General features: G+C 65.5%; 49 protein-coding genes (1 of these 49 cut by a window edge). 27 read left to right on the top strand and 22 right to left on the bottom strand.

Going from position 1 to position 57,671, the window contains the following annotated elements; all coding sequences use genetic code 11:
• Both ACFU5V_RS22885 and ACFU5V_RS22880 read right to left on the bottom strand, forming a co-directional pair.
• Nucleotides 1–230: the beginning of a CaiB/BaiF CoA transferase family protein gene (locus ACFU5V_RS22885; RefSeq protein ID WP_378702118.1), read on the bottom strand. The gene continues 946 nt to the left of window position 1, outside the view; 230 of the gene's 1,176 nt are visible here — the first part of the coding sequence; the start codon lies at nucleotides 228–230; the stop codon falls past the left edge of the window.
• A 29-nt stretch (nucleotides 231–259) separates the two neighbouring features.
• A complete protein-coding gene (locus ACFU5V_RS22880; protein WP_378702117.1) occupies nucleotides 260–1,579 on the bottom strand; it encodes a 2-hydroxycarboxylate transporter family protein in 1,320 nt (439 codons plus the stop codon).
• A 705-nt stretch (nucleotides 1,580–2,284) separates the two neighbouring features.
• On the opposite strand from ACFU5V_RS22880, the gene ald (ACFU5V_RS22875) reads away from it, so the two are divergent.
• Entirely contained in the window at nucleotides 2,285–3,385 is a 1,101-nt protein-coding gene (gene ald, locus ACFU5V_RS22875) for an alanine dehydrogenase (RefSeq protein ID WP_378702115.1), read from the top strand.
• 340 nt (nucleotides 3,386–3,725) lie between these two features.
• On the opposite strand, the gene ACFU5V_RS22870 is transcribed toward ald (ACFU5V_RS22875), so the two are convergent.
• A complete protein-coding gene (locus tag ACFU5V_RS22870; protein WP_378702113.1) occupies nucleotides 3,726–4,739 on the bottom strand; it encodes an Lrp/AsnC family transcriptional regulator in 1,014 nt (337 codons plus the stop codon).
• A gap of 194 nt (nucleotides 4,740–4,933) precedes the next feature.
• Here ACFU5V_RS22870 and ACFU5V_RS22865 point away from each other — a divergent pair, with 194 nt between their 5' ends.
• The 3 genes from ACFU5V_RS22865 to ACFU5V_RS22855 are packed head-to-tail and all read left to right on the top strand — an operon-like array spanning nucleotide 4,934 to nucleotide 7,775.
• On the top strand, nucleotides 4,934–5,347 hold the full coding sequence (locus ACFU5V_RS22865; RefSeq protein ID WP_378702111.1) for a YybH family protein: 414 nt from the start codon (nucleotides 4,934–4,936) through the stop codon (nucleotides 5,345–5,347).
• Nucleotides 5,344–6,918 carry a purine-cytosine permease family protein gene (locus ACFU5V_RS22860; RefSeq protein ID WP_378702109.1) on the top strand — a complete coding sequence of 525 codons (1,575 nt, stop codon included), beginning with the start codon at nucleotides 5,344–5,346 and terminating at the stop codon, nucleotides 6,916–6,918. Before ACFU5V_RS22865 ends, ACFU5V_RS22860 begins: the two co-directional genes overlap by 4 nt.
• 56 nt (nucleotides 6,919–6,974) lie before the next feature.
• The gene (locus ACFU5V_RS22855) at nucleotides 6,975–7,775 is read left to right on the top strand and encodes a maleylpyruvate isomerase N-terminal domain-containing protein (RefSeq protein ID WP_378702107.1); all 801 of its coding nucleotides are present in this window, start codon (nucleotides 6,975–6,977) and stop codon (nucleotides 7,773–7,775) included.
• A 118-nt stretch (nucleotides 7,776–7,893) separates the two neighbouring features.
• Here the strand turns inward: ACFU5V_RS22855 and ACFU5V_RS22850 are convergent, their stop codons facing one another.
• Nucleotides 7,894–8,823 (bottom strand): Lrp/AsnC family transcriptional regulator, encoded by a 930-nt coding sequence (locus tag ACFU5V_RS22850; RefSeq protein WP_378702105.1) that lies wholly within the window; start codon nucleotides 8,821–8,823, stop codon nucleotides 7,894–7,896.
• 509 nt (nucleotides 8,824–9,332) lie between these two features.
• On the opposite strand from ACFU5V_RS22850, the gene ACFU5V_RS22845 reads away from it, so the two are divergent.
• From ACFU5V_RS22845 to ACFU5V_RS22775, 15 genes are all read left to right on the top strand, one after another.
• On the top strand, nucleotides 9,333–10,787 hold the full coding sequence (locus ACFU5V_RS22845; protein WP_378702103.1) for an APC family permease: 1,455 nt from the start codon (nucleotides 9,333–9,335) through the stop codon (nucleotides 10,785–10,787).
• A 49-nt stretch (nucleotides 10,788–10,836) separates the two neighbouring features.
• Complete coding sequence (locus ACFU5V_RS22840) at nucleotides 10,837–11,634, top strand: SDR family oxidoreductase (protein WP_378702101.1); 798 nt, start codon at nucleotides 10,837–10,839, stop codon at nucleotides 11,632–11,634.
• 298 nt (nucleotides 11,635–11,932) lie between these two features.
• Nucleotides 11,933–12,898, top strand: a complete 966-nt coding sequence (locus ACFU5V_RS22835) for a PDR/VanB family oxidoreductase (protein WP_378702099.1) — start codon at nucleotides 11,933–11,935, stop codon at nucleotides 12,896–12,898.
• 49 nt (nucleotides 12,899–12,947) lie between these two features.
• Nucleotides 12,948–14,171, top strand: coding sequence for a cytochrome P450 (locus tag ACFU5V_RS22830; protein WP_378702097.1), 1,224 nt, complete (start codon nucleotides 12,948–12,950; stop codon nucleotides 14,169–14,171).
• Nucleotides 14,168–15,019 carry an HpcH/HpaI aldolase/citrate lyase family protein gene (locus ACFU5V_RS22825; RefSeq protein WP_378702095.1) on the top strand — a complete coding sequence of 284 codons (852 nt, stop codon included), beginning with the start codon at nucleotides 14,168–14,170 and terminating at the stop codon, nucleotides 15,017–15,019. Before ACFU5V_RS22830 ends, ACFU5V_RS22825 begins: the two co-directional genes overlap by 4 nt.
• Nucleotides 15,020–15,021: 2 nt before the next feature.
• Nucleotides 15,022–16,038 carry an acyl dehydratase gene (locus ACFU5V_RS22820; protein WP_378702093.1) on the top strand — a complete coding sequence of 339 codons (1,017 nt, stop codon included), beginning with the start codon at nucleotides 15,022–15,024 and terminating at the stop codon, nucleotides 16,036–16,038.
• A complete protein-coding gene (locus tag ACFU5V_RS22815; protein ID WP_378702091.1) occupies nucleotides 16,031–17,224 on the top strand; it encodes a CaiB/BaiF CoA transferase family protein in 1,194 nt (397 codons plus the stop codon). The genes ACFU5V_RS22820 and ACFU5V_RS22815 overlap by 8 nt, the downstream gene beginning before the upstream one ends.
• The gene (locus ACFU5V_RS22810; protein WP_378702089.1) at nucleotides 17,221–18,660 is read left to right on the top strand and encodes an NAD-dependent succinate-semialdehyde dehydrogenase; all 1,440 of its coding nucleotides are present in this window, start codon (nucleotides 17,221–17,223) and stop codon (nucleotides 18,658–18,660) included. The genes ACFU5V_RS22815 and ACFU5V_RS22810 overlap by 4 nt, the downstream gene beginning before the upstream one ends.
• Nucleotides 18,661–18,709: 49 nt before the next feature.
• Nucleotides 18,710–20,218 carry an aldehyde dehydrogenase family protein gene (locus tag ACFU5V_RS22805; protein ID WP_378702087.1) on the top strand — a complete coding sequence of 503 codons (1,509 nt, stop codon included), beginning with the start codon at nucleotides 18,710–18,712 and terminating at the stop codon, nucleotides 20,216–20,218.
• Nucleotides 20,219–20,258: 40 nt separating this feature from the next.
• Nucleotides 20,259–21,536, top strand: coding sequence for an aspartate aminotransferase family protein (locus tag ACFU5V_RS22800; protein ID WP_378702085.1), 1,278 nt, complete (start codon nucleotides 20,259–20,261; stop codon nucleotides 21,534–21,536).
• A gap of 37 nt (nucleotides 21,537–21,573) precedes the next feature.
• The gene (gene speB / locus ACFU5V_RS22795) at nucleotides 21,574–22,578 is read left to right on the top strand and encodes an agmatinase (RefSeq protein ID WP_378702083.1); all 1,005 of its coding nucleotides are present in this window, start codon (nucleotides 21,574–21,576) and stop codon (nucleotides 22,576–22,578) included.
• Between the two features lie 319 nt (nucleotides 22,579–22,897).
• A complete protein-coding gene (locus ACFU5V_RS22790; RefSeq protein ID WP_378702081.1) occupies nucleotides 22,898–23,419 on the top strand; it encodes a winged-helix domain-containing protein in 522 nt (173 codons plus the stop codon).
• Nucleotides 23,420–23,507: 88 nt separating this feature from the next.
• Nucleotides 23,508–23,816, top strand: coding sequence for a WhiB family transcriptional regulator (locus tag ACFU5V_RS22785; RefSeq protein ID WP_378702079.1), 309 nt, complete (start codon nucleotides 23,508–23,510; stop codon nucleotides 23,814–23,816).
• A complete protein-coding gene (locus ACFU5V_RS22780) occupies nucleotides 23,816–23,959 on the top strand; it encodes a hypothetical protein (protein ID WP_378702077.1) in 144 nt (47 codons plus the stop codon). The genes ACFU5V_RS22785 and ACFU5V_RS22780 overlap by 1 nt, the downstream gene beginning before the upstream one ends.
• 181 nt (nucleotides 23,960–24,140) lie before the next feature.
• On the top strand, nucleotides 24,141–24,782 hold the full coding sequence (locus ACFU5V_RS22775; RefSeq protein WP_378702075.1) for a TetR/AcrR family transcriptional regulator: 642 nt from the start codon (nucleotides 24,141–24,143) through the stop codon (nucleotides 24,780–24,782).
• 67 nt (nucleotides 24,783–24,849) lie between these two features.
• Here the strand turns inward: ACFU5V_RS22775 and ACFU5V_RS22770 are convergent, their stop codons facing one another.
• Entirely contained in the window at nucleotides 24,850–26,559 is a 1,710-nt protein-coding gene (locus ACFU5V_RS22770) for a sigma-54-dependent Fis family transcriptional regulator (protein ID WP_378702073.1), read from the bottom strand.
• Between the two features lie 266 nt (nucleotides 26,560–26,825).
• Between ACFU5V_RS22770 and ACFU5V_RS22765 the strand changes: the two genes are divergently transcribed.
• Nucleotides 26,826–28,283, top strand: a complete 1,458-nt coding sequence (locus ACFU5V_RS22765; protein WP_378702071.1) for an aldehyde dehydrogenase family protein — start codon at nucleotides 26,826–26,828, stop codon at nucleotides 28,281–28,283.
• A 252-nt stretch (nucleotides 28,284–28,535) separates the two neighbouring features.
• Nucleotides 28,536–30,260, top strand: coding sequence for an APC family permease (locus ACFU5V_RS22760; protein ID WP_378702069.1), 1,725 nt, complete (start codon nucleotides 28,536–28,538; stop codon nucleotides 30,258–30,260).
• A 167-nt stretch (nucleotides 30,261–30,427) separates the two neighbouring features.
• Here ACFU5V_RS22760 and ACFU5V_RS22755 read toward each other — a convergent pair whose 3' ends face one another.
• Genes ACFU5V_RS22755 through ACFU5V_RS22735 form a run of 5 tightly spaced genes read right to left on the bottom strand, consistent with a single transcriptional unit; the run spans nucleotide 30,428 to nucleotide 35,460 of the window.
• The gene (locus ACFU5V_RS22755; RefSeq protein ID WP_378702067.1) at nucleotides 30,428–31,084 is read right to left on the bottom strand and encodes an ABC transporter ATP-binding protein; all 657 of its coding nucleotides are present in this window, start codon (nucleotides 31,082–31,084) and stop codon (nucleotides 30,428–30,430) included.
• Nucleotides 31,085–31,087: 3 nt separating this feature from the next.
• Nucleotides 31,088–32,014 (bottom strand): ABC transporter ATP-binding protein, encoded by a 927-nt coding sequence (locus tag ACFU5V_RS22750; protein WP_378702065.1) that lies wholly within the window; start codon nucleotides 32,012–32,014, stop codon nucleotides 31,088–31,090.
• Complete coding sequence (locus tag ACFU5V_RS22745) at nucleotides 32,011–32,829, bottom strand: ABC transporter permease (protein WP_378702063.1); 819 nt, start codon at nucleotides 32,827–32,829, stop codon at nucleotides 32,011–32,013. The genes ACFU5V_RS22750 and ACFU5V_RS22745 overlap by 4 nt, the downstream gene beginning before the upstream one ends.
• Nucleotides 32,822–33,859: an ABC transporter permease gene (locus tag ACFU5V_RS22740; RefSeq protein WP_378702319.1), complete on the bottom strand. Its 1,038-nt coding sequence runs from the start codon at nucleotides 33,857–33,859 to the stop codon at nucleotides 32,822–32,824. The genes ACFU5V_RS22745 and ACFU5V_RS22740 overlap by 8 nt, the downstream gene beginning before the upstream one ends.
• Nucleotides 33,856–35,460 carry an ABC transporter substrate-binding protein gene (locus ACFU5V_RS22735; RefSeq protein WP_378702061.1) on the bottom strand — a complete coding sequence of 535 codons (1,605 nt, stop codon included), beginning with the start codon at nucleotides 35,458–35,460 and terminating at the stop codon, nucleotides 33,856–33,858. Before ACFU5V_RS22735 ends, ACFU5V_RS22740 begins: the two co-directional genes overlap by 4 nt.
• A 513-nt stretch (nucleotides 35,461–35,973) precedes the next feature.
• On the opposite strand from ACFU5V_RS22735, the gene speB (ACFU5V_RS22730) reads away from it, so the two are divergent.
• The 4 genes from speB (ACFU5V_RS22730) to ACFU5V_RS22715 all read left to right on the top strand — a co-directional run bounded on the left by speB (ACFU5V_RS22730) (nucleotide 35,974) and on the right by ACFU5V_RS22715 (nucleotide 40,021).
• The gene (gene speB, locus ACFU5V_RS22730; RefSeq protein ID WP_378702059.1) at nucleotides 35,974–37,071 is read left to right on the top strand and encodes an agmatinase; all 1,098 of its coding nucleotides are present in this window, start codon (nucleotides 35,974–35,976) and stop codon (nucleotides 37,069–37,071) included.
• A gap of 191 nt (nucleotides 37,072–37,262) precedes the next feature.
• Entirely contained in the window at nucleotides 37,263–38,630 is a 1,368-nt protein-coding gene (locus ACFU5V_RS22725; protein ID WP_378702057.1) for an aspartate aminotransferase family protein, read from the top strand.
• Nucleotides 38,627–39,628, top strand: coding sequence for a phosphotransferase enzyme family protein (locus ACFU5V_RS22720; RefSeq protein ID WP_378702055.1), 1,002 nt, complete (start codon nucleotides 38,627–38,629; stop codon nucleotides 39,626–39,628). The genes ACFU5V_RS22725 and ACFU5V_RS22720 overlap by 4 nt, the downstream gene beginning before the upstream one ends.
• 123 nt (nucleotides 39,629–39,751) lie before the next feature.
• Entirely contained in the window at nucleotides 39,752–40,021 is a 270-nt protein-coding gene (locus ACFU5V_RS22715) for a hypothetical protein (protein ID WP_378702053.1), read from the top strand.
• 219 nt (nucleotides 40,022–40,240) lie between these two features.
• Here ACFU5V_RS22715 and ACFU5V_RS22710 read toward each other — a convergent pair whose 3' ends face one another.
• Nucleotides 40,241–41,878: an AMP-binding protein gene (locus tag ACFU5V_RS22710; RefSeq protein ID WP_378702051.1), complete on the bottom strand. Its 1,638-nt coding sequence runs from the start codon at nucleotides 41,876–41,878 to the stop codon at nucleotides 40,241–40,243.
• The gene (locus ACFU5V_RS22705; protein WP_378702049.1) at nucleotides 41,875–42,342 is read right to left on the bottom strand and encodes a MaoC family dehydratase; all 468 of its coding nucleotides are present in this window, start codon (nucleotides 42,340–42,342) and stop codon (nucleotides 41,875–41,877) included. The genes ACFU5V_RS22710 and ACFU5V_RS22705 overlap by 4 nt, the downstream gene beginning before the upstream one ends.
• Nucleotides 42,343–43,249: 907 nt before the next feature.
• On the opposite strand from ACFU5V_RS22705, the gene ACFU5V_RS22700 reads away from it, so the two are divergent.
• Nucleotides 43,250–44,122, top strand: coding sequence for an alpha/beta fold hydrolase (locus tag ACFU5V_RS22700; RefSeq protein WP_378702047.1), 873 nt, complete (start codon nucleotides 43,250–43,252; stop codon nucleotides 44,120–44,122).
• Nucleotides 44,123–44,231: 109 nt separating this feature from the next.
• Here the strand turns inward: ACFU5V_RS22700 and ACFU5V_RS22695 are convergent, their stop codons facing one another.
• The 10 genes from ACFU5V_RS22695 to ald (ACFU5V_RS22650) all read right to left on the bottom strand — a co-directional run bounded on the left by ACFU5V_RS22695 (nucleotide 44,232) and on the right by ald (ACFU5V_RS22650) (nucleotide 55,948).
• Nucleotides 44,232–45,260: a hypothetical protein gene (locus tag ACFU5V_RS22695; RefSeq protein ID WP_378702045.1), complete on the bottom strand. Its 1,029-nt coding sequence runs from the start codon at nucleotides 45,258–45,260 to the stop codon at nucleotides 44,232–44,234.
• Between the two features lie 2 nt (nucleotides 45,261–45,262).
• A complete protein-coding gene (locus ACFU5V_RS22690) occupies nucleotides 45,263–46,393 on the bottom strand; it encodes a site-specific integrase (protein ID WP_378702317.1) in 1,131 nt (376 codons plus the stop codon).
• A 419-nt stretch (nucleotides 46,394–46,812) separates the two neighbouring features.
• Complete coding sequence (locus tag ACFU5V_RS22685; protein WP_378702044.1) at nucleotides 46,813–47,085, bottom strand: hypothetical protein; 273 nt, start codon at nucleotides 47,083–47,085, stop codon at nucleotides 46,813–46,815.
• Between the two features lie 355 nt (nucleotides 47,086–47,440).
• Nucleotides 47,441–48,346: a TniQ family protein gene (locus tag ACFU5V_RS22680; RefSeq protein ID WP_378702042.1), complete on the bottom strand. Its 906-nt coding sequence runs from the start codon at nucleotides 48,344–48,346 to the stop codon at nucleotides 47,441–47,443.
• Complete coding sequence (locus tag ACFU5V_RS22675; protein WP_378702040.1) at nucleotides 48,343–49,398, bottom strand: TniB family NTP-binding protein; 1,056 nt, start codon at nucleotides 49,396–49,398, stop codon at nucleotides 48,343–48,345. Before ACFU5V_RS22675 ends, ACFU5V_RS22680 begins: the two co-directional genes overlap by 4 nt.
• On the bottom strand, nucleotides 49,389–51,452 hold the full coding sequence (locus tag ACFU5V_RS22670) for a Mu transposase C-terminal domain-containing protein (RefSeq protein ID WP_378702038.1): 2,064 nt from the start codon (nucleotides 51,450–51,452) through the stop codon (nucleotides 49,389–49,391). Before ACFU5V_RS22670 ends, ACFU5V_RS22675 begins: the two co-directional genes overlap by 10 nt.
• Nucleotides 51,449–52,213 carry a TnsA-like heteromeric transposase endonuclease subunit gene (locus ACFU5V_RS22665; RefSeq protein ID WP_378702036.1) on the bottom strand — a complete coding sequence of 255 codons (765 nt, stop codon included), beginning with the start codon at nucleotides 52,211–52,213 and terminating at the stop codon, nucleotides 51,449–51,451. The genes ACFU5V_RS22670 and ACFU5V_RS22665 overlap by 4 nt, the downstream gene beginning before the upstream one ends.
• Before the next feature lie 244 nt (nucleotides 52,214–52,457).
• The gene (locus tag ACFU5V_RS22660) at nucleotides 52,458–53,039 is read right to left on the bottom strand and encodes a dihydrofolate reductase family protein (RefSeq protein WP_378702034.1); all 582 of its coding nucleotides are present in this window, start codon (nucleotides 53,037–53,039) and stop codon (nucleotides 52,458–52,460) included.
• 214 nt (nucleotides 53,040–53,253) lie between these two features.
• On the bottom strand, nucleotides 53,254–54,723 hold the full coding sequence (locus ACFU5V_RS22655; RefSeq protein WP_378441344.1) for a PLP-dependent aminotransferase family protein: 1,470 nt from the start codon (nucleotides 54,721–54,723) through the stop codon (nucleotides 53,254–53,256).
• Nucleotides 54,724–54,826: 103 nt separating this feature from the next.
• Nucleotides 54,827–55,948 (bottom strand): alanine dehydrogenase, encoded by a 1,122-nt coding sequence (gene ald / locus ACFU5V_RS22650; protein ID WP_378441342.1) that lies wholly within the window; start codon nucleotides 55,946–55,948, stop codon nucleotides 54,827–54,829.
• Nucleotides 55,949–56,167: 219 nt separating this feature from the next.
• Between ald (ACFU5V_RS22650) and ACFU5V_RS22645 the strand changes: the two genes are divergently transcribed.
• A complete protein-coding gene (locus ACFU5V_RS22645) occupies nucleotides 56,168–57,538 on the top strand; it encodes an aspartate aminotransferase family protein (protein WP_179377872.1) in 1,371 nt (456 codons plus the stop codon).
• The last annotated feature ends 133 nt before the right edge of the window (nucleotides 57,539–57,671 follow it).

Raw genomic sequence — 57,671 nt, 5'->3', positions numbered from 1 at the left:
GCTCGGGAATCTTTGAGGTCGAGTGTCAGAGATTCCTTGTTGCGGTTGACCCACACGAAGTGGGAACTCATTCCCGCTGCTCGCGAGTCGTAGTGCCGTGCGAAGTCACCCGTCTCGGGCCGCTCGATCTTGATCACGCGGGCGCCCAGATCGGCGAGCTGCCGACTGGCGTAGGGGGCTGCGATCGCTTGTTCGAGGGAGACGACGGTGATTCCGTCAAGTGGTTGCATCAGTGAATTCCTTGCTGACACGGAGGTCGTCAGTAGAGGTGCGTGTACGAGATGAGGGCCAAGGTCACGGTGATGGCTCCACCGATCCGAGTCGCGATCTGCGCGAACGGCATAAGTTCCATCCGCCGTGCCGCGCTGAGGATCGCAACATCGCCTGTCCCGCCCATTCCTGTGTGCGTTCCGACGACGATCGCGGTGTCGACGGGGTACATCCCGGTCCTCGACGCGACCAGATAGGCTGTGGCCATCATGGTGATTACGGTGGCCAGAATGGTCAGGACCGTGTCGAGGGTGAAGGCATCGAGCAGCGCATCCCACGGGGTGGACGAAACCCCGATCGCGAACAGGAGCGGGTATGTAACGGCCACCGACATGAATTCGTACACCAGGCCGGAGTGATGCTCGAGGCTGCTCGGCAGCCACCGCGACAGCTTGAGTCCGATTGCGGCAACGAGCATGACGATCGGTGCAGGCCAACCGAACACGGCGTGTGCGGCCTCCCCGAGCAGATACAGCGAGATCGCCATGAAACCAGCGGCGGCGAGCTGACGAATCTGCGTGCCACCAGGCGGAATGGACGCCGCGGACCCGAGGTCCTCACCATCGCTGTTGTTGCCAGGCTGAATCTTGCCGAACCCGGTTTTCGAGGGGAATCGTCGGCCGATAAGGGAGAGGATGCTGGCGAAAACGATCGCGCACACGTTGGCGAACAGCACCACAGGAAGTATCTGCGCCAGCAACGCCTCTGCAGCTCCCGCGCCGGCCTGAGAGTAGCCGAGGGTCAGCGGGATCGCGCCCTCACCGAGCCCGCCTCCCATGACAGGAACCACGACATGGAAGACCGTCCGGCGTAGGTCGCCGGTCAACGCCCAGCCAACCAGCGAGCCCACCACCAAGGACGCTGCGGATCCGGCGATCAGGGGCACGAAGATCTTGAGGAACCCTCGGACCAGGACGGTCCGGTTCATGCTGAGAATCGAGCCCACAATGATGCCGGCGATAAAAAGGTACAGGAAGTTGGTGGACTTATAGAAGCCCTCGACCTGTGTGGCCAGGCTTTCGGGAATCCACTGTTTCGCGACGAGAAACGCAGGTAGGAAAGTGACCAAGATGACCGGCCCACCGAAGGACCGGAACAGGGGGATCCGGCGGCCGACCTCGTAACACGTATAGCCACAGACACCGAGGAGCGCTGCCATCGTCAGAATATTCGGCTTGATGTCGTCGTACCAGAACAAGACCGCGAGAATCGCGACGAGCAGGAGGTAGAACGGGAGCGGAATGACGCCGATCTGTATCGACCAGACTGACTTGCGCTCTACCTGGTCAGCCGATCCTTCTGGGTCCATCCCTTGATCGTCTCGTGGACGAACAGGTGCTCGTGATGTCATGTTGGGCCTTTCAGTCATTCCGATATGTGACATGGAACACCGATATCGGGTCGTTCAGTAGACCTCGAATCGCGATAGGCCCATAAGGGAGGCTTATGCCTACTCCAAATGCTTCTACCAGCACAAACGCTGATCCCCCGGGGTTTGAACACGTCCCTGTTGACAAGCACACACGGATCCTCCGGACGTCAGACAGGCCGGTTGCGTCCAGCAGAGTGATGCCACTCTGCCTCAAGTCGCCGGAGATCATGGCTGCAGACGCCGTGAGTCTCCTGCGGGAGATTCAACAAGATGATGTCCGGACGGGATTCAGATCTGACCGGCGTGTCGTACCCGATGAAGGCGGGCCAAAGCAGGTGGACGGTGCCGATACCGGCTAGTGCTGCGAGTGCGTTGTTGGGTGTACGGGGCATCGCGGGATAGCTGATCGAGTGGCGGTCGATGTCGTCGACCCGCGCCACAGGCCGAACATCCTTCGATCTCGCTGCCGAGGCGATGGGCGTGGCTGAACTTTGAGACGACATGCCCCCATTAGAGAGAATATTCTTCAAAAATCTTGGCGTATTCATGAGAAATTTTCATACTTGATGATGTAAGAGCGCGTAAGTTTCACAGTTTCGCCCCTGCTGCCGCGGCGGGCATCCTCACATCACGGAGCCACTCATGAAGATCGGAATCCCCCGCGAGATCAAGAACCACGAATACCGGGTGGCGATCACGCCCGCCGGTGTCCACGAACTGGCCGGGCGTGGACATGAAGTGATCATCGAGTCGGGCGCGGGTGTCGGCTCGTCGTTCACGGATGACGACTTCAAGGCTGCAGGGGCGCAGATCCTCTCCTCCGCCGTTGCGGTGTGGGGGTCGGCCGATCTGCTCCTGAAGGTGAAGGAACCCATCGCCGAGGAGTATTCACGCCTGCGCAAGGACCAGGTGCTGTTCACCTACCTGCACCTGGCGGCGTCGAAGGAGTGCACCGACGCCCTGCTGGCGTCGAAGACCACCTCCATCGCCTACGAAACCGTCGTCGGCGCCGATGGATCGCTGCCGCTGCTGGCCCCGATGAGCGAGGTTGCCGGGCGTCTCGCCCCGCAGGCCGGCGCCTACCACCTGATGCGCCAGGGCGGCGGACGCGGCGTCCTGATGGGCGGCGTCCCCGGCGTCCGCCCCGCGAAGGTCGTCGTCATCGGCGCCGGCGTGTCCGGCAAGAACGCCATCGCCGTCGCCTACGGCATGCAGGCCGACGTCACCGTCCTCGACCTGTCCATCGCCCGCCTCCGCGAGATCGACGCCCAGTACCAGGGCCAGGTCAAGACCATCACCTCCAACAGCCTCGAACTCGAGCAGGCCGTCCTCGACGCAGACCTGGTCATCGGCGCGGTCCTCGTGCCGGGTGCAAAGGCTCCGAAGTTGGTGTCCAACAGCCTGGTGTCGCGGATGAAGCCCGGCTCCGTGCTCGTCGACATCGCCATCGATCAGGGCGGCTGCTTCGAGGACTCGCGGCCCACCACCCATGCCGAGCCCACCTACCAGGTGCATGACTCGGTGTTCTACTGCGTCGCCAACATGCCCGGTGCCGTTCCCCGCACCTCCACCTACGCGCTGACCAACGCGACGCTGCCCTATGTCGTCGCGCTCGCGGACAGGGGCTGGCAGGAAGCGACCGCGACCGTTCCCGGCCTCGCTGAGGGCCTGTCCACGCACGATGGACAGCTGCTGTCCACCGAGGTCGCTGAGGCACACGGATACGCCGCCGCAACCCTCTGATCCACGGGTCTCCGGATGTCCTGAACCGACATTCATTCCATCCGGTGATTCGTTCTCGAGGCGTGTCGTTCCACCATTGGCCGCCGATGGTGGAACGACACGCCTCTCAGCAGTTTGTCTCCATCGGTCTGCAAGTTGCGTGCGCTATGGCACGGCGCTGCGCCAGTGCACCTGAGCCCGGGTGCGGTATCCATATCGGCTTCGGGAGCGGATGCGGTCTCCGAACCCGACGGTCCGGCCACCGCATCGTGCTGCTTTCTCATTGGCTTACTTGCCGATCCGTGCTCGCGGTGCGGTGCACAGAGATGATCTATCCGACTGAAATCGAACTGGCCGCGGACTACCCAACCTCGGTGTGGCCGCCGATCGCCTCACCCAGCAGGACGGCGCTGTCCCCGTTGCCACCCGCCCAGCCGCCCCATGCGAAGGGCAACTTGTAGATCGTCAGGTAGTTGTACGTTTCGGTTCTCGACAGGCCCGGAATGGCTCGCAGCCGCCGACCAATGAGGTCGGCGAGGTCAGACTTGCTCGCACAGGTGACTTCGATGATGAGATCGTGCGGACCGGTCGTCGAGAGCACCATCCCGACCTCCTCGAATCCCTCCAGATCCGACACCACGGAGTCGGTGGGACCGTGGATCCGTAGCCCGATGCCGGCGCGGATCTTGTCTTCGACATGAGGATCGACGAACGTGTTGATTCGAACAACGCCGCTGTCGAGCAGCCGAAGCGCTCTCCGTCGCGCGCTGGTGTAGGAGATACCCGACGCAGCCGCCAGATCGGCAAAGCTCGCGCGTCCGTCCTGGCAGAGGAGGGCGATCATGGCTTTGTCGGCGTCGTCGAGTTGATAGGCGGCAGCATCCTGCTGGTGGTGATTTCCGCCGAGACCCGGTGCGGTCGTTTCACCGTATGCGTACATCTTCACGTCCAAGTACATGAAGGTTTGGCAGCCAGAGACCCCCGTTACCTCGCGGAGTGTGTCGAGAGCGCAGGCGAAGGCGTCGTCGTCACGGCAAATGACTTCGACGAGGAGATCGAACCCTCCTGCCGTGGTGACGACGAAGTCGGTGAAGTCCAAGTCAGCGATTTCGCGGGCGGCCCGTGCCGCGGAGCCGGACACGGTGACCGCGATCAACCCAGAACTGCGGTAACCGAGGAGCCCCGGGGCCACGCTGCCAACAACCTTGACGGCACCAGTGGTGTCGAGCCTGTTCAGCCGCTGCTGAATCGCCTCGCCGGTGAGGCCCACAGCTGCCCCGAGGTTCGCATAGCTGGCACGCCCGTCCTGGTGGAGCATGGCTATCAGCTTGCGGTCGACCTCATCGGTGATCCCTGCGTCCATGTCGACAATCATTCACCACTCCCTCCCGCTCGACTCCCGTGGCCGCCGCATGGAGCGCGGACCAGCCTATTGGCTGAAATTCGGAGTCAGTACGAGCACTTTGGTTTAAATCTGATTCTGTTGATTGCCTATTGATTAAATCCTAAGTGATGCCTACGCTCTGTGCACACGCGTGACATACCCCACACGAGCATGAAAGGTCCGACATGGCTGCGAGCACAGAACTTTCCGAGCAGGATGTACTCGACGCGGTGGAGACGATGGTGAATGCCTTCGGCGCGAGCGACACCGAGGCCTACTTCGATTGCTTCGACGAATCGGCGACGTTCATCTTCTATTACGAGCCGCAGCGCCTGAACTCGCGCAAGGAGTATCAGACGGTCTGGCAGTCCTGGTTGGATCAGGGCATCACGGTAACCTCCTGCCAGAGCACCAATCAACGGGTACAGCTCGCCGGCACCTCGGCTCTGTTCTTGCACGACGTGGAGACGACCGTCGACGAAGACGGCACGGTCGAGACGCGGTGGGAGCGGGAGACGATCACCTTCGCCCGGTTCGACGACGGATCGGTCCGGGCGATTCACGAGCACCTGTCGGCCCGGCCGGAGCGTGTCGAATGAGTACGTCCGCCGTCCCTGCGGTACTTCGAGTCGAGCAGCACGGCATCGACACGATTCCGACCGAGGACCGCAACGCCAGAATCTCGGACCTGTTCCGGATGGTCTTCGGCGGCGCGAACACCTTCACCACGGTCGTGCTCGGGTCTTTTCCGATCCTGTTCGGGCTCCCGTTCCTCGATGCCCTGGCCGTGACGGTCGCCGGAATCGTCGTCGGCGCCGTGATCCTGTGCCCAATGGCGCTTTTCGGGCCGCTGACGGGCACCAACAACGCGGTGTCCTCATCCGCGCATCTCGGTGTTCATGGTCGGATCGTCGGGTCGTACCTGTCACTGCTCGTTGCGTTTTCCTTCTTCGCCATCAGCGTGTGGAGTTCCGGGGACGCACTCGTGGGCGGTGCCCATCGCTTCGTCGGGTTGCCCGAGACGCCATGGACCCACGCGGTTGCATACGGACTGTTCGCGGCCCTCGTCCTCACCATCGCCGTGTACGGCTTTCGGTTTCTTCTGTGGGTCAACAAGGTGGCGGTCGTCGTAGCATCTGTCCTCCTGTTGCTGGGGGCGTTCGCGTTCCACGACTCGTTCAACCTCTGGTATGCGGGCAGTTTCGGGCCATCGGCAACGGCGGAGACGATGGCCGCCTACTGGCCCGCCATGATCGCGGCAGGCTTGATCGTGATGGCGAACCCGATCTCCTTCGGCGCCTTCCTCGGTGACTGGTCGCGTTATCTGCCGACCGCCGCATCGAAACGACGCGTCATGGCAGCCGTGATCCTCGGGCAGCTGGCGACCCTACTGCCGTTCACCTTCGGCCTCGTCACGGCGTCGATCATCGCCGAGATCGCACCGGACTATCTGAACAGCGGCAACTACGTCGGCGGCCTGCTGGCCATCGCACCCGGCTGGTACTTCGTCCCGGTGTGCCTGCTTGCGCTCGTCGGCGGCCTCTCCACCGGAACCGGTCTGTTGTATGGGACCGGTCTCGACTTCTCGAGCGTGTTCCCTCGATTCACGCGGGTGCAGGCCACCATGCTGATCGGAAGCACCGCGATCGTCCTCATCTTCATCGGCCGGTTCGTCTTCGACGTCGTCCAGAGCATCTCGACCTTCGCGCTGGTGATCGTCACCTGCACCGTCCCCTGGATGGTGATCATGACGATAGGGTTCTTCACTCGGCGAGGTTGGTACGACCCGGAAGCCCTCCAGGTCTTCAACCGTCGCCAACGCGGTGGCCGATACTGGTACAACCACGGTTGGAACTGGCGGGCAATGTCGGTCTGGATCGTCGCCGCCGTGGCCGGCCTGCTGTTCGTCAACCTTCCCGGACAGTTTGTGGGACCGTTGGGCGAACTCGGCGGTGGTGCCGACCTGAGCATCCCCGTCTCGTTGGGGATCACCGCCGCGCTCTACCCCATCGTCCTGTGGATATTTCCCGAACCCGAGGACGTCTTCGGCCCGGAGGGTCCCCGATGGGCGCCCGCAGCTCCGGCACGGAACGTCCCGATCATCCCCCGCGACAACAACGTCGCGGTCGACTCCGCGGCTGTCCCTGACGTCATCCATTCACGTGTGTGACGTTCCGTGATTAGAGATGTTGTCGCACAACATTTTATCGAAGATTGGAAGAAACCATGACAACCGAGGGCATCAAGGCGCTCGAAAGCCTCTCGAACGAAGTAACGCGACTGGCCGAGGTGGTGACCGAACAGGACTGGACGCTCCCGAGTGCATGTCCGGGATGGAACAACCATGACGTGTTGATCCATTTCGCCTGCACACTGCGCGAAGTCGTAGAGCCCGACTCCCTCCCGGAGCCGGTCCCCGGCAGTATCGAGCGGACGAACGACGTGGCGGTGGCGCAGTTCCGCGGTGAGTCGATCTCGCAGACCCTCGATACCTATCAGCGGTTGATCGGCCCGGCGCTCGAGGCGTTGACTGCCCTGCAGAACGAGCCGGACGGGTCCGAGGTCGTCGATTTCGACGACGCCGGAAGTTACCCGGCGCACCTGATCGTCGACTCACTGGTCTTCGACCACTACTGCCACCTCCGGCACGATCTGGCGTCCCCGCGGGGCCGGCTCACCGCTCTCGACATCGAGGTCACCGATCTGGTGATGAGGTCGAGCCTGACGTGGCTGATCGCCGGTCTCCCCCAGATGTCACCGCGGCGGCTCTCGGCGACACTGACCGCACCGGTCGCACTGAAGCTCACCGGTCCGGGCGGGGGGATCTGGACCCTCGCATCAGGACGCGACGCCGGTGGGGTCACGATTGCAGAGGGGTCCGTCGATCCGGCGGCGACGATCACCAGTACGGCCGATTCCTTCCACCTGTGGGGCACCCACCGGGGCTCTCGCCACGATCTCGATGTCTCACTCGGCGGGAACGCTGCCCTCGCCAGCGCGGTTCTCGACGCCATCCACGTCTTCTGACCCGACGTCGTCGCGGGGTGCCTTCTCGAGGCTCCCCGCGACGGCGCCGAATCGTCTCGGGCGTGCGCAGGCCTCGGAGCGGATCGCGAGGGTGACAGACCGTCCTCTCGCCGACCCGTCAGAAACTGGACCAGGTGTAGGGCAGCTTGTGAATGCTGACGAATCCGTGCGTTTCGAAGGAATGGACCCCGACGACCGCATGCAATGTGTCTCCGATGAACTTCGCAAGTTCCTGCCGGCTACCGCAACTGACTTCGAGGAGAAGATCGTACGGCCCTGTCGTCGACACGATCATCTCGACTTGGGGCAGCGCGGCGATCTCTTCGATCACCGGAGCAGCCGGACCAGTGATGCTCAGGCCGATCCCGGACATGGCCCGCTGCCCGTACACCAGTTGATTGACAATGGTGACGATGTGAATTGCCCTCTGGTCCAGCAACTTCATGACGCGACGACGAGTGCTGGCGTAGGTCAATCCAGTCTCCTCCGCGAGCTGCTGGTAGGTGGCTCGCCCGTCTTGCTTCAGGAGTCCGATCAGCGCTCGATCGGAGGCGTCGAGGTCTTCGAGGCGTGCTGCGGTGCCCGGCATCGGTTCGGCGATGAGGGCATGCCGGGGGCCTCCCGGGGTGTATTTCTCGACCGAGAGGTACATCATGACCTGGCACCGGGTCACGCTCGGAATCGAGCGAATGCTCTCGTCGACGAGGGAGAGCAGGTGGTTGTCGTCGGTGCAGACGAGTTCGACGATCAGGTCGAACACACCCGAGGTTCGAACTACGAGATCGGCATGTTCGAGCTCGGACAGCGCCTGCGCCACCGGATACGCCGGTCCGTCTACCGTAATGCCTACCAGGGCAAAGCTTTCCAAGCCGAGTAGCGAAGCGGGAACGCTTCCCACCACCTCGAGGATGTCGTCGTCCATCAGCCGGCGGACCCGATTTCGAACCGCATCTCCGGACAGACCTACATGCGAGCCGAGGTCGGCATAGGTCATACGCCCATCGGCAATGAGGAGTTCGATCAACCGCTCGTCGACCGGTTCGAGCACAATCCGCTCCCCACCGCGCGAGGGTTGATTCCACGGTTGACCACCCTGTTGTCCGGGGTCCTGATCGATCTCAGGAGCAGCCGTCGAGGACATTCCCGGCGCATTCATGGCGTTGTGCCCGTCCAATCGAGTGAGAAGTCGTCGTCGAGGTAAATGTAACAACCGCCTTCACCGGTACCGACCACGCGCGGCGTGGCCTTCCCGGCACCGAGGTGGACTCCCACCAGGAGGCAGAGCGGCCAAGCGCAACGTCCCGCGACACCTCTCATGACACCACCTTCCAGTGCGACAAATGCATGACTCGAACCAAGTCTATGTAACTTTTCCTCGCATGTGCCTATTTCTGTGAAACTTACGCTTGCTGATGCGGTGTGTCGTGTGTCATAGTCGACGAGTACTGGATCTACCGCCCGCACCCTGCGGGTTCGCTCCCGGACTAGTCAACGTGGACCGGAAATGGTGGTCGGTCCGTCCCTCAATAGTTGGAGAGTTTCATGACGGGTACCTCCGTGCCTGAACCAACAGGTCAGACCGAAGAGCTGCGCAAAGCCTTCACCTTGCGCAGCGCCGCGAGCCTCGCCTTCGTCTTCGTCTCACCTATCGTCGGGCTGTATGGCGTGTTCGCGCTGGCCATCGGTGCCGCCGGTCCTGCGGCATTCTGGGCGTTCGTGGTTGTCCTGGTCGGGCAACTGTTCGTCGCCGGCGTATTCGGCGAGATGGCGTCGCGATGGCCGTTCGAAGGGAGCGTCTACCAGTGGGCGCGCCGCCTGGGCGGGGAGTCGTACGGCTGGTTTACCGGCTGGACCTACATGTGGTCGCTCATCATCGCCGTCGCCGGTGGCTCCTATGCGGTCGCCAGTTTCCTTCCGATCGTCCTCGGGATCGAGGACTACTCCAAAACGACCCGACTCGCCGTCGCCATGGGCTTCATGTGCCTGACCACGTTGATCAATATCGGCGGACCGAAGGTGGTCAAAGTTCTGGTCGGCCTCAGTCTGATCGCGGAGGTCGTCGGCAGCATCGGGTTGGGCGCATCGCTGCTGCTCTTCCACCGCGAGCAGTCGCTGAGCGTGCTCTTCGAAACCTTCGGCGCCGGACAGGGCCCCGGCGGCTATCTCTGGGCCGGCTTCTTCGCCGCCACCGCTTTCGTCGGCTGGGGCTTCGTCGGATTCGAGAGCGCCGCCGCCATCTCGGAGGAAGTTGAGGACCCGCGGCGAAACGTGCCCAAGGCAATCCTGATCGCCCTGGTCGGAGTGGGTGCAGTCGTGCTGTTCTCCGCCCTTGCCCTGATCCTGGCGACACCCGACATGGGTGCGGTGGTCTCCGGCGTCCTGCTCGACCCGACGGCCTCGACCATCTCCGCAGCCTACGGTGACGGCATTACCCGGCCGCTGTTCGTCCTGATCATCATCGGTTTCATCGCTTCCGGCGTCGCCGCGCAGACGAGCGCCTCCCGGCTGATCTGGTCGTTCGCCCGCGACGAGGTACTCCCCGGATCGACAGCACTTCGCACGCTGTCGGGCAACGACCGCGTACCCCGCATCGCGATCGCCGTCTCCGGCGGCGTCGGCGTCGTCGCGCTGCTGTTGGCCAGCTCCGATCGAATCTTCGAAACCCTGGTCTCGTTCTCCACCGCAGGCTTCTTCGTCGCGTTCGCCCTGCCTGTCGTGGCCTTCGTGTGGATGCGCACCCGCACCACGTACACGCCCGGACCGTTCAGCCTCGGCCGCTTCAGCTGGCCGGTCACTACCGTTGCGGTGGTGTGGCTGGTCTTCGAGGTGGTCAACATCGCCTGGCCTCGCCACTCCGGTCTGCCCTGGTACGAGACCTACGCCGTGCTCGTCGGCGGGCTGCTGATCGGGGTCCTCGGCATCGTGATCTGGTTCAGCAAGCGCGACCGCATCCGAGCCGCCGGCGAGGACCTCGACACCCACGCCGAGCCACGCGAGCCCATCACGCGCTGAACGAGCCGCGCCACTGTCGTCCTGCACATACCTTGTCAAGGAGTTCTGAATGAGTAAGGCCCGCACCGTCGCTGTGACCGGAGGCGCTTCGGGAATCGGAGCCGCCACGGTGCAACGGTTCCTCGATTCCGGCGACGAGGTCATCGTCCTCGATCTCCAGCCCAATCCCCGGGCACACCGCAACATCGAGGTCGACCTTTCGAAGCCCTCCTCCATCGAGGCCGCCGCCGCACAGATCGGGCCCATCGACGTCTTGTGCAACGTCGCCGGAGTCTCCGGAAGCGCCCCGGTGCCGGTCGTGATGTCCGTGAACTTTCTCGGTTTGCGCCTCCTGACCGATCTCGTGGCCGACAACATCACCGCGGGCGGTGCCGTGGTCTCCGTGGCCTCGACCGCGGGGTGGTACTGGCGCGACCACCTCGACGACGTCAACCGCCTGATCGACACCCCGGACTACTCCAACGCCCTGTCCCTGACCAGCGACCTCGTGGCCGACGGCTATCACGCCTACGTGCGCAGCAAGGAGGCCGTGATCGTGTGGACCTCGCACGCCGCACAGCGCTACCTCGGACGATTCCGAGTCAATTCCATCAGCCCGGGACCAGTGGAGACCCCTCTGCTGCCGTCGTTCTACGAGTCGATGGGGCACGAGGAACTCGATCCGCTCACCAAGCTCGCCGGCGGACGAAACGGCCGACCCGAGGAGATCGCCGCGGCCATCCACTTCCTCGCCGGCGCCGAGGCCAGCTGGATCAACGGCACCGACCTCGTCGTCGATGGCGGGGCCGAGATGGCCTTCTCGTTGCAGCAGCCGGAATCCGTGACCTCCCCGGCAACCACCGCCTGAACCGCAACCCAGCAGAGCTCGAATAGACCACTCACACAAGCGAAACCGGCGCCTTCCCGAGATACACCCGGGAAGGCGCCGGTGTCGCGTGTGCGCGTTTCCTGATCGCCGTCCGACCCTCGCCCCGCCGGGATTCGCGCGCCCTGACCAACCATGACCGGACACCACCAGACCACCTCAGCCAACCCGTGACATCCAAACCGGCAATAGCATGAGAATTTATCACTGAACGTCATCTTGACATGAGTTTTCTTCACCCCTACAGTCAGGTGAAAGAGAAACTTGAGATGAGGGTCACATGGTGTCGTCAGCATCGGATTCACACACAGTCGAGGTCGCCGACCGTCGCACGGTCGCCTCGGACATCGTCGAGCTCACGCTCCGCAGCACCGACGGTGCGGCGTTGCCGTCCTGGGCGCCGGGCGCACACATCGACCTCCTGCTGCCCTCGGGCACGGTGCGCCAGTACTCGCTGTGCGGGCACACCGACCGCCCCGACGAGTTCGTGGTCGCCGTGCTCAAGGAAACCGGCGGCCGCGGCGGGTCCGTCGAGGTGCACGCTGCCCTCGACAAGGGAGTGGCCGTGTCGATTCGCGGACCGCGCAACCACTTCGAGCTGCATCCGGCGACTCACTACCTGTTCCTGGCGGGCGGAATCGGCGTCACCCCGATCCTCGCGATGGCGCGGCAGGCGGCCCGGGCCGGTATCCCCTGGACGCTGCTGTACGGCGGCCGCTCCCGCTCGACGATGGCGTACACCGAGGAATTCGCCGCCCTCCCCTGCGGCACCGTGCGCCTGGTTCCGCAGGACGAGGCCGGCCACCCCGACTTCGCGGCCGCGATGAAGGAGTTGCCCGAGGGCGGCGCCGTCTACGCCTGCGGTCCCGAACCCATGCTCGCGGCCGCCGAAACGGTCAGCGCCGACCTGCTGCCGCCGGGAACCCTGCACCTGGAGCGGTTCGGCGCCAAGGACGGTGCCGACATCACAACGACCGGCGAGGAATTCGAGGTCGAGCTCGCCCAGTCCGGGTGCACCCTCACCGTCGGCGCCGACGACCGGCTGATCGACGTCGTCCGCAAGGTCGCCCCCCAGGTGCCGTTCTCCTGCGAAGAGGGGTACTGCGGATCCTGCGAGACCCGGGTCGTCGCCGGCATCCCCGATCACCGCGACCAGGTCCTCAGCGACGAGGAACGCGAGGCCAACGACACGATGATGATCTGCGTCGGCCGCAGCCTGTCGAAGAAGCTCGTGCTCGACCTCTGATCTGCACCCCGGTCGACGAAACCCTCAGTAACGAAAAGGCATTCACCTCATGACGAACACGACGGACACGATCAGTCCCGCCGACCCCCGCTTCTGGTCCGACGACCGGGACCGGTACGCACAATTCGCCGCGCTGCGGGCGCAGGGACCCGTCCTCTGGCACGACGAACCCAGCACCGAATGGTTCCCGGACGGCGGGCGGGGGTTCTGGTCAGTGACCCGCTACGACGACGTCGTCACCGTCAGCCGCGACCAGGACACCTTCACCTCCGGTCTGGGCACCGAGATCGTCGACATGCCTGCGGACATGGTGCACATCTTCGGCGGCATGCTGAACATGAGCGGGGCCGAGCACACCCGCCACCGCGCCATCGTCAACCGGGTCCTGACCCCGCGCAGCGTCGAGGCCCTCAGCGACACCATCCGCGCCCACGCCGTCCGCTCCATCGAACGGGTCCGCGACCGCGGTGAGTGCGACTTCATGGCCGACATCGTCGGCGACTTCCCGGCCCAGGTGATCTGTGAGCTGCTCGGCGTCCCCGCCGCCGACCGGGACCGGCTGATCGAGCTGACCGGGGTGGCCCTGGTGCAATACGGCACCGCCACCGCCTACGAGGCGATGCTCGAGATCATCGCCTACGCCGAGGACCTGACCGCGAAGGCTCGCACGAACACCGAGGACTCGGCGGCCTTCCTGCAGAAACTACTGGGTGCGAAGATCGACGGCGAAGGGATGACCGACCACGAGATCGCCGTGTTCTTCGCGCTGCTGGTCACCGCCGGCATCGAAACCACCGCGACCAGCATCGGGCACGGGCTCTATGCCCTGTCGCAGTACCCCGACCAGCGCCGCAGATGGCAGGAGAACTTCACCGAGCTCGCCCCCCGGGCCATCGAGGAGATCGTCCGCTGGGTGTCTCCGGTCATGCATTTCCGCCGCACCGCCACCCGCGACACCGAGATCGCCGGTCAGAAGATCGCACGCGGCGACAAGGTCGTCATCTGGTACCTGTCGGCCAACCGCGACGACACGGTCTTCGACCGGCCGGGCGAGCTCGACTTCGACCGCCCGGAGCAGCCGCACGTGGCCTTCGGCGGCGGCGGACCCCACTTCTGCCTCGGCGCGATCCTTGCCCGCAAGGAGATGACCATCTTCTACGAAGAGCTGTTCAACCGGCTGCCCGACATCACCGTCGCCGGGGCACCGGTGCGGCTGCACTCGAACTTCGTCAACGGCATCGCCTCGCTGCCCGTGACGTTCACCCCCGCATGAACCCGCAAGCTGCCCGGCAGACCCTCGATGCCCGCGTGATTGCGCCGCGGTCGGTGCTGTCGGTTCCCGGATCCTCGCCGCGATTCCTGTCCTCGGCGGCCACCAGCGCGGCCGCCGCGCTGATGATCGACCTCGAAGACGGGGTCGCCCCCGCGAGCAGGGCCGCCGCCCGCCGCACCACCGCCGACGCCCTCGTTGCCCTCGCGTCGCCGAACCGGCGGCTGTGGGTGCGCATCAACGCGGTCGACACCGCCGACTTCGAGGCGGACCTGGCCGCAGTGCAGTCGATGGGGCGGGCACTCGATGCTCTCGTGCTGCCGAAGGCCTCGCCCGTGGCGATCGACGACGTCGCCTCCCGCACCTCCTTGCCGGTGATCGCGCTGATCGAGACCCCGAACGGGGTGGAGGACGCCCGCGAGATCAGCGTTCACGACGCCGTCGAGGCCGTGCTGTTCGGGGAACTCGACTACATTGCGGCCCTCACCGCAAGCGGCGGCCTGCACACCTCGAACACCGACTGGGCGCAGGCGCGGATCGTCAATGCCACTGCGGCCGCAGGCAAATATGCCCTCGCCGGACCTACCGCGGCGACGCACAACGACGGGTTGCTCCATGCCGAGTCCGCCGACCAGGCAGCACTCGGATTCGCCGGCAAACTGTGCATTCACCCGGCGCAGGTTCCCATCGTCACGGCGTCCTTCGGTCCGACCGCCGACATGGTCTCCTGGGCCGAGCAGATCCTCACCGCGCTCGACCAGCACGGCCATGACGGCGCGTTCGCCGTGAACGGCGCCATGGTCGACGCACCCGTCATCGCACGGGCGCGACAGATTCTGAAGGGGTGTTAGCGGTGTCGGCACCGACATGTCATGCGCAGACCGGACCCTACGGTGACGATCTGGGGATCGGGGAGGTCATCGCCCCGGCCCCGGCCATCACGCTCGATCACGGTGTCGCCGCGTATTTTCAGGCGTTGTGCGGGGATCCGTCCCCGCTGAGCCTGTCCGCGGCGCTGTCCGAGGCGGTCACCGGCTCCCCGGTTCGTCTTGCCAACGCGGGCCTGGTGCTGCAGATCGCGATCGGGCAGTCCACCGTCGCCACGAAGATCGTGATCGCGAATCTGTTCTACCGCGACGTCACGGTGCACCGGCAGGTGCACCTCGGGGACACCCTGACCACCCACGTCACGCCCACCGCCCGCGCCTACACCCGCGACACCGGCACGGGCCGGCGGGCGAAGGTGCTGCTGTCCATCGAAACCCGGGATCAGCACGGCCGGCTGGTCGCCTCCCTGGAACGGTTGGCACTGCTGCCGCTGCGCTCGCAGGACAACCTGGTCGAGGTCGGTCAGATCGGTGCCGCGACACCGTCGCGGTCCCTGGACGATTTCGTCGCCGCAGTCCCCACGGACTGGGATCTGAGCCAGATCGATCGCGGCCCGCTGCCCGCCGCCGGGTTCGCCGCCGCCGACCCGTTGCGCGACAGTGTCAGCGACGCCCTCGGGTTGGTGCGGCTGACGCAGAACCTCGCCGCCGCCCACCGTGACCCGGCACGCGGGCAGCAGGGCCGCCGGTTGGTCTACGGCGGTCACGTCATCGCCCTCGCGCAGGCGAGTCTGTCGCGGCTGGTGCCGGCCGCCGTCACGATTCTGGGGTGGCGGTCCTGCGATCACCTGTCCCCCACGTTCGAGGACGACCTCCTCGGCTTCGAGGTCGAACTCGAAGACACCGTCGCGGTCCCAGGTGGCGCGGTCGCGGGCATGCGCGTCCGCGGGCAGACGCACCGACCGGGCCAGGACCCGGTCGACGTCATCGATTTCCGTCCAGTTGTTCTGCTGGCCAGTGGTTGTGGAGGGTTGTATGTCTGAGGGTTTGAAGCTGCTGTCCGGCATCCGGGTCGTCTCGCTCGAGCAGTTCATCGCGGGCCCCTACTGCACCTCGATCCTCGCCGACGCCGGCGCCGAGGTGATCAAGGTCGAACGCCCCGGCACCGGCGATCCCCGCCGCTGGTACGACCCGAAGGTCGGCCCCGACGAGGACTACATCAGCGGCGGTTTCGCCTCCTACAACCGCGGCAAGAAATCGGTCGAACTCGACCTGAGTGAAGCCACCGACCGGGAGGTGTTCGAGGAGCTGCTGTCCGGCGCGGATGTGCTGGTGTGCAACCTGCGGCCGGGATCGCTGGCGCGGCAGGGGTACTCACCCGAGGAACTGCGGAGCAGGTACCCGGCTCTGGTGGTCTGCGAGATCACCGGGTTCGGCTCCTCCGGCGGCGTGTACGCCCAGTGGCCGGCATTCGACTCGGTGATCCAGGGCATGAGCGGACTGTCCAGCCTGATCGGGGACGCCGACGGCCCACCCGAGCTCGCCCCCATGGGCACCGCCGACGTGCTCACCGGCATCTGGTCCGCCCTCGGTGTGCTCACCGCCCTGGTCGGCCGGGCCTCGACCGGTAAGGGCAGCTACGTCGACGCCGCCATGTACGACATCGGTGCCGCGTTCGTCGAGCGGCCGCTGACGTTGCACGAGTTCACCGGTGCCGTCCCCACCCGCGGCATCGACCGGTTCAGCCCGGTCGGAGCGTTCCGGGCCGGTGACGGCGGCTGGGTCTCCATTGTCATCCCCACCGACGAGATGTGGCGACGTTGCTGCCAGGCCCTGGGCAAACCGGAACTCGAAACCGACCCGGACATCGACACCGTCCTCAAACGCGCCGACCGCATGGCCGACCGGGTGATCCCCGAATTCGAAACGTGGGCGGCCGGAATGACGAAATTCGAGGCCGCCGAGGCCCTACGCAAGGCAGGGCAACCCGCCGGGCTGGTGCAGTCCATCGACGAGGTGCGGGCCTGCCCGCAACTGGCGCACCGCGGTCTGTTCGCCCCCATCGACGACGACCGCGCACACCGGGCCGATGGCAGCACGCTGAGTCTGCCGCGGCTGCCGCTGCTCTTCGACGGCGCCGGCGCGGCCCCGGGACCGATCCCGCGTCTGGGCGAGCACAACACCGAACTACGCACCACCCCTGCTGATCTGCTGGAGGCACCGCAATGACCTACGAACTGACCCCGAAGCTGTTCATCGACGGGGCCTGGGAGCCGGCCGTCGACGGCAGCACCTTCACCGTCGAAAACCCCGCCACCGGTGAGCCGATCGCCACCGTCGCCAACGCCGGAATCGACGACGGCAGAAGGGCCGCGGCCGCCGCGGCCGCCGCCGGACCCGACTGGGCCGCCCGCACCCCCCGCCACCGCGCCGAGATCCTGCGCGCGGTCTTCGACCGGATGATCGCCGCCAAGGACCAGATCGCCGACCTGATCGTCGCCGAGAACGGCAAGGCCCGCACCGACGCCCTCGCCGAGGTCGACTACGCCGCCGAGTTCTTCCGCTGGTACAGCGAGGAAGCGGTCCGCCTGCCCGGCTACCTCACCCAGTCCCCCACCAGCGAACGCCGCATCATCGAACTCTCCCAACCGGTTGGCGTCGCCCTGCTGCTGACACCGTGGAACCTGCCCGCGGCCATGATCACCCGCAAGATCGCCCCCGCCCTCGCCGCTGGTTGCACCGTGGTGGTCAAACCGTCCCCGCAGACCCCGCTGACGGCGCTGCTGCTCGCCCAGATCCTCCACGATGCCGGCGTCCCGACGGGGGTCGTCAACATCATCCCGACCAGCCGCGACATCGAGGTCGTCGCCGACCTGATCGACCACGGCCCCGTCCGGGCGGTCTCGTTCACCGGATCCACCCGCGTCGGATCGGCGTTGCTCGCCCAGGCCAGCCGGCGGATCCTCAACACCTCGATGGAGCTCGGCGGCAACGCCCCCTTCCTGGTGTTCCCCGACGCCGACATCGACGCCGCCGTCGCCGGCGCCCTGCAGGCGAAGATGCGGCACAACGCCGAAGCGTGCACCGCCGCCAACCGCTTCTACGTCCACGACACCGTCCGCACCGAGTTCGTCGACAAACTCGCCGCAGCCTTCAACGCCCTCCGGGTCGGTCCGGGCACCGAGCCCGGCGTGCAGGTCGGCCCGATGGCCTCCGCCGCCGCGAAGGAATCGATCGAGAACGCCGTGCAGATCGCCCTCGACGGCGGCGGCAAACCCGTCACCGGCAACACCCCCCACCCCGGGCCCGGCTACTTCTTCACCCCCACCCTCATCGACAACATCGCCCCCGACGCCGACATCCTCGGCCACGAACTGTTCGGTCCTGTCGCCCCCGTAGTCGAATTCACCGACACCGACGACGTGATCGCCTGGGCCAACAGCACCGACATGGGTTTGGGTTCCTACATCTTCACCGGCACCCTCCAGCACGGCCTGCGCGTCGCCGAACAACTCGACACCGGCATGGTCGGTCTCAACACCGGCATCTTCTCCGACCCGGCCGCCCCCTTCGGTGGCACCAAGCAGTCCGGCATCGGCCGCGAAGGCGGACGCCACGGCATCACCGAATTCCTCGAAACCAAGTACATCGCCACCACGTGGTGACCACCGTCCCCTGCCTGAGCACCACCCCGACCGAATCCCGGAGTACACGATGACGACAACCCTCGATGCACCCCCGCACGGCCAGCTGTCCGCGACGACGCGTGCGTGGCTGGAACGGCCTTTGCGCTCGGTGCTGATCGGCGGGGAGCACCGAGCCGGGGCCTCCGACGAGGTGGTCCCGGTGATCGATCCGGGGACCGGGTCGACCTTTACCTCGTTTCCCGCGGCGTCCGCCGGCGACGTCGCGGCCGCGGTGGCCGCCGCGCGGGTCGCATTCGATGACGGGCGCTGGTCGGAGGTCGATGCGGAGCGTCGCGAGGAGCTGGTCCACCGGCTGGCGGATCTGCTGCGACGCGACTTCGAGACCGTCGCCGAACTCGAGAGCCTGGACACCGGAAAACCGTTGGCGGACGCGCGCATCGATGTCGACGAGGCCATCGCGGTGCTGCGGTACTACGCGGGCTGGGCGACCAAGGTCGAGGGCAGCGTGATCCCCGCACCGCGGCAGTTGTTCGCCGTCGGAACCCGTGAGGCGGTCGGGGTCTGCGCCGCGATCACCCCGTGGAACTATCCGCTGCCGATCCTGATGTACAAGCTCGCCCCCGCGGTGGCCCTGGGCAACACGTTCGTCGCGAAGCCCTCCGAACTGGCGAGCCTGTCGACGCTGTACTTCGCGGAACTGTGCACCGAAGCCGGGCTGCCCGACGGTGTGGTCAATGTCGTGGCCGGCGGGCGGGCGACCGGCGCCGAACTGTCGGCGTCACCCGACCTCGACAAGTTGGCGTTCACCGGCTCCACCCGCACCGGGCAGGCCGTGATGGTCGCCGCGGCGCAGGGCCTGACCAAGGTCAGCCTCGAACTCGGCGGCAAGAGCCCGCACGTGGTGTTCGCCGACGCCGACCTCGATGCCGCGGTCGACGCGGTGATGGCCGGGATCTGGACCAACGCCGGGCAGGTGTGCATCGCCGGCAGCCGCCTGATCATCGAACGGTCGGTGCACGATTCGTTCCTCGACGAACTGCACAAGCGGACCGCGCAGCTGACCCTCGGGCACGGGCTCGCCGTCGGCACCGACGTCGGCCCGCTGATCTCCCGCACCCAGCAGCACCGGGTCCGGCAGATGATCGCGCAGGCCGAATCCGAGGGCGCGGAGGTCCGCACCAGCGGTACGGTCCCCGCCGACGGGTTCTTCGTCGCCCCGACGGTCGTCACCGGGGTCAACCCGGGACAGGGCATCGAACGGGACGAGGTGTTCGGCCCGGTGCTGACGGTGTTGCCGTTCGACGACGAGGACGACGCCGTGCGGTTGGCGAACGACACCGAGTACGGGCTCGCGTCCGGGGTGTGGTCGTCGAACGTCGGCACCATTCACCGGGTCGCGAGGCGGCTGCGTGCGGGCACCGTGTGGGCCAACACGTACGGGATCTTCCATCCCACACTGCCGTTCGGCGGGGTCAAGAATTCCGGGTTCGGTCGCGAGCTCGGCGCGGAGGCCGTGCACCACTACACCGAGCTGAAGACCACCGTCATCGATCTGCACCCCGGGACCGGCCACTGAGCCTTCTCGACCCCGACCCGCACTGATTCAAGGACATGTGATGACTGCACACACCGACACGTTGGCTCGCACCACCTCGCACTGGCGGCCGTTCGCCGACATGAGCGCACCGACCCCGCCGCTGGTCATCGCCAGCGGCGACGGCGCCTGGGTCACCGACACCACCGGCACCCGCTACCTCGATGCCACCGCCGCCCTGTGGTTCTGCCAGATCGGCTACGGGCGCCGCGAAGTCGCCGACGCCATCCACGCCCAGGCCCTGCGGATGCACGCGTACCACACCTTCGGGGACTACTCGAACGGACCGGCGATCGAACTGGCCGAACGGCTCTCCGCGCTCGCCCCCGGCGGAGACTGGAAAGTCTTCTACACCAGCGGCGGCTCCGACTCCGTCGACACCGCAGTCAAATACGTCCGACGCTACTGGCGGGTCGCCGGCGAACTCGGCCGCACCATCGTCCTGTCCCGCGGCGACTCCTACCACGGCATGCACGTCGGCGGCACCCAGATCGGCGGCATCGACGGCATGCGCCTGGGCTACGGGGAACTGCTCGCCGATACCGACCGCGTCGACCGCGACGACCCCGCCGCCCTCGAAGCGGCCATCCTCCGCCACGGCCCCGGCCGGGTCGCCGCGTTCCTGTGCGAACCGATCATCGGCGCCGGCGGTGTCCACTTCCCCGCCCCCGGCTACCTGACCGCCGTCCGCGAGATCTGCCGCCGCCACGGGGTGCTGTTCATCGCCGACGAGGTCGTCACCGCGTTCGGCCGCACCGGGCACTGGTTCGCCAGCGAACGCTTCGGGATCGACCCGGACCTGATCCTGTGCGCCAAGGGCATCAACAGCGGCTACATTCCCCTCGGCGCGGTCCTGGTCAACGACCGTGTCGCCGCACCGTTCTGGTCCGGCGAGACCGGGGCGATGTTCAAGCACGGCTACACCTACAGCGGACACGCCACCGCCGTCGCCGCAGCCCTGGCCAACCTGGACTACCTCGCCGATCACGACCTGCTCACCGCAGCCAGTCGCATCGAGGGCGCCCTGCCCGCCCTGCTGGGTTCGCTCACCGATCTGCCGGTCGTCGAGTCGGTTCGCACCGGCCCCGGTGCACTGGCCGCGGTCCAGCTCGACCGCGAGCGTTTGGCCGCCGACCCCACGCTGGCCGGGCGGGCCGTCCACGCCGTGCGAGAGGCCGGGGCCCTCACCCGTGCAATGTCCTGCGGCGCCCTGCAGATCTCCCCCACCCTCACCATCGCCGCCGACGAACTCGGCCTGCTGGCCGACACACTGGCGCGCGGACTCCGCACGCTCGGCTGACCCACACACCCACAGCACGAAAGCTAGGACACACACCATGAACGGTTTTCCCGTCACACCCCGGGTATCGGTGGGCGATGTCGTCGGCCAGGTCGACTCCACGCAGGTGCCCCGGTTCGCGGCACCCGGCACCTTCGCGCTGCTGCCGCGACCGGACGAGGTCAGCAACATCGACGTGGCGGTGGTAGGTGTGCCGTTCGACGCCGGGGTCAGCTACCGTCCCGGTGCCCGGTTCGGCCCCGCCCACATCCGGGCATCGTCACGGCTGCTGCGCCCGTTCAACCCGGAGGCCGACGCGTGGCCGTTCCTCGGCCAGCAGGTCGTCGACGTCGGCGACATCGCCGCCAACCCGTACGAGCTGACCACGGCCATCGACATGATCGAGGCGGGCGCACGCGGTGTCCTCGAGCGTTCCTCCAAGCTTCTCGTGCTCGGCGGGGACCACACGATCGCGCTTCCCGTGCTGCGGGCCATGCACGCCAAGCACGGACCGATCGCGGTGCTGCACTTCGACGCACACCTCGACACCTGGAACACCTACTTCGGGGCGCCCTACGTGCACGGCTCGCCGTTCCGCCGTGCCTCCGAGGAAGGGTTGCTCGACCTCGAAGCGTGCCTGCACGTCGGGATCCGCGGCGGCCTCTACGGTCCCTCGGACATGGACGACGACCGGGCGCTCGGATTCGCCCCCATCCGCTGCGACGAAATCGAATCCATCGGCGTCGCCGGCACCATCGAACGCATGCACGCCCGGCTCGGAGACCGGCCGGTGTACGTCTCCGTCGACATCGACGTACTCGACCCTGCCTTCGCACCCGGCACCGGCACACCCGAATCCGGTGGCCTCACCTCCCGGGAACTGCTGATGATGCTGCGCGCGACCTCGACCCTGAACGTGGTCGGCGCCGACATCGTCGAAGTCGCCCCCGCCTACGATCACGCCGAAATCACCGGCATCGCCGCCGCCCACGTCGGATACGAACTGCTCTCCGCGTGGGCACCGCCGTTGCCCGACGGCCGAACTGGATTCAGCACCCGATAACGGTCACCAAGATCCCGAGATGAAAACACGCGACGGCGACGGGACGGGGACACTAACTCCCGCCGCCCTCACGTGCGAACCGAATCCCCCGGGAGTAGATCTCCCCCATCCGCGCAAATCGATCCCGCCACAGGCAGAGGCCACTGACGATCTGATGAACCCTCGCGACACCTCGCCGCCGACGCGGATGCACCCGTGCGTGGTCGCCGTGTCCCCGGCCGCGGGTTTCGCTGAAGATCTGCGCACTGTGGGGGTGGACGTGACCGCCCGTCACCGAGCGATCGTAGATGAAGGCGCCCGCTCGGCGAGTCTTCTGGCCGTGGACGCGACCGCACCCGACCTCACCCCCATCAGCGTCATGAAGCTTCGACTGTCCGGGTTCTGCGGCGGCCTCGTCGTCCTCGTACCCTCCACCGAACCGGACGGTGGCGTATCGATGCTCAACGCGGGTGCCGATCACGTGATCGGCTTCGACACCCACCCCGAGCAATTGCGAGCGCGCCTGGCAGCGTTGCAAAGACGAATCGAATCGACCTGGCAGCCACCGCACCCCTCGCCACCCAGTGGCATAAGCCCGCACCACCTGCAAGCCACCCCCTGGAATGTCTCCGACATCGCTCTGACTGCGAGAGAACTCGGCGTCCTCGCAGTCCTGACCCGCAACCGTGATCGTGTCGTCACCCGACACCAGTTGCTTCGCGAAGTGTGGGGATTCCCGCCGGAGGCGAAGACCAACGTCCTCACAATGTGCGTCAGCTCCATTCGCCGAAAACTTCGATCCTCAGAAGCGCCCTGCATCGTGCGCACCATTCGCGGAACCGGCTACATCCTTCATTCCTGATGACACCGAGTTCCACAACGACAGCACCGCGGAACGCGGTGCCCACCAGACCAGGACGGCCACTACAACCCCGAAACACAAGGTACCCATGCCCGACACCGCAATGCGCGCCCCCACCGCAGGCAGCACCAACCCACCCGAAGCCGGCGACAACAGCTGGCGCAGTCGCGGTGCCTGCAGCTTCTACGGACCCGCCCTCTTCTTCGGGAGGGATCACGAACGCGCGGGTGATCGCATCCGCCGAGAACAGCACGCAAAATCGATCTGCGGCACATGTCCAGTGCTCGTACCTTGCCTCGAGTTCGCGCTGAACGCCGGCGAAGGATTCGGCATCTGGGGCGGCACCACGGAGCGAGAACGCAGGTCCGCCTATTCGCAGCGAGAACGATTTGCGTGATGGACGCCACCGACCACGCATCCGCCACGACAGGCGGATCGGATAAAGCGGCGACGGCAGGGATCACTGACCGGCGCGTGCTCGGTGAGCGGCTCGGAAATCATTCGTCATCGATGCGTAGCGACCGCCTGCCAACACAATGAGAGCTTATCCGAAGATCGCTCGGATAAGATTGTGTGACGATGCACAGTTTGCGCTGCGCTAAAGCTGCGGGGTTAGAACCCCGGCACAGCTGTTGTGAGTGTCGGTTACCGTGTGTCAGCACACCCGGGCGCGTACTGTCACGCTCCGCTGCCAGAGCATGATCCGAAGAGAAGCGAAGAGATGCCGCCGACTGCACGCCCGAGACGCCGCAAGCGACTGTTAGATCTCGACGCCATCATCGAGGCTGCGCTGGCACTCGTCGATGAGCAGGGTCGCCTGACAATGTCCGAATTGGCCGCACGTCTGGGCACGAGTGCTTCGTCGATCTATCACCATGTAAACGGTCGCACCGAGATCATCGAATTGATTCGGGACCGAATCTCACAACATTTGGACGCCGATTTTCCGGACCAGGGCACCTGGGAGCAGAAGCTGACTCACTGGGTCCGCGCACTCCATGGAAGCCTCATCAGCCATCCTCAACTGGTGCCGTTGCTCAATGCGCAGTCCGTGACGTCGCTATCCGTTCTGCGGGGATACGATCGCGTGGCGGAGACCCTCCGTGATGCCGGTTTCCCGGCTGCAGAGCGGATGTTGTGGATCAGCGTGCTCGATGAGCTTGCGATCGGGTCCGCCCTGGATCGCCTCGCTCCCGATGAAGTGTGGCAGACCAGTGATGGCCAGACACCTGCGCTCGATGAGGCGCTCGCGAGCGCCCCGTGCGGGGTGGCGCGTGTGGACGCAGCATTCGAACTCGGGCTCGAGGCAGTCATAGTCGGCATGCGGGCTCGGCTCGCCTCCACCTCACCACGGGCGACATAGCGTCCGGCCGCTACCGCCGAATGAGACCGCACAGCCCCCCGATGCGACGCCTCCGTACGGTCCGCCGTCAACTCAGGCCGTACTCTCGAATCCGCGCATACAAGGTCGAGCGGCTGATTCCCAGCTGTGCTGCCGCATGGACCTTGTTCCCCCGGGACAGCTTCATCGCCGCTTCGATCGCATCACGTTCGGCACGTTTGAGCGGCGGCAACGTCTTCATGCGGCCGGGTGTGCGGAACTGTTCGGGAAGATCGCGCACGGTGACATCACCGGTGGACCGATTGCCGACGACTTCGCGGAGAACTCGGACAAGTTCTGACAGGTTGCCGGGCCAAGAGTGCCCTGCCAGCGCCTCGACTGCGGACAGGGTGACGCGCACACCTGGTGCCCTGAGCTCGTCGCCCACGATCCGTGAGACCAGGACGCCGAGTTCAGGGACTCGGTCACGGAGCGGCGGAATCTGCACCTGAGCCGCGCACAGGCTCGCGAGGTATGATACCTCGGATGCCGATTCCGCCTCCCCTGCGCAGGTGAGGACAAGTCGATAGGGACGGTCCGAGCGAAGCGCACGGGCAAGGTGTGCGATGAGCGTTTTCGGAAGTAGTTCGATACTTTCCACAACGATCACTGTGTCCGTTGTCGCGCACGCCCGATCGAGTTGATCAAGCCAGGCTCTTTCCCCGGTGCGGACGACCTCGGTCGCATCCAGGAAGTTGGCAGAGTTGCCGGGGGCCACTTGAGCTGCGGCCCAGGATCGGCCACTTCCGGGCTCGCCCTGGATACAAATATGACCATCTGTTCGGGCGGCGGCCGCAATGTCGCGGTCAAGTCTCGAAGTAGGTTTCCGACGCGAAATTCCGCGGGGTATGACGGTCGTGGTGTCGGTGGAGTGGCGCACCTGGAACACCGTGGCCGGAGGATCACCCATATCCGTGATCTTCACTCGCGCAGCAGATCCCGACATGAGTTCGAGCTCGATAGTACCCGAGTATCCGGGCCGCTCGAGCGCGATTCCGCGCAGGGTGACGTAGTCCTCGGGTGCGAGGATATCGACCGATCGTCGATTGTTGAGAATGATGTCGTCGCTGATCATTACGACCGCATCGGTTGATTGCCTACGCAGCGAGTTGAACGCCGCGAAGACGGCCATCACGTTGACATCATAGGTCTCGAGCAATTGATTGCGAATGTCCTGGACTGCGCGGTCGATGACAGATTTCATCAGTGCCGGGCTCGATTCCGCCGATGCCATCACATCGATTACGCCCTCCACGCGATTCGTGGTCGGACTGATAATCGGGGATCCGTAGCACGAGTACCCTCGCATACTCGCGAGATAGTGTTCGTCCTGGTGGACGAACACGCTGGCCCTCGTCTCGTAGGGGGTGGCGATGGCATTTGTGCCGGAATGCACCTCAGAGAACTGCACACCGGCGACAGCTCCGAGACGATCAACTTCGCGCGCAAGCGATTTCGTGCCGAACCGCCCCGCCACCAGCACTGCCGACCTATCCGCGAGCAGCGCACCGACCTCGAAGCCTTCGAATTGCCTGCCCAGATCCCGAAGGACCGGGGCGGCCGCTTGCATGAGTCGGCTTGTGGCATCCACATCGCAAATCGCGGCGTCGAGCGCCTGGTCCTGGCTGAGCCCTGCCAACGAGGACCGATGCCAGGACGCTGCGATCTCGGGTCGGAGGTCCCGTCCGTGACGGCCACATTCGGTTTCCGAGATTTCAGAAGACCACCGGGCGTTCGTTGGTCGCGGCGTATCGGCCATTACTCTCCTCGACGGGATGGGCAGTGCCGGGAGTTCCGCGGCTGCCGCCAAATGGGCCCTCGGCGTGCCGGGCCCGGAAAGCGTGAGTCTTCAGGCTACCTGCGGCACCGTCCGCGCGGACACTGTTGCAACGCAATCGACACCTGCAGGTACGGGGTCCGTGGTGTGTCCAAACTTCACACAGATAGCCGTGTGCGTGACCTGAATCATAGAGCGAACCGAGAGACGCATGTCGCGTCATCACGTTCTGGAGGTAGGGCTCAGACATGACCGCTCAAATGGGTGTCACGGACACCGTCGTCGGGGAAGATCTGCACGCACACCAGTTCCGGATGCTGATCGACGGCGAGTTGGTGACCGGAGCGTCGGACCACGACGTCATCAATCCTGCAACCGAAGACACGATTGGATCGAGCCCGGTCGCCGGTACCGATCAGGTGGTCCTTGCAGTCAGTGCCGCAAAGCGTGCATTCGCACACTGGAGTCGTACGCCCGTCGAGGACCGAGCGGCCGCGCTGCAAGTGCTTGCCGATGCGGTGGAATCGCGTGCAGACGAGTTCGCCCGAATTATCACCCTCGAGCAAGGCAAACCGCTCGCCCTGGCTCGCGGCGACGTCGATTCGGCGGTCGCGTTCACCCGCTACTTCGCCGGGCTGCGGCCCGAACCCGAGGTTGTGCGCGACGACGAGACCGCACGGATCGAGATCCATCGCAAGCCCCTCGGTATCGTCGCAGCGATCCTTCCGTGGAACTTTCCCTTCTTTCAGGCGATGTACAAGATCGCTCCAGCGCTGCTGATGGGGAACACGCTGGTCGTGAAGCCTGCGCCCACGACGCCGCTCAACACAATGCTGCTCGGTGAAATGGTCGAGGAGATCCTCCCTCCGGGTGTCCTCAACATCGTCGGTGACGACGGTGCGGTCGGACCCGTCCTCACCTCTCATCCCGACATCGCGAAGGTCTCCTTCACCGGTTCGACCGCGGTCGGCAAGGCGGTGATGCGCTCGGGTGCCGATACCCTCAAGCGGATCACCCTCGAGCTCGGTGGCAATGACGCCGCAGTCGTCCTCGACGACGCCGACGTCGAAAAAGTTGCGGACGGACTCTACAACTGGGCGTACTTCAATGCGGGGCAGGTATGCATCAACATCAAACGGATTTTTGCTCCGGACTCGCTTTACGATGCACTGTGCAATGCGCTCGCCGAACGGGTCCGCGCCACAAAGGTCGGTAACGGCCTTGACCCCGACACCCAGATGGGACCGCTCCAAAACGCCAAGCAGTTCGAAGCGGCCAAAGCCTACCTCCGGACCGCGAAGGAGACCGGCCGCATCCTCGCCGGCGGCAACATCCTCGATGGGCCCGGCTACTTCGTCGAGCCCACACTGGTCGCCGACATCGAGGACGACAATCCCCTCATCGCGGAGGAAACGTTCGGTCCGGTCCGGACGATCCTCCGCTACCACACGCTCGACGAAGTCATCGCACGGGTTAACGACACCCACTACGGGCTCGGGAATTCAGTGTGGAGCTCCGATACCTCGCGAGCTGCGGAAGTCGCGAACCGTCTCGAAAGCGGCACGACCTGGGTCAATCAGCACTTCGCGTTGTCGCCCGACGTGCCGTTCGGCGGACGTAAGCAGTCAGGTCTCGGCGTCGAGTTCGGTGTCGACGGCCTCCATGCGTTCAGCGACACCCACGTAATCAACATCTCGAAGGTCTAGCACGTGCCCGGGAGCGTAGCGCCGCGACGCTCCCGGGCACGCCGAGCGGGACTGACCCGAGGTCTCGGCAGCGCCACTGCCTCACTATCGCGCAACAGTCCACCGGCCAGGTAAAGTGTGTCCGGCTCAATTACTCGAGAGGCGTTCGAGCCCTCCCCCCGCTGTTGTGCCGATCTCAACAGAGTTCACCAGAATCGGCGATCTCCTGAGAACGAATCCCGATACCGTCACCCATCGAGCATCACGGTGCCGATGTCCGACAGCGACCTCCTCTACCACGGAAATTCTTCTTCCCACTTCGCTTGTCAGACGGGCCCGACTCGTAATGCACCGGGTTCGAGCCGAGTCAGACAAGTCATGAAAGGAATTGTTATGTCGGACAATCCGCCGCCGATTGGCGTGCAGCCCCCGTCACCATCCGGCACTGACTACAGCCAACACCTCAGCCGTGGTTTGAGCTTGTTCCACAATGTTGCGCTGGGGTTCGGCGCCGTCAGCCCGGTGATCGGGTTGTATTCGACGGCGGCAGTCGGATTGGCACTCGCCGGCGCGTCCTGGTTGTGGGTTCTTCCGATCGCTCTGGCCGGCAACTGTCTGTTGTTGTACCTCTACAGCGAACTGGCCCGGCAGTTCCCCATCGCCGGCGGGGCGTATCAGTGGACGCGCCGATTGATCGGACCCCGCTACGCCTGGTTTGCGGGATGGTTCGCGATCTGCGGCCTGATGGCATCGTTGACGACTCTCGCCTACCTGGGCTCACCGTGGATACTGTCGCTGCTCTCGATCGAGGCGACGCCATTGCGGCTGGTCGCAACCGCGGTGATCTTCAACATCGTGTGTGCGTTGGCCAATCTCGGTGGTGTGAACTTCCTCAAGAGAATGCTCAACTTCGGTGTCGGTGCCGAGTTCGCAGCATCGTTACTCGTTGGTATCGCACTCTTGTTGTGGTTCCGAAATCGCCCGATTTCCTCTCTGTGGGATTTCAGTACGTACAGTCAGCTGGGCTTCGGAAGCGTGTCGGTGTCCCTCGCCCTGCTCGCGGTAGCCGGCTGGGCGTTCATCGGCTTCGATGCGTGCATCGCCGGCGCCGAAGAGACCAAGAACTCGTCCCGCAACGTTCCACGCGCACTGTGGTATTCGATGCTCAGCGTCGGTGGCCTGGTGTTTCTCAATGCACTGTCGATTGCGCTCGCGCATCCTGACCTGTCCCATGTTGCCAGCGGCGAGGATCTCGATCCTGTCACCACCAGCGTCGTTGCGAACTTCGGGGCATGGTCGGACAAGCCTTTCGTCGCCACCGTTGTCATCGCGTTCATCGCATGCGGGCTCGCCGCGAACACACAGGTGTCTCGCCTGATCTGGTCCATTTCACGTGACGGGGTCCTGCCCGGCTCGACGTTTCTCAGACGTGTTCACGGGAACCGGCGGGTACCGTCGTATGCCATCCTGGTCACCGGCATCCTTGCTTGCGCCGGTCTCGTTCTTGCTCTCAATGATCGCGCGATTGGAACCCTCGTCGCGTACGGAACGGGCGGCATGTATCTCACGTTTTCGTTGATCGCGATCGCTGGTCTGGTAGGTCGGTTGTCCGGGCGCTGGAAGCCGCAGGGTTCACCTCGCCGCCGTCGGGTGGGGCTGATCGTGAACGTGTCCGCAGTGGCCTGGCTGGTGTTCGAAACCACAAACATCGTGTGGCCGCGCCCTGCGCTGAACCCCCCTGACGCGCAGTGGTACCAGCTGTGGGCAGCGCCGCTGGTCTCAGCCGGTGTATTCGTGATCGGGTGGGCATACTTCATCGTCGCCAGACCGGCAGCAAAGCTGATATCAGTGCTGCCGTCGGCGGACGATCAGGGGTTCACAGTGGGCGATCCCGACGCACCGGACACCGTAGTTTCGCTCGGAACCGATTCACCAGCTTCCGAATACGACCCGGAGGTCGGTACCGATCGGAGGTCGGTGGCCTCGGCGCGGGAGTAGGCACCGGGCACCGCAAGCTCCGCTCACACCGAAAGGCGCTGGTCCCACCACCATGGGATCGGCGCCTTTCTAGGTGGGAGGGATGTGGTGGCCGAACCGAACCTGCTGTTCGACATGCTCCTACGCGGGGATGTGGCTTGGCGCGCCGAAATTCCGCCTCCGCTCCGCTATCGCACCGACGGTGTCAGACGGTCGATGGTCGTGCAGCAGCTCTCCAGGAGATCGTGATCGTGACTGATCAGGAGGATGCCGAGGCCGGGGTCGGTGGCGACCTCGAGGATCAGTCGGATGATGGCCGCTGTCGTTCCCGGGTCAAACATCGCTGTTGCCTCGTCACAAATGAGATAGCGGGGGCGCTGAGCGAGTGCACGTGCGATGCAGGCACGCTGCAGTTGACCTTCGCTGACTTCATCCGGTCGCCTGGTCAACAGGTCGGGGGTCAGCCCCACCCGTTCGGCCAACGCGATGATCTCGGTTTCGTTTGTGCGGTGCCCGGCAATTACCCGTGGTTGGTTGATTATGGTCGACAGAGTCATCCGCGGGTCCGTTGCTGCACGGGGAGATTGGAACAGCATGGCGACAGCCCCACGCACCGGAGGGGGAGCGGAGAACGGGCGTCCTCGCAGCGGGTGATCGTCGATGGACACGGTGCCGGACCAAGGCCGGTGCAAGTCGGCCAGCACACGCGCCAGTGTGCTCTTGCCACATCCCGACGCGCCTGTCAGTCCTACGATCTCCGCACGGGGCAGGGTCAGTGACACACCGTCGACGACGGTGTGTCCGGTCTCATAGCCGGCAGTGATGTTGGTTGCGATCAGGGGCATCGTTCAGTGTTCCTTGCGTGTACGGAAGGCCCGGTTTCCGATCGTGACCATGTGTGTGGGACCCCCGGAGTGCTCGGTGTAGGGGCGACGTAGGTGATAGACACATTCGGGGGGCAGATTCGTCAGCGTCGGTGGTGTTCCGGGGATCGGATGTAGTCCTCGGGCGGGCAGTGCGTTGAGGAGATCGGCGGTGTAATCGTGCAGAGGGTCGGCGAGAATGTCTGGTGTTGGGCCGGTTTCCATGATCCGTGAGGCGTACATAATGGCGAGGGTGTCGGTCACTGGGGTGCGCTCAAGGGCGGCGAGGTCATGGGTGATCAGCAGCACAGCGGCACCGGTGTCGGCAAGGTCACGTAGCAGCGCGAAGGTGTGGTCGGTGAGTTCGCGGTCGAGGTGGGCGGTAGGTTCGTCGGCGATGATGACGGCAGGATCCCCGGCGATGGCCGCCGCGATGGCGACCCGTTGTGCCATGCCGCCGGAGAGCTCGTGCGGATACCGGTCGAGCGCGGACGGTGCCAAGTCGACGCGTGCGGCGAGGTCGTTGCAGCTGTGGACTCCGCCGAGGCTGTCGATCGTTTCCTGCAGTTGGGAGCGGGCGGTGCGCACCGGGGTGAGCGAGGTGAGCGGGGACTGCGGGATCAGCGCTGCCACTCGGCCGCGAAACCCCAGCCTCGTACCGCTGCCGGGGAGGACCTCGATGGTCGTGTCCGCAGCTTTGATCGTGATCGACCCGGCGACGTGAGCGTCGTCCGGGAGCATTCCCATGATGGCGGCGGCGAGAATAGATTTGCCACAACCGGATTCGCCGACCAGTGCGGTCACTGTGCCGGCGGCGACGGTCAAGCTGACGTCGCTGGCGGCGTGCACGATCGCGTTGTCGGCGACAGGCAGACGGACGGTGAGATGCTCGACGCTCAGTGTGTCGGTCATCGAATCGCCACCGTGGGTTTTGGGACGATGTGCCGGCGCAGCGCCGACCCGGCGACCGCGACCGTGATGGTGGTGACCACGAGGATGCCTGCCGGGAATACCAGCGTCCACCATCCCCCGAGCAGCAGGGAACTGCGCGCCTCTTCGAGGAGGGTGCCCACGCTGGGAGTGTGCGGCGGCAATCCGAACCCGAGAAACGAGAGCGTCGATTCGTGCCACACCGCGTGCGGTAGCAAAAGCACGACCGCGATGAGTGCCTGCGGCGCGGTGGCCGGCACGAGGTGGTGGATGATGATGTGCCGGCGGGAGGCGCCGGCAAGGATCGCGGCATCGATGTAGGGGCGGCTGCGTAGACTCAGAATTTCTGAGCGGATGATCCGGGCCACCTGTGTCCAGTGGGTCAGCGCGACGGACAGCACGACCGCAAGGCCGCTGCCGCGGAACATGGCGACGATCACTATGCCCAGCAGCAGGTGCGGCAGGGCGTTGACCGCGTCGGTCGAGCGCATCACGATCCGGTCGATCCAGCCGCCCGTGAGCCCAGAGACAGTGCCGATGACCACTCCTATGACGGTAGCCAGAGCAGCGCAGGCCGCCGCGATCAGCAGCGAGGTGCGAATCGCCTTGGCGATCCGCACGAACAGGTCCCGCCCGGAGGCGTCGGTGCCGAACAGATGCGCCGTCGACGGCGCAGTCCTGGCCTGCGCGAAGTCGGTGATCCGGTCGTCCACCCCGGCGAGCGCGGGAACCGCGAGGGCGTAGAGCGCGAGGGCGCCGAGCACGATCAGCGCGATCACCAACCGCCGCTTATCCATCGGTGCTCACCCGCGGATCCAGGAGTGCATACGCTATGTCGGCGAGGAGGTTTCCGAGCATCACCGCCAGTACGGTGCCGATGGTCAGCAGCGCCAGCAGTGCCATGTCGAGGTTGCGTGCGGACTCGACCAGCGCCCCGGCGATGCCCGGCCAGGAGAAAACCTCTTCGACGAGTACGGCGCCGACGATGATTTCGGGCAGCCGGACGCCGATGATGGTCACGAACGGGGCCAGCGAGGTCGGCAGGATATGGCGGCGGGTGATGGTGTGGATATCGATGCCACGGGCGCAGGCGCCAGCAACGAAATCTTCCCTGCGAGTCCTCGCTATCGATTCGCGGACCGCCAGCAGTAACCACGGCATCTGCGAGACCGCGAGCACCGTCGCGGGCAGGGCGAGGTGCCGGACCACCTGCCCGACCGTGGGATCGGATCCGCCGTCAGTTAGGCCCGCGACCGGGAACCATCCTGCCCCGAGGGCGAGGATCGCGATCGCCGCCAACGCCAGCACGAACGGGGGCAGGCCCTGCACCACGATGCACACCGTCGAAATGAGTTTGTCGATCACGCTGCCGCGGTGCATTCCCGCCCACACCCCTAACAGCAGCGAGACGGCGACAGCAACCAACAGCGCGACACCGACCAGCAGCAGTGTCCAGGGCATGCGTTCAGCGATCACCTGTGCCACCGGCTGGTGAAACGACCGGGAGATCCCCAGATCGCCGGTGAGCATCCCGTGCACCCAGTTTCCATAGGTCTGGTACCAGGGCTGCGTGAACCCGAGTTGGTCGGCAATGGCGGCTTTGTCCGCCTCGTTGGTGCTCATATATCGGGTGCCGAGGTAGCTGACCAGCGGATCGAACGGGGACAGTGCCGCCGCGGCGAATACCGCGGCAGATACCACCGTCAGGATCGGAACGACAAACAGAAGCCGGCGCTCGACCATCCGGGCGATGCCACGGCGCCGGGCTCTGGGCCGGTCCTCGACTACAGACGCCGATACGTCGGCCCGAAAATCGAGGGCGGTCATGATCGGCGCGTCCACGACTGCAGCGACCACCACGGCCCCCAGGTCACCCCGTGTGAATGCGGCTCGAGTACCGGACCGGACATGGCCCACCCGCTGTCGCGGGCCACGTAGGTGTGGTCGAGGAAGACCAGGAACACATACCCGGGATCGGCGACGTAGGCGGCCTGCATGTCTTGGTAGTCCCGATCGCGGGCCTGCGGGGCTAGGTTGCGGCGCCCGCTGTCGAGTGCCGCGTCGACGGCCGGGTTCGAGTAGTCGCTCGCGTTGTCATAGATGCTGCCCACCCCGGGGGCGATGAAGCGCGAATCGAGCGTGTCGTAGGCCTGGGTGTCCGGGTCGTACGGTTCGTCGCCGCCACCGAGGAGGGTGGCATCGGAATTGATACGCGGGTCGATGCGATCCCACGATAGCGCCTCAAGGTCGACCTCCACCCCAACCGCCAAAGCGTCGGAGGCGAAGGCCTGCGCCAGATCCCGGCGGACCGTGTCCATCGAGTTGTACATGATGGTGAATTGCGCGCGTTGCCCGTCGCGGGACCGGATGCCGTCCGCGCCCGCGGTCCACCTCGCGTCGTCGAGGATCTGCTCCGCCTGGTTCGGGGCGTACGGGAACCTCGCCTCCGGGTTGTAGGTGGCGCCGTAGACCTCGGGAATTGGTGTCGCGGCCGGGCGCCCGCGCCCGCCGAGGATGTGGTCGATCATCGACTGCCGGTTGGCCGCCAGATTCAACGCCATCCGGATCGACTTGTCCCCGGCGACCGGGTTTCCGGTCGGTAGCGACACTCCCCGCCAGTCCGCCGAGGGGTGGGCGGTCACCGTCAACCCGTGCTTCCCGTCGAAGGTATTCGCCAGCAGGGGCGGCAGATTCGTGCCGTCGATCTCCCCGGACGCCATTCTCTGGGCGCGGGTGTTGTCATCCGGCACATAGATCAAGGTCAGCTTCTTCACCTCAGGGGCACCGTCCCAGTAGTCTTCGTTTGCTTCGAACACGGCGCGGTCGGGGCTCAGATGCACCAACCGATACGGTCCGGTGCCGATCGGATCGGTGTTCAGGGTGGACTCGGCCGCTAATCCCGGAGTCGCGACCGCCTCGGACGGCACCACCCCGATCAGCAGCTTCGTCAGAAACGGGGTGTACGGGTAGGCGAGGCGGAACTGCACGGTCGAATCATTTACCGCAACCACCTCGTCGATCATCTCAAACGACGACTTCGCCTCCGACGCCGACATCGGATCGAGAATCGCTCGGTAGGTGGCCACAACGTCCTCTGCACCGAAACTCGACCCGTCGCTGAACCTCACCCCGTCCCGCAGCGTCGCGGTCCACACCGTCGCATCCGCATTCGGCGTCGGGACCTGGGTGGCCAGTGCGGGTCCGAAACCGGGAATCCCATTCCCGCCGGTCACGCGGACCAGCCCGTCATACATTTTCGCCTCACCGGCGGGTCCGTACCCAGCGATCGGGTTGTAGCCGCCCAGTTCGTAGCCATCGGCAAGAACAAGTTCGTCGCCGCGCGCGGACGCGGTCGCAGAGCAGCCAGCCGCAACGACTGTGGCCAACACCGCCGCCAGGGCATATACGGGATGGAGCGACTTTTTCATCTTGGGTCTGCTTTCGTGCAGCGCTTCGGGGCGGTCCGGCCGCGAACGGCATGGTTCAGATGTGGGCGGCATGGAGTTTGGTCCGCCGTGCAGGTCGGTGCGTGTACAACGAACTCGGCGGGCCACACGGTTGTTCGCACAGGGACCGGCGGGAAACGTCGTGGTCACCGTGGCCTCATCGTCCGGTGCGCTCGGGGTGGGCTGTAGGTGGCGCTCCGACATCGCCACGTCTGTGTGCATTCACCTCCGGTCCGATCGCCCTTGACATGGTCTGGGCGTTGAGTATCGTTTCCCACACCTTATCCGAATGGCGTTCGAATAAGCTAGCCGGACGGGAGCGAGAAGGCAGTCGGGACGTAACCGACGCGCGGACATGGAGTGTCCATCATTGATGGCCTCATCTGCGTCGTCAGTGACACCGCTCGTCGCCCGGATCCGCTGCGCCCGTTCACAGAACGGCTGAAACCGCAAATACACAGGTCGCGCCGCGACCACGAAGAAAGCAGGAATTCGATGGCACGTCTCGGTGCACAGTTCGGGCCGGACATCACCTTTCTGGGCGTCGACCCATGTGACCTCGACGATCGGTCTACATACTCCGATGCCGATGTCGTCATCGTCGGCGCGCCCCTCGACGGAGGCGCCACGTTCCGTTCGGGGGCGCGGTTCGGGCCGTCTGCCCTGCGCCAGGGCTGCTATCTGCCACATGACGGGTCACGACCGAGTCTCGCTCTTCGGGTCGACGGTCTGACCGACCTGCGCGTGTACGACGCCGGTGACGTGGACATGTTCAACGGAAACATCGAGCAGGCGGTTCAACGTCTAGAAGAGGCCGTGTACAAGATTGCGTCGGCCGGCGCAATCCCGATCACGCTCGGGGGTGACCACACGGTGGCGTGGCCCGACCACACCGGTGTGGCGCGACACCACGGATTCGGCAAGGTATCGATGATCCACTTCGACGCACACGCCGATACTGGCGATATCCAGATGGGTTCTCTTGTCTCTCATGGGACCCCGATGCGTCGCTTGATCGAGTCGGGTGCGTTGCGCGGCGACCGCTTTCTCCAGATGGGGTTGCGCGGGTATTGGCCGGACGAGACGATTCTGCAGTGGATGGCTGCGCAGGGACTGCGGTCGTACGAAATGACCGAGATTGTCACTCGTGGACTCGATGAATGCTTGAGCGAGGCTTTCACCATCGCCATCGACGACTGCGTGGGTGTCTACCTCTCCGTGGACGTCGACGTCTGCGATCCGGGCCACGCCCCCGGCACCGGCACCCCCGAACCGGGTGGATTCTCGTCACGTCAGCTCCTCGATGCCGTCCGCCGCATCTGTTACGAACTCCCTGTCCTCGGCTTGGATGTCGTCGAGGTCTCGCCGCCCTACGACCACGCCGATATCACCGCGCTGCTGGGGAATCGGGTCATCTTGGAGGCGGTTTCCGCGATCGCGCGTCGGCGGAAGGACAAGGAACAGGGGACCGTGTGGGATCCGGCGGAGCCGCTTCTGCACGGCCGTGAAATCGATGAGCAACTCCGACTTATCACCATGGGCGAGCAGGCGAGGCGCAATGGTGAGGGAACCCGGCACGTGCATCACCATTGAGCGGTCCGGCGCTGTGCAGTCTTCGAACAGTTGAGCCTGCCCACAGTGTGTGACCATCGTGCAGGACCGCTCCGATGCTTTGTACTTTCGTGAGCGCTTAGCAACAGTGCGGGGCTGCTCCAGCGCAGAGCCGTTTACTACCGCCAGCTCATCAACATCTCGCCGCTTGTCCTAGACGAAGGAATGGCTCGATGCCGAAACAACACCTGCAGTGCACCGCGACACCCATCGAAGCGGTGTCGATCAATACTCTCGGTGCCAGCGATATCGCGTCGCTCGACGACAGCACCAGGGCGCTGATCGACCGGCGCCGCAAGGTCATGGGTCCAGCGTATCGGCTGTCCTACTCTCAACCTTTCCAACCGGCTCGGGCGATGGGCACCAAGATCGTGGACGTGCACGGCGACGAGTTCCTCGATGCCTATAACAATGTCGTAAGTGTTGGACACAACCACCCGCGGGTCGTGGAGGCGGTATCGACCCAACTCGGGATGATCAATACGAACACGCGCTACCTGCAGAGCGATATCGTCGACTACGCCGAGAACCTCATGACAACCCATGATGACGCGCTCGGGAGCGTCATGTTCACTTGCACCGGGTCCGAGGCAAACGATCTCGCACTCAGGATCGCCAGACATGTCACCGGCGGTACCGGAGTCATCGTCTCCGATTACGCCTACCACGGGTGCACACGGGATGTGTCGTCGTGGTCACCAGCTTCCGGAGAGGGGACCGCTCTCGGGTCTGACGTACGAACTGTGGCTCCCCCTGACACCTTCCGACGGGGCGACGCCGATCTCGATGAGTGGTTCCTGGCCAGTGTGCGACACCAGGTCGACGATATGCAGCGCCACGGGATCCGATTGGCCGCCTTCGTCGTCGACAGTCTGTTTTCTTCTGATGGGATCTTCCCGAACCCCCAGACGGTCCTCGAACGTGTTGTCGATCTGGTTCACGATTCCGGGGGCCTGTTTGTCTCCGACGAAGTGCAGTCCGGCTTTGCACGCACCGGTGACGCGATGTGGGGATACCAGCGCAACCGCATCGTCCCTGACCTCGTGACGATGGGCAAGCCGATGGGCAACGGTATGCCCATCGGCGGGGTGGTAGCAAAGCATGAGTTGATGAACGAGTTCGGGGAGAATGTTCCCTACTTCAACACCTTTGGCGGCGAGAACGTCCCAATCGCCGCAGCCCAAGCCGTGCTCGACGTCATTCGCGAAGAGGGGTTGATCGCCAACGCGGCGAAGATGGGGGGCATGCTCTCGGAAGGAATGCGGCACATTCTCGATGAAACCGGACACGCGGCGGACGTGCGGGGAGCAGGAATGTACATCGGTGTTGAATTCGTACGCGACCTCGATGCCAAGTCACCAGATCCGGAGACTGCCCGCGCCGTGGTCAACGGAATGAAGGACCGGCGTGTTCTCTTCAGTGCCGCAGGCCCATACGCGAACGTACTGAAGATTCGCCCTCCGTTGGTGTTCTCCGAGAGCGACGTGGACCGCTTCCTGACCGCCTTCGACATGGTCGCAAGGACGGTGACCCCGAAATGAACGAATGGGCAGACATCGACCGAGTCACAGATTCGATTCGGTCGACACTTCCGGATCGGTACGGGATGTCCGCGGACGCGGATGTCGCGCTCCTGGGAATATCGGAGAATGCCAACTTCGCGGTGCGCGATCCATCTACCGGCCAAGATGGTGTTATCAGGGTTCACCGCCATAACTATCATCAGCGTGCCGCCATCGAGTCTGAGCTCGCGTGGATGGCAGCGATTCGCCGGCAGACAGACGTTCTGGTGTGCGATCCAGTTGCGGCGGTTGACCGAGAGCCGGTGATCACGCTTCCGGTCGAGGGCGCTCCGGACCGCGACGCCGTGATGTTCACCCGGGTCCCCGGCAAAAACCTCACCATGGACGACGCCACTCCCGCGGTATATGAACGTCTGGGCGCCATCACCGCACAACTCCACGATCACGCGCGCCACTGGCGTCGGCCGGCGGGCTTCTACCGCTACAGATGGGACCTCGAGACCATGCTGACAGCGGAAGCCCGGTTCGGATATTGGGCGAATCATCCTAGACTCACCCCAGCGGATCGCCGGCTACTGGAAAGAGCCGCCACCCTGATCGCCGACCGGCTGACTCACTTCTCGGCCAGCGAGGACGAACCAGTCGGTCTTGTGCATGGCGATCTTCACGTGCTCAACCTCATGGTCGAGGGCGAGGATCTGTGGGTGATCGACTTCGATGACTGCGGAATCGGCTGGTATATGCAGGATATCGCTCCTGCGATGGCCTGTTTCGAAGAAGGACCTCTCGTCGACGAACTGACCAACGCGTGGATCCGCGGCTACGAGCAGTGCCGACCTCTCTCCTCGCTCGAACTTGACAGTCTTCGGGACTTCGTCATGCTGAGGCGGATGCTGGTCTTGGGATGGAGCGCTACCCACCCACTGGCTCAAGTACCCGGGGGTTTCGGAGACCGAATTGTCGATGTCACCGTCTCGGCCGCGGAGGAATACCTGCGCGTGTCGACCAACAGATGACGGAGTAGTACCCGACTCGGGGAAAGGCGTAACCGGGGCTTCCTGCAGCGCTGCAAGCCCACACCCTCAAAGCTCCTACCCACGACAACAGACACCTGGAACACCTACTTCGGGTCGCCCTCCGTGCATGCCTCGCCCTTCCGCAGGGCCTCCGAAGAGGAGTTGCTCGACCTCGAGGCGTGTCTTCACGTCGGGATCCGCGGCGGCCTGTACGACCCCTCCGACATGGACAATGACCTGGCCCTGGGGTTCGCTCCAGTCCGCTGCGACGAGATCGAAGGATCGGAGTCGCGGGGATCGAGCGGATGCGAGCACGCGGCACGGGGACCGAACGGTCTACGTCTGCGGTCCACCCGCAGTGAGTACTTTATGTCCGATTGTTCGAATCCGTAGCGGAGCACAGACCACAGATCTGATGAACACTCGCGATCCCCCTTTGCAGCAGACACGCGCGTCACCCAGAGCCGACGGTGAGCGCCCCGGGTGAGTCCGGGGCGCCACCCTCGATCCCCTCGTCGGCTCGATCGGAACGCGGGCGGCGAACCGCTGCGGGGGACCGGCCAGTCATGGCGGAGCCAAGGTACGGACCACTTACGGTTGGTTCTGTGGTGTTCAGCGACCTGAGGCGACGGTGCGAAGTTCCCGTCTCATGATCTTGCCGGTCGTAGTCAGAGGCAGCTGATCGAGAAAGGTGATCTGCCGGGGGTACTGATAGAAGGCCAAACGCCTCTTGACGTGGGCTTGCAGTTCCTGGCGCAGTTCCTCGGATGCGGTGACTTCGTCAACGAGGACAACGAATGCGTGCACCGCCTCACCGCGCAGTTGATCGGGCACCCCGATCACGCCGGCCATGGCCACCGTGTGGTGCGAAAGCAGGCATTCCTCAATTTCACCGGGCCCGATCCGGTAGCCCGCCGACGAGATGACATCGTCGGCGCGCCCCTGGTACCAGAGGTTCCCTGCCGCGTCGGCACGAGCGAGATCGCCGGTGTGGATCCAGCCATCGTGGACCTTCTCTCGGGTTTTGTCCGGTTGATTCCAGTATTCGAGAAACTGTCCGGGATTCTTTGCAGCGATACAGATTTCGCCTACCTGACCGGTCTCGACCTGCTCGCCCACCGGGTCGAAGAGACCGACCGTGAAGCCGGGAAAGGCACGGCCCATCGAGCCCGGCTCGGGCTCCCAGGTGGACCTGCAGGTGCCGACCGTCATGTTCATTTCCGTCTGCCCGTAGAATTCGTTGATCGCCACCCTGAAGGTGTCGGTAACCCATTCCTGCAGCGCATCACCGAGGGATTCGCCGCCGGTGGCCAAGGCGCGTAGTCGCACATCGCGGGCGGCGGCGCGGTCGACGCCCGTGCTGCGCATTTGTTTGAGAGCGGTCGGGGGGATAAACGACGCTGTGACCTTGTGCCGGCGCATCACGTCGATCGCCCGTGCGGGGGTGAACTTGTCCGGGGTCGCCACCACCGGGCAACCCATTGCGAGTGCCGGGAACAGCACGTCGAACAGTCCCCCGATCCACGCCCAGTCGGCGGGGGTCCAGAATACGTCCCGCGGATGCGGGGCGCCATCGAAGGCCGTGCGGACGCCGGGCATGTGGGCGGGCAGGATCTTGTGCCCGTGCAGGGCACCTTTCGGTCGCCCGGTAGTGCCGGAGGTGTAGATGATGATCGCGTGCGAATCCGGTCCAGTGTGTGCCACGCGGTTGTCCTCGGTGGCATCGTCGAGGAGCCGCTGGAACGAGTGCATCGGAACCGATGTCGACTCGGTTGGGCACTCCCCCACCAGCAGCACCGCTTCCAGCGACTCGATGTCCGACAAGCCGTCCCGGATGCGGGCATAGCCCTCGCTGTCGACAACGAGGATCCGTGCTCCCGAGTCGTTCATGCGGTGGGCGACCGCGTCGGACCCGAATTTGACCGACAGCGGCACGGTGACGATTCCCGCCCGAAAAGCCCCAAGGTGCGCGGTGAGCACCTCGATGCCTTGCGGCACCATCACCCCGATCCGGTCACCGGCGGTGATTCCGAGGTCGGCGAGCACTGCGACGAACTTGCGGCTGCGGGTGGCTACCTCGCCGAAGGTGTATTGATGCCAGTATCCGCCAACGTCGACAATCAGGGCGGGATCGGACGGGTTCTGGTCGTCGACACAGGCCCGCGCGATGTTGAACTCGGCGGGGATGTTCCAGGTGAGCGGCGTGGTGTCGAGGTCTTGCCACCAGTCTTGCTGCGATGGGGCGATCATTGTGCTGCTGCTTCCATCTCGATGGCCTGGTCTTTCCCCGCGACCAGGAGGGAGAAGAGACCGGAGACGACGAGGGTACCGGCCTGGTTGATCAGCGCGCCCCTACAGGTGACGACCGCGGTCTGTCCATCCTGTCGCGGCCGGACCGCGACGACCTCGGAGGCAGCGTGGACAGTGTCACCGAAGAACGTCGGTGCATGGAAGCGGACATCGTCGAGGCCGTAGAAGCACTGCAGGTAGCTCGGGTGCAGTTCGACCAGGCCCAGCAGGGTGGACAGCATCAGCGCGCCGTGCGCGATCTGGCGGCCGAAGCGAGTCTGTTGCGCGTACTCGGGATTCAGGTGCAACGGGTGCCGGTCCCAGGTCAGCTCGGCGAAGTCCCGCACGTACTCGTTGGTGATTGTGCGCGATTCGGTGGTGGTGGTGTCACCGACACTGATGTTTTCGAAGTGAGTTGATATCAACGAATGTCCTTACAGTTCATATTTTCTGGGGATTGAGGAGGGACCGGCGATTGGTATCACCGTCGATGAACATTGTCAGCGCTGACCCGAAGCTGGTGCTGCCGTGGATGGTCTCCGCCCGGGCCGGTGCAGCGGAAGCACCCTAGATCCGGACGATGCACCCAACGCGATCGTGGTGACGGCGCGAACGGAGCCGGCCGCGCCGCATGGTCTTGCCATCGATGGGCGTCGGTGGTGCGGAGTGCGCAATTTCCGACTGCTTACTCCTTGGCATCGGCAAGGACCACACCTCCCTCGGCGAGCGCTCGGGGCATCGCGAACGGGCACCCGGCCCGCCTTGAGGAAGCACCCCGTTGCCGATATGTACTGCAAGGCAAATTAATTAGGAGCACATTGACTCCTTAATCAGCCACGAAACCGTACCGGACACACTCGGGTGAATGATGATGACGGGCAATTGGACCACCTCGAGACACAGGAAATCAGTGCACCCATCATCGGCCGCCGACGCGTGCGTAACTGTCCGCATTTTTAACACCCACGATCGAGGCGCTACGCGCGCGCTCGACAGCTGGCCAGCCGATAGACGTGGTAACTCCGGCCGGACGGTGCGCTGCCACCATCATCATCGCCTGCCCGGTTCGGGGGATCCGGTGAACGCCATCCTGTCGAGATCGCGGGCGCCAATCGAACCAGTGCATTGCCTTCAGCATTCGTTCCGCCGATGTGCAGCTCCCACTGGTTGCCTGAAGCGATGTGGCCGGGATTTGCGATGTGCATTCTCTGTACAGATAGGTCGCGGGTTGCCCTGCACGATGAATCCGACATGAAGGCCTCTCAGGGTCTCAGAGCACATGATGAACTACCGAAATCTAGATTGGTGCCATTCACTACAGCTGGAGGAGCCATGGCGGAGATTCGCATCGAGAACCTCACGGTTGAAAACGGATTGACATTTCGCACACGACAGGCCGGTCCTCTCGATGGTGAACCGGTGCTGCTTCTACATGGGTTCCCGACAACCTCGGCGATCTGGGAAGGCGTACTCAGCGCTCTTGGAGATCGCGGATACCGCGCAGTCGCTCCCGACCAACGAGGCTACAGTCCCTCCGCCCGGCCAGTGGGTTTTAAGAGCTACAGGTACACAGACATTGCCACTGATGTCGTTCGATGTGCCGACGCGCTCAACTTCGACAGATTTCACCTCGTGGGCCACGATTTCGGAGCGATCGCGGGGTGGGCCTCCCTTGGCCTACTCGGTGCGCGAGTCCGCTCGTGGTCGGCCCTGGCGGTGCCCCATGTTCGTGCCTTCGGTACGGCCATTCGTGAAGATCCGGATCAGCGCGCAATGAGCGGATACGTGCATCGACTGAGATCTCAAACTGGAGTCGATGAGCTGGTCGAGGAATGGTCCCGCGACGACTTTCGGGAGCTTCGTGCCGACTGGTCGGTGAATACGCCTGAGCCGATGTACGCAGATTTCGCGTCGGTACTGACCCAACCAGGGGCCTTGGAAGCGGCATACAACTGGTATCTCGGAACGGACGGGATAAGTCCGACAGACGATGAACTGGACTTCGCAGATGTTTCGGTGCCGACCCTGTGCATGTGGGGTAATGCGGACCCCTTCGTCAGCCGAAGTTCGTGTGAGGCCGCGGCAAAAATGATGACGGGCCCCTATCGCTTCATCGAACTGAAAGCGGGACACTGGCTCCAGATCGACGCTCCCGACCGTGTGACCAGCGAGATACTGACTCACGTGCAGGAGTGGCGAATCTAACCACAGAGCAGAACGGATCTGACTCGCCCCGAGCAAAACCGATTTCCTCAGAGCCCTCGTTGCCCGTGGGTCCCCACCCCACCGGCGACGGTCTCTGCTTCCGCCAGAGTTAATCAGCGGTGGAATCGTCGAGCAACAAAAGCAGATCGGCGAGGAGCTTGTCGGCTTCGTCCTCGATGTCGTCCAAGATGTCGGTGACGTCCTTGAGCGTATCGTGAGCCGTTCGGCGTGAGTGGATGCCGCGGTCGTAGTAGTCCTGGTCCAGTTCGATGGACTCGGCATCCAGGCGTGGTGTGGGGTCCGGCCGCGCCGGGGTGTGGCGAGGCCGGACCGGTGGCGGCGTATGGGCAGGTGCCTGCCCGGTGAGGTGGGCGCGGACAATGGTCGCAACGGATTGGGCTGTTAGCGGGGTCGGCACGTAGGGGGTGTGGCCCCATCGGTCAATCGGCATCAGCAATGGACGGTCGTCGTGGCGGACGCACTCCGCGAAACCGGACAGGTCCGCCTCCTTGCCCAGCTGTCGAGCCAGCAGTTTCGTGCTGGGGTAGCGGTCGAGGAAGCCGACGACTTCGATCCAGTTCTGATAGGCCGCAACCGGAGTCGTCGCATCCGTGACCGAGGAAGGAACGCGTATCCACGCGTCGCCCGTGTTGATGACGAGCGCCTCGGATTCAACGGTGATGTCGCCACGAGACAACCGGGCGATCTGCTCGAAGCCCAGGCCAGCAGCGACCAGAGCGAGAATGAGGGCGTCGCGGCGGCCGAACAAACCCGCCGGCCACCCGGTGACCGGGATCCGCGCGATTAGCGCTACGGCGACCGCTGAGAGCCGTCCGATGCGCTCTGCTCGTGCGGTGTTCAGGACTTGGCGGATGGTCTCGGCCCGGCCCGGCGCCGGCAATCCTGCCTGGGTATGCACGATATTGATCCCAGTGACGCGCCGACGTTGGGTGCCGTCAGCCGCCGGATGTTCCGCGAGGAACTGCGCCAGCGCCGACGGTTGCGCGGGTAGTGCCCGGTGGTCGCAGGCGGTGCACCAGTCGACGAACAGCGCCCAGTCGTACCGATACCGCCGGGGCACCACCGGATTCGGACTGCTACCCACCGATTGCGTGATGGTGCCGAGGTCGACGTACACCGTCAGAGGCCGATCTCATTGACGGCGTTTCCGACGAGGGGTGCGTGTTCGCGGGCGTAGAGCTCGACCATCGCGGGCGTGGCATGTCCGGTCTGGCGCATGATCGCGTGCGCGTCGGCGCCGTTGCGGAACGCCTGGGTGACGAACCCGGCCCGCAACGAGTGCCCACCGAGCTGGGCGACGACGTTCTCGTCGTAGCCGGCCGCGGCGGCGCGGCGGCGGATCGCCGCATGCACCGACGCCCCCGACAGCCCGGTGTCGGAGAGGTTGCCGTTCTTGGCGATCGCCCGAAACAACGGCGCCCGGGCCCGCATCCGCGGCAACCCGGATCGACACACATGATGCTCGAACGGTGGTGCGGTGCGCAGCAACCGGATCACCCCGGGCCGGGCGGCGAGATCGTAGGCGGCGACGACCTGCGCCCACCGCACATACGCACACGGTGGGCAGCTGTGATGGTGAGTGGTGAACGGCAACGCCCGCACCACACCGGCGCCTTCCTGGTCGGTCTTCGAGCGCCGCAACCGCACATGCACCCCGTCCAGCCGGTGCACGGTGACGTCCCCGCAGTGCAGGGCGACGAGTTCGCTGCGCCGGAACGCCCCGGCGAATCCCATCAGCAACAACGCGCTGTCGCGGCGCTCGTGGACCTCGGCCGCCCAGCCGGTAACAGCCACCCGGGCGGATCCGACGATGGTGACGACGTCGTCGACCAGCAACGGAGCCCGCGGGCTGCGGGGCCGGTCGCCGGTCGAGGCGTAGTCGCGGCGGATCCCCGACAGGGTCGAGCGCACCAGGTCGTGGGTGTGCGGGGTGGGCTGCCCGGCGGTGCGGTGGTGGTGGCCGATCGCGGACACCCACCGCGCCAACGTCATCGGCGCGTACGCCCACTCCCCCGCCGCGTCGTAGGTGTCGGCGGCGTCGACCAGGTAGGCGGCGACCGTCACCGGGTGCGCCGGCAGCGCGGTGTGCCCGTGCGTGGTGCACCAGGTCTCGAACCGCCGCCAGGCCGACGCGTACGTGCGGCGGGTGCCCTCGGCACGGGACGTGGACACCGCCTGCGCGATCCGGGACACCGCCGCGTCCGGCAACACCGGTGCACTGCCCCACTCCGACACGCTTACGGCGGCCATGGGCGGCGGGGAGGACTGTTCGATCGTCACAACTCTCGAACCTACCGGTCACCACCGACAGACCGCGCGCCGAAAACATCGCGGGACGTGGCATTTCCAGCGAACCTTACCTCCCCGGCGGGATGGTGCCGCCCGGCTTGGTTACGCGGTAACAGCAGCTTTCCGCCTTCAGAAGGAAGGAACGATTGACGCGCGTGCTCGCCCCGGCGCCGCCTGCCGGCGAACCGTGGGTGTGTAGCCGCCGGACGGGTCGGGTACCCGCAGTCCCGGCTGCAGATTCTTCGGGATCGGCGGCCCGGCCCCGACCGACCGCATCCCCCCGTCGGCCGTCGGGGTCGTCTACCCCGCGCGGGTTGTATCCCCCCAGATTCGCAGCCCGCGCGGGCAGGCGACGCCCATTCCCATCGATTTGTTGGTGATCAGTCGGTGGGTCGCGTCAGTCGCCACCCGCGGCGCGCGGCAACGAAACCCGAGGCCGCGCCGAGGGCCGCGCTGATGATCAGGCCGGCCGCAAGAAACGGGATGGGGTTCACCGATTCCATGCTCCCGGTGGTGGTGACGTCGGCGCCGAGCGGTTCGTGGCCGGCGGTATAGACGTGCACCGGGTAGGACAGCCACCAGGCGAACAGGCCGGTACACACCAGGCCCGCGCCGAGTCCGAAGGCCGTTCCGATCAGTATCAGTGTCCGCACACAATCACCGTCGCGATCGCCGGCTGTGCTGTTACCGAGCGCTCGTGCCGGCTCGTCACGGCCACTCGTCCTCGGCGCGCTGGTCCGGGAGTCCCGCATCAGAATCACTGCGCCGGGCATCAGATTGGCCGCCGTCGGCATCAGCATCGCCGAGTCGGCATCAGATGTGATGAGTCAGGGCAATCGAGCGCCTCGCCAGATTCACTGAGTCGTCCGCCACCTGCACTGAGCCGGGAACGCCTCCACCTGCACGAAATCCACGGCCGAGGCGCCCCGGTGACGTTCTGCAGAGCAAAATGTCCTGGCTCAGTGAATCTGGCGAAATCACGAGCTTCTCACCTGCTGTTCGCCATATTCATCGAGTCACCTTGATGGTCTGTGAATCATTGAATCTGGCGAGCGTGGAACTGGTGCATCGTCCGTCGGAAAGGTGTTCGGCCCATGCGTTGAGAGGGTGACGGCTGGAGATCCAGCCGTGGCTCCAGCCGTGGATGCGTCGGTTGGCTTCGCTGAAGAACTCGTTGCGAGTGTCGGGGTGTGCTGCGACGCGACTCCAGTGGGACGAGAGGAGCAGCGTCGTGATCATGACGAGCTTCGGGTAAACGGCGGCCCTGTAGGCCGGCTCAGAGGTGGAGTGCCTGACGACCGTGGGGCTGAGGATGTTCAGGGTCTCCGCAACCGGGTTTGTGAGGAAGAGCGAAACGACGTGGTCCCAGATCTGTCCTGCACAGAGGTAAGCATCGCGGGTGCGCACCGCACCGTGACGTCCAGCCAATCGCCGGTGACGGCGCTCGGCGGCCGTGATCGCCGGGGTCTTGCTGATGTCGAGGCAGGTGCCCAGCCGTGGTGAACTAAGCGGGTATGCGTGCCCGATCCAGATGCGGTGCTTGGTGCAGGCGTGGACGTGCGGCGGGTAGTACCGGAGGATCGGTCCGCCGCGGTGGCGGCGGACGCAGTGAGGGCATGCCGGCAATCGGTCGTCCCGGAACAGTGCCGGATTCTTGTGCCGCTCAGAAAGTTCCGGTAGGGCCCACCCTAGCTCGGTCAGCGATCGACCGGTGATGGTGGCGAGTCTGCTGACGGTGCTGGCGTTCATGGTTTCGACCCGGCGGGTGTGCTCGAGGCCGAGATGGAGCTTGAGGTCGTCGACATGGACGTGGTTGAGGTGGGCGAGGCGCCGCAGGTAGGTCTCGACCGTCTCACCGGCCGACGGTGGGGCGGGGATCGGCAGTGCCCGCGCTGGTCCCGGCACCGATGTCACGCCACTCCTGTGCTGGTGCGGCTTCGCTTCGATTTCGCGGGCGTGGGCAGAGATTGGGCGGCGCGGTCGAGGAGGATGGCGTCGAGGTGGGCTTTGGTGATCTTCTCGGTGCCGTCGAGGATGGCGTCGATGGCGGCGCCACGGATGAGGTGCGAGAGGCTACCGAGCATGCCGTGGGTGCGTTGATAGAGGTATTCCCCGTGCCTGGCCAGGGCGCCTGGGGTGTGCCGGTGCAGGCGCAACCCCTGCTCGAGGGTGACGACCAGGGCCCGCCAGTGCTCGCGCTGCGCGCCGGTGCCGTAGGCGAACGGGTGGGTGGAGATGGTGGCGAAGCGACTGGCGATCTGCCGGCCTCGGACTCCGTTGAACAGGCCCGCCTGTTCGACGTCGATGCCGGCGTAGACGAAGGTCGCGGGGATGCGTTCGGAGAAGTATTTGAGCTGGTCGGAGACCTCGGCACCGGCTCGGGTCTGCAGGGAGATGTTGTGGATTTCGTCGACCAGCACCAGATCACAGCCGACGTCGCAGAGCACCGCGCAGACGGCGTTGGTGATGTCGGTGAGGTTGGCGCGGGCGGTGACCGGCAGGCCCACGAATCGGGCGAACTCGACGGCGACCATCCGCGGTGTCGCCGCGGGCGGCAGAGTGACATAGAGGACCGGGATCCGCGGACCACGGACCGGGGCGCGGAGACGGACGCCGAGTTCGTGGGTGCGGCCGAGTTGAGTGATCGCGGTGGTCTTGCCGGTGCCGGCGCCGCCGGTGACGATCAGGCCGCGTCGGGCCGAGATCTGCCGGCGGTTGAGGATCAGCAACCGACGGACGGTCTTGACGACCTCCTGGATGGTTGGGGTATTCACCACGATCAGGTCGCTGTGATAGTCCAGGCGGACATCGTCGTAGGCGGCACGCTCCCGCGGCTCCAACTCGAGCCAATCGTCTCGCAACTCGGGTGCGCTGCGGTCGCGTCCGACCCAGCGAGACCAGCCTTCCTTGGTGGTCAGCGGCTCGTCTGGGGGCGGGTCGATCGTGTCGGGGTCGGTCACCGCCATCGCTGCGCCTCCTCGGCCGCGTCGAAGACGCCGAACGGGATCACTGTTCCCATCTCGGCGGCGTCGTCGAAGTCGTCCTCGGGCTCGACCTCCCCCAGATCGACCGGCGGGGACGGTGGCCGCCCGGGAACGGCCGCGCGGGTGCGGGCGGCGACCTTGCGATCGGCCTTGGCCTGCGGCCCGGTGTCCGGGCCGGTGCCGGCCCGATCGAGCAGGTCGGCCAACGCGCGTGCGGCCGCGGTCTCCACCGGTTCCTCGGTCGGCCCAGAGTCGGCGACGATCTGACGGGCGTGGCGCCAGGTGAAGTCCGCGAACGGCGCCGACACCATCGGCAAATGCGTCCAGGCCGCCCGAATCCAGCCGCCGTCATGGTGGTTGCGGACGAACACCTGGGTCAGGTCGTAGGGGTCGTAGCGGACCTCCCAGGCGCCGCCTCGGGCGGTGACACCGGAATGCTGCCGGCGGTAGGGATTGAGTGCGCGGTCGTCGTAGGTGCGCCGGTCGATCCGGACCCCGTAGTCGTTGATCGTGCGCCAGTGCGAGGGCAACAGTTCGAGATAGTCCTCGCCGGTCAGCATCAGCGGCAGATAGCCGGCGGCGCTGACCAGCACCGCATACATCTCGTTGGGTGAGCACGCCCGTCCGCTGTCCGGGCTGAGCAGCCCCTCGTGTGGTCGGCGCTGCCAGTGGATCACCCACTCGTCGAACAGGTCCTGCAGCTGCGCCAGTGACCACACCGCCTCCGATTCCACCGCCGCGCCGCGGCGGGTCACGTCCCGGCCGGTGTAGCCGGCGACGTGCTGGCAGAACAGGGTGTTGATCGACTGGAACGTCCGCTCGATCACGCTGTCGTCGGTCGGGGTGCGCGGATGCGACGGCTGCAGCGAGATCCCGAGCGTCTCGCAGGACCGCACGAACGTCTCCGACAGAAAGACCTTGCCACGGTCACAGCCGATCATCTCCGGCACGATCACCGGCTTCGCGGCGGCCTGCTCCATCCGGGCATCGATATCGGCCAGGCTGCGATGCGGCAGCCGCGAGACCGACATCCGCAGCGCCTCCGCCCAACCCGGGCGCATCGGTTCCGGCACCAGCATCCGCGCCAGCAGCAACGACGCATCCACCGCCTTCGTTCCCATCGGCCGCAACACCCCGGCGGTGAGCGTGCGGGTCGCGACATCGACCCCAGCCGTCAGCTCGATCCGCCGCGCGATCCCGTCGTCGAACACCGCCAACACATCCAGCGGGGTCGTGTCGATCTGAACGTGCTGGCCCGGACGCGACGCCCACGTCGCGGTGAACGGTCCGGCCGGCCGATTCGCCGCCGACCGGCGTGTGGTGGCGGCGCCGAAGGTATGCCGGCCCGTGGACATCACCGAGACCAGGCGATTGAACGTCGCCTTCGACGGCAACCCCACCACCCCGTCACCGTGCCGCTCGGCCAGGATCGCCTCCACCCGCAGGCGCAGCCGGTCCCGGGTGCCGGTCGACCGCCTCGTCTCCCCGTCCAGCGCGTCGCGGATCGCGTCCACCACCCGCTCATCGGTGCGCCCGTAGACCGACGTCGACCGCGCGGAACGGCCGTCGACCAGTCCCCGCACTCCGCCGGACCGGTAGCGTGCCCGCATCCGCTGCACGGTTCTCACGCTGGTCGGGGTCCCGGCGGCAGTGAGCTCGGCGGCCTTGGCTGCCTCACGCTCGCTCAGGGGTCGCAATCCAGGATCGTATTCCGGCCGCGGTCGGCCGTCCGGGCCAGCACCCGGCGGCAGCCCGGTCTCCAACTCGACAAGGTGACGTTCCCAAAACCGGGCAAGCTCAGCCTGTTCCCGGGGCAGATCATCGAGCCCGTGACCGGCCAAGCCGCCCGGAGATCGCGCCGCACCGCCCCCTCCGACGATGCGGAACCCGTCGGACCCGACCAGGTGCACCAGCGATACCGCCAACGGCTCCCCGCCCGAATTCACCAGCCGCACCGTCGTTCCGGACAGACCAGCTACCTGGTACTCGTCATCGTCGAACACCACTCGGTCACCGACCTCGAGCACCCGTGTCACCGTCCCACCCCCGCCACGATCGACCACCCCTCCAGACGAACCGCCAGATCCACTACCAGCTCCCCTGACCACAACAGGTGATACAGCGCAGGCAGGACGGCGATCGGGTCACCCACCGAGCGGGCTCCCTCGATCAATGGCCTCGGTCCGGTGAATGCTGCCAGCAGCGCCGACACCGTCGGCTCGATCCGGTGCCGGCGATGTCGATACCCGGCCAGCCACACGACATTCGCCAACCACACCGGATCATGTCCGCTCACCAGCCGATATCCCCACCCCATCTGCTCGCAGGCACGCCCGGTCGCGGCGAAAGCGGCCTCATCCCTCGGCTTGATCCGCTCTGCAGGACGACAGTCGATCAGCACACCCCGGCCGTCGGACATGCGGGCAAAGAAGTCCGGCGCATGCGACCGCGCTCGCTCCCCATCCGACCAGAACAGCCACAACGGTTGCGCCGCAAACCCCACCACAGTCCCGTCGAAATCCAGCGCCATCGCCTCGTCCCGCTCCAGCCACGACTCGAACGGCACATGCGCGCCGTTCGTCTCCGAGTAATAGAATCCCGGGTTGCTGCGCTGCCCCCGATAAGACGGGAACCGCCGAACCGGTGACACCCTCTCGAACGCCACACCCCCGGCTTCCGACAATGGCCCACGAACCTCACCACCGTCGGGGTCCGCAAACGCAACATCGAAACCCTGCAGATGTCCTTTCGGCGCACAACCCGACACCGCGCGCAGCCTCGTTCCCGAGCCAGCCACCCACCACCACCCGTTCGCCTCGATTCACCGATGCCTCGGTCGCGGGTGATCATCCCAGATTCGCCAGATTCACTGAGCCGTTCGCCAGATAGCCGCCCACCCTCGCCAGATTCACTGAGTCTTCGCCAGCTTCACTGAGTCAGGACACAAAACGTGTGCTCACCTGCGCTTTTCAGCGAGACGTTGCGGAAATGTTTTTTTACAGCACCAACCCCGCGCAAATCGGCGTACCCGCTCAGATCGGTCAACGGCGCACCCGATAGCGCAGGTGGAGCACCCGGTTGCCCTGAATCACCACGTCGGGATCCTCCAACAGGTGCTGCGCGTGGACCGACCCGAAGTAGCGCTTGCCGGACCCGAACACGACGGGTACGACGTCCATGCGCACCTCGTCGACCAGGCCCGCGGCAAGCACCTGGCCACCGACGTCGCCGGCGGCGACCTCGACCATGCGGTCGCCCGCAAGCTCCTGCGCCTTGGCCACGGCTGCCTCGACGCCGTCGACGAAGTGAAACGGCGTCTCGGGGTCCCAGCCCTCGGGCTGCGGCCGGTGCGTCACGACGACCACGTGGTCGATCCCGCTCGGAGGCTTTCCGTCCCAGCCGTCGGTCATGTCGAAGACGTGGCGGCCGACGAGCGTCGCCCCGATCTGGTCCCAGTACGGTCGGGTGTAGTCGTACGACGTCTGTGACATCTTAACCTGGCCGCTCTCGTCCAACGGGACGTCACCGCTGGACAACCAGTCGAACAACGCTCCGGGCTGGTCATTCTCGTCCGCGATGAAGCCGTCCACCGACACCGAGCTGTACATGACCACCTTGCCCACGGGGCTCTCCTCTGATTTGGGGTGCCCCAAATCTAGCCCGGGTGTCGTGGCCGAAGGGGGCTGGTCGAAGTAGCCGGTGCGCCACCGGCGAGGTCGCCCCAGTCGATCGGTCCGGCGGGGTTGATCGCGAACACGGTGGCGGCGAAGCAGTAGGTGCGGGCGAGCACGTCGTACAGCTAGCGGTCCCCGGACCAGGCGATGGCGCCGTCGGGGTCTACCTGCCAGAGCGCAGACTCGCCTGGCACGCCTGACCGAGGAGGGCGATGCCTTCCTCGATGGAGCGCAGGGGGATCGCCCCGTAGCCGATGCGAAAGTGGTTGCGGGGCGGTACCGGCTGGGTGAAGAAGATGTCGCCGCGTTCGATGAGGACGCCGCGGGCCTCGGCCTCCCGCGCGAGCACTCGGCAGTCGAGGTTCTCCGGACCGGTCATCCACAGGCTGACGCCACCGGGCGGGTACGGCTCCTGCGGCCAGGGGAGGTACTTGTCGACGGCCGCGCACAGGCGTTCCCATTTGTGTTTCATCTGGGTGCGGTGATGGCGCAGCGCGCGGTGATACTCGCCGCTGTCGATGAGCATCGCCAGGGCCCGCTGCTGATGACCGGGTGGGTGGCGCAGCACGTACCGGCGAGCTTTGCGCAGCTCACGCACCAGATCCGCGGGTCCGACGAGGTAGCCGAGGCGCAGTCCGGGGGCCAGGAATTTCGAGAACGTGCCGAGGTACACGGCGTCGCCGCTGGAGTCGAGTGCCTTGAGCGCCGGGCTGGGACTGCCGTGATAGCGGAACTCGCTGTCGTAGTCGTCCTCGACGATGACGGTGCCGGATTCTGCGGCCAGCTGCAACAGACGCTGCCTGCGGTCGATGCCGAGCGTCACGTTGGTCGGATGGTGATGGCTCGGCGTCAGATACATCAGGTCGGTGCCGCGCAGCGTCTCCGGCGGGCGCAGGCCGTGCGCGTCGACGTCGATGCCGTACACCTGAGCGCCGGTGCGCAGGAAGATGTGTCGCGCGTCGAGGTAGCCGGGGTTCTCGATCGCGACGCGGTGTTCGGGTCCGAGGAGCACGCGGCCGACGAGGTCCAGTCCCTGCTGGGAACCGACGGTGACGAGTACCTCGTCGGCACCGGCCTCGATGCCGCGCGACGGCAGCAGGTGCTGTCGGATCATGTCGATCAGCATCGGATCGTCCGCGCCGACGCTGTCCTGCAGGCTGGCGTAGGCATGCGGCTGGTACAGCGCGTCGCGCAGGCACCGGACCCACGCGCGGGCCGGGAAGCTGCGGATGTCGATCTGCCCGGCCAGGAACGGGTACGGGTAGTTGTGCCAGTCGAGGTTCTTCTCGATGTGCGGAACGTCGGCGTCGGGGTACCGCCGGATGCGGGACGACCAGTCGATGCGCGGAATGGTTGCGCGGGCGTCGGATGCGAGCGTCTCGATCATGTCGGGATTGACGAACATGCCCGAGCGCTGGTGGCTTTGAACGAGTCCCTCGGCGATCAGTTCCTGATAGGCCAGGTTGATCGTGTTCCGGGAGATCGCGAGATCGACCGCCAGTTCCCGTGAACTGGGGAGGCGGTGGCGTGGATCGAACAGCCCGTTGGCGATGCCGTGTTCGATCGCCCGTCGAACCTGCCGGTAGAGCGGTTCGGCGGAATTGCGGTCGATCTCGATCAGTGTTCTCGGCACGCATCGCCTCCTGTGGATCCAAAGGTGGCCAGGTGTGGGCCGACCCGGCACGCCGAAAAGTTCCCGAACGAGCACTTCTCAGTATGCCGGGCCGGCGACGATATCAAACGAGGTTGAGCGCTTCGTCGACGCCGATCGACTCGATGCCGAGTGCGGCACCGACGGCGTCGTTGGTGAGACGCCCGGAGATCGTGCTGACGCCGGCGCGGAGTGCGGCGTTCTCCCTGGCTGCACGGGCCAGGCCCTTCTCCGCGATCTGCAGGGTGTACGGCAGGGTCACGTTGGTGAGCGCGTACGTGGACGTGTGGGGCACCGCTCCCGGCATGTTCGCCACGCAGTAGAACACCGAGTCGTGGACCTTGAACGTGGGGTCCGCGTGGGTGGTGGGACGCGAGTCCTCGAAGCAGCCGCCCTGGTCGATCGCGATGTCGACGAGGACGCTGCCCGGCTTCATCCGTGCGACCAGCGAGTTCGAGATGATCTTCGGTGCCTTGGCGCCCGGCACGAGCACGGCGCCGATGACGAGGTCGGCCTGCATGACCTCCTGCTCGATGGAGTAGGCGTTGGCGGCGAGGGTCCGGATCCGGCCCTGGTACATGCGGTCGGCGGCGCGTAGCTTGTCGACGTTCTTGTCGAACAGGACGACGTCGGCCCAGGTGCCTGCGGCGACGGCGACGGCGTTCATGCCCGATACGCCGGCACCGATCACGACGACCCGCGCCGGGGACACACCGGACACCCCGCCGATCAGCACACCCCGGCCACCCTCCGGGCGCATGAGTGCCTGCGCACCGACGAGGGGAGCGAGCCTGCCGGCGACCTCACTCATCGGGAACAGCAGCGGCAGCGAACCGTCCGGAAGCTGAACCGTCTCGTACGCAACCGAATTGGTGCCGGCGGCGAGCAGGGCCCGGGTGCACTCCTCGCCGGCGGCGAGATGCAGGTAGGTGAACAGCGTGAGGTCCGAACGCATCCGGTGGTATTCCTCCGCGATGGGCTCCTTGACCTTCAGCAGGAGTTCCGCGCTCTGCCACACGGCGTCGGCGCTGTCGAGGATCTTCGCGCCGGCCGCGCCGTAGGCGTCGTCGCCGATCGACGAGCCCTCCCCCGCACCGCGTTCCACGAACACGTCGTGCCCGTGGGCAACCATTTCGTGGACACCGGCGGGAGTGGCCGCCACCCGGTACTCGTGGTTCTTGACTTCCTTGGGGATACCGATCCTCATCTGAGACCTCCGTTAGCTGGGGCTGTTCGCCGCTCCGGCCACATGCCGTGGTGCCGAGCGATACCGAAGTCTGGATCACTCTGACATGGGACCAGAAGGACCAGTTGGGGACCGTCTACGGGGACCAGTCTGGACCCATCGAATACCGCGCTTCTGGTTCTGACCTGCGGTCCACCTCGTCGGTATGTTGTGGATCACAGCCATTCGACAACGAAGGAGATGGTCGTGGACGTCACCGAATTGCGAGCACGGGCCCGCCGGCACCTCGGACCTCATTTCACCCGCAAGGACACCTGGGAAAGCGACTTTCCGGTGTTCGTCCGGGGTGAGGGTAGCTATCTGATCGACACCGAGGGAGACCGTTTTCTCGACGGTCTGGCAGGTCTGTTCTGCGTGAATATCGGTCACGGCCGCGACGACATCGCGAAGGCGGCGAGCGAGCAGATCGGGACGCTGGCGTACGCGTCCAACTGGGGCAGCGCCCACATTCCCGCGATCGAGGCGTCCGCGCTGATCGCCGATCTGGCGCCCGGTGACCTCGGGACGACGTTCTTCGTCAACTCGGGTTCCGAGGCCGTGGAGACGGCCGTCAAGTTCGCCCGGCAGTACCACCGCAGCCAGGGCAACCCGCAGCGAACCAAGATCATCAGCCGTGAGATGGCCTATCACGGAACCACTCTCGGCGCCCTCTCGGTGACGCAGCTGCCCAAGATCAAGGATCCGTTCGGCCCGCTGCTGCCCGGCGTCCGCTCCGTACCCAACACGCTCGGGTACCTCGGCGACTGCGGCCCGGCGAACGAACTCGACTGCATCGCCGCGATCGAAGCCGTCATCGAGGAAGAGGGCGCCGAGACCATCGCCGCCGTCTTCGCCGAGCCGGTCCAGAACGGCCGCGGCGCGCTGGTCCCGCCGGACGGATACTGGGCCGCGCTGCGCGCACTGTGCGACAAGCACGGGATCCTGCTGGTCTCCGACGAGGTGATCTGCTCGTTCGGCCGCCTCGGGCACTGGTTCGGACACGGACTCACCGGTGTGGTTCCGGACATGATCACGTTCGCGAAGGGCTCCACGTCCGGATACGCCCCGCTCGGCGGTCTGATCGTGCGTGAGCAGCTGGTGCGCGAACTCTACGACTCGCCCAAGGGCGGCGTATTCACCCACGGCGCGACGTGGGGCGGGCACCCGGTGTCGACGGCGGTCGCGGTCGCGAACATCACCGCCATGCGCGACGAGAACGTGCTCGGCAACGTCAGCGCACGCGGCCCGAAGCTGAAGACGGCACTCGATTCGCTGATGCGCTCGCACCGCTGCGTGAAGGACGTCCGCGGCACCGGATTCTTCTACGCGATCGAACTGATGGCGGACAGCGACAGCGGCCGCGAGTTCACCGAACAGGAGTCGCTGACGGTACTGCGCAAGGTGCTGCCGGAGGCGTTCGCCCGCACCAAGGTGATCCTGCGCGGCGACGACCGCGGTGCCACGATGCTGATGATCTCCCCGCCGCTCGTCGCCGACGACGAGGTGCTCTCGGAACTGCTGCACGGCATCGACAGCATGCTCACCGACATCGAGAAGGCAATCCAGCCGTAGGGAAGGGCACCTTCCCCGAGTTCCAGCGGGTGGCGGGGGTGGTGGTGTGAAGGATCCGACCCCGCTTCTGCCCGAACGGCAAAGAAGAGGGAAGACGGAAGTTGACAACCAGCACCCCCACCAAGCAGCCCAC

The sequence above is a fragment of the Rhodococcus sp. NPDC057529 genome, assembly GCF_042802055.1.
Classification (GTDB): domain Bacteria; phylum Actinomycetota; class Actinomycetes; order Mycobacteriales; family Mycobacteriaceae; genus Rhodococcus_F.
Note: the sequence above shows the minus strand (reverse complement) of the source record. Positions and strands in the feature narration are given on the sequence as shown.

What these genes read in the sequence shown, in the direction of transcription:
- ACFU5V_RS22880 (WP_378702117.1), bottom strand. Translation starts at nt 1,579, where the DNA reads ATGGACCCAGAAGGATCGGCTGACCAGGTAGAGCGCAAGTCAGTCTGG.
- ald (WP_378702115.1), top strand. Translation starts at nt 2,285, where the DNA reads ATGAAGATCGGAATCCCCCGCGAGATCAAGAACCACGAATACCGGGTG.
- ACFU5V_RS22870 (WP_378702113.1), bottom strand. Translation starts at nt 4,739, where the DNA reads ATGATTGTCGACATGGACGCAGGGATCACCGATGAGGTCGACCGCAAG.
- ACFU5V_RS22865 (WP_378702111.1), top strand. Translation starts at nt 4,934, where the DNA reads ATGGCTGCGAGCACAGAACTTTCCGAGCAGGATGTACTCGACGCGGTG.
- ACFU5V_RS22860 (WP_378702109.1), top strand. Translation starts at nt 5,344, where the DNA reads ATGAGTACGTCCGCCGTCCCTGCGGTACTTCGAGTCGAGCAGCACGGC.
- ACFU5V_RS22855 (WP_378702107.1), top strand. Translation starts at nt 6,975, where the DNA reads ATGACAACCGAGGGCATCAAGGCGCTCGAAAGCCTCTCGAACGAAGTA.
- ACFU5V_RS22840 (WP_378702101.1), top strand. Translation starts at nt 10,837, where the DNA reads ATGAGTAAGGCCCGCACCGTCGCTGTGACCGGAGGCGCTTCGGGAATC.
- ACFU5V_RS22835 (WP_378702099.1), top strand. Translation starts at nt 11,933, where the DNA reads ATGGTGTCGTCAGCATCGGATTCACACACAGTCGAGGTCGCCGACCGT.
- ACFU5V_RS22830 (WP_378702097.1), top strand. Translation starts at nt 12,948, where the DNA reads ATGACGAACACGACGGACACGATCAGTCCCGCCGACCCCCGCTTCTGG.
- ACFU5V_RS22825 (WP_378702095.1), top strand. Translation starts at nt 14,168, where the DNA reads ATGAACCCGCAAGCTGCCCGGCAGACCCTCGATGCCCGCGTGATTGCG.
- ACFU5V_RS22815 (WP_378702091.1), top strand. Translation starts at nt 16,031, where the DNA reads ATGTCTGAGGGTTTGAAGCTGCTGTCCGGCATCCGGGTCGTCTCGCTC.
- ACFU5V_RS22810 (WP_378702089.1), top strand. Translation starts at nt 17,221, where the DNA reads ATGACCTACGAACTGACCCCGAAGCTGTTCATCGACGGGGCCTGGGAG.
- ACFU5V_RS22805 (WP_378702087.1), top strand. Translation starts at nt 18,710, where the DNA reads ATGACGACAACCCTCGATGCACCCCCGCACGGCCAGCTGTCCGCGACG.
- ACFU5V_RS22800 (WP_378702085.1), top strand. Translation starts at nt 20,259, where the DNA reads ATGACTGCACACACCGACACGTTGGCTCGCACCACCTCGCACTGGCGG.
- speB (WP_378702083.1), top strand. Translation starts at nt 21,574, where the DNA reads ATGAACGGTTTTCCCGTCACACCCCGGGTATCGGTGGGCGATGTCGTC.
- ACFU5V_RS22785 (WP_378702079.1), top strand. Translation starts at nt 23,508, where the DNA reads ATGCCCGACACCGCAATGCGCGCCCCCACCGCAGGCAGCACCAACCCA.
- ACFU5V_RS22780 (WP_378702077.1), top strand. Translation starts at nt 23,816, where the DNA reads ATGGACGCCACCGACCACGCATCCGCCACGACAGGCGGATCGGATAAA.
- ACFU5V_RS22775 (WP_378702075.1), top strand. Translation starts at nt 24,141, where the DNA reads ATGCCGCCGACTGCACGCCCGAGACGCCGCAAGCGACTGTTAGATCTC.
- ACFU5V_RS22770 (WP_378702073.1), bottom strand. Translation starts at nt 26,559, where the DNA reads ATGGCCGATACGCCGCGACCAACGAACGCCCGGTGGTCTTCTGAAATC.
- ACFU5V_RS22765 (WP_378702071.1), top strand. Translation starts at nt 26,826, where the DNA reads ATGACCGCTCAAATGGGTGTCACGGACACCGTCGTCGGGGAAGATCTG.
- ACFU5V_RS22760 (WP_378702069.1), top strand. Translation starts at nt 28,536, where the DNA reads ATGTCCGACAGCGACCTCCTCTACCACGGAAATTCTTCTTCCCACTTC.
- ACFU5V_RS22755 (WP_378702067.1), bottom strand. Translation starts at nt 31,084, where the DNA reads ATGCCCCTGATCGCAACCAACATCACTGCCGGCTATGAGACCGGACAC.
- ACFU5V_RS22750 (WP_378702065.1), bottom strand. Translation starts at nt 32,014, where the DNA reads ATGACCGACACACTGAGCGTCGAGCATCTCACCGTCCGTCTGCCTGTC.
- ACFU5V_RS22745 (WP_378702063.1), bottom strand. Translation starts at nt 32,829, where the DNA reads ATGGATAAGCGGCGGTTGGTGATCGCGCTGATCGTGCTCGGCGCCCTC.
- ACFU5V_RS22740 (WP_378702319.1), bottom strand. Translation starts at nt 33,859, where the DNA reads ATGACCGCCCTCGATTTTCGGGCCGACGTATCGGCGTCTGTAGTCGAG.
- ACFU5V_RS22735 (WP_378702061.1), bottom strand. Translation starts at nt 35,460, where the DNA reads ATGAAAAAGTCGCTCCATCCCGTATATGCCCTGGCGGCGGTGTTGGCC.
- speB (WP_378702059.1), top strand. Translation starts at nt 35,974, where the DNA reads ATGGCACGTCTCGGTGCACAGTTCGGGCCGGACATCACCTTTCTGGGC.
- ACFU5V_RS22725 (WP_378702057.1), top strand. Translation starts at nt 37,263, where the DNA reads ATGCCGAAACAACACCTGCAGTGCACCGCGACACCCATCGAAGCGGTG.
- ACFU5V_RS22720 (WP_378702055.1), top strand. Translation starts at nt 38,627, where the DNA reads ATGAACGAATGGGCAGACATCGACCGAGTCACAGATTCGATTCGGTCG.
- ACFU5V_RS22710 (WP_378702051.1), bottom strand. Translation starts at nt 41,878, where the DNA reads ATGATCGCCCCATCGCAGCAAGACTGGTGGCAAGACCTCGACACCACG.
- ACFU5V_RS22700 (WP_378702047.1), top strand. Translation starts at nt 43,250, where the DNA reads ATGGCGGAGATTCGCATCGAGAACCTCACGGTTGAAAACGGATTGACA.
- ACFU5V_RS22690 (WP_378702317.1), bottom strand. Translation starts at nt 46,393, where the DNA reads ATGGCCGCCGTAAGCGTGTCGGAGTGGGGCAGTGCACCGGTGTTGCCG.
- ACFU5V_RS22675 (WP_378702040.1), bottom strand. Translation starts at nt 49,398, where the DNA reads ATGGCGGTGACCGACCCCGACACGATCGACCCGCCCCCAGACGAGCCG.
- ald (WP_378441342.1), bottom strand. Translation starts at nt 55,948, where the DNA reads ATGAGGATCGGTATCCCCAAGGAAGTCAAGAACCACGAGTACCGGGTG.
- ACFU5V_RS22645 (WP_179377872.1), top strand. Translation starts at nt 56,168, where the DNA reads ATGGTCGTGGACGTCACCGAATTGCGAGCACGGGCCCGCCGGCACCTC.